Raw genomic sequence first — 57,671 nt, forward strand, 5'->3', positions numbered from 1 at the left:
AACGATGGCGTAGTCTTTGGCGTTCACGGCAAGATTCTTAATAAAACAGCCATCGATTTTGACATAATCGACAGGTAATTCACGCAGATAGCCGTAAGAGGCGAAACCACTACCAAAATCATCCAAGGCAAACGAGAAACCGAGCTTACGTAACTGCTTCAACATTTCCATACCACGATTGCGATTTTGGATCGCGGTGGTTTCAGTAATTTCAAAGCAAATACATTGACTTGGAATATCAAAAATATGCTGCTGCTGGGCGATATATTCCACCATACCTTCGGCGCCTAAACTATTGCCCGAAAGGTTGATCGAAATACAGTGATCAGGCCAAAGCACCGGATGCAAAGATAACCATAAAAAGGCTTTGCGGATCACTTCTTTATCTATGTCAGGCATCAGCTTAAAGCGTTCAGCCGCGGCAATAAACTGCGCAGGCGCCAAAATACGGCCACAGGGTTCTTGAATTCGCAGCAGGATTTCCATGCGTTGTCGCTGCGGACCACTGCCTAACCCACGGATCGGTTGGTAATACAGAATTAGCTCGTTTTCTTCAATCGCCTGCGCGATACGTACCGCCCACTTAGGCGCGTTTCTTTGGTAAGTGAGCTCTTTATCTTTATCATCGTAAAAATGAATTTGATTGGCGCCCTTAGCTTTAGCGGCAATGCAGGCAATGTCCGCGTCTTTCAATAATTCTTGTGCATCAATATAGGGCGCACGACCAAAGGCGACACCTATGCTGAGGCCGACTTTATAGTTACAGTTTTTGTCATTCAGCACTTGCAGCGAGACTTGTGCGATCATTTGTTTGAGTAATTGCGCCACAGATAAAGCACTGCGATTACAAATCACTAAACCGAACTCATCGCCACCAAGGCGCGCCAACAGCTCCTGTAGCCCAAGACAAGCCTGCATAGCCTTAGCCACCATAGCGAGCATACGATCGCCTGCAGTATGGCCACAGCTGTCGTTAATCAACTTGAATTGCTCCAAATCGAGATAACAAACGGCGATGGTTTTAGCTGAGGCGGCAAATTGAGGAAGCTGTTCATCAAACGCCTGACGATTTAGCAGCCCAGTAATGCTGTCGAAATTGGCTCTTTTTTGGAGTTGGCGCTTAAGTAACTCTTCTTGAGTGATATCCCGCAATACCACGACAGTACCAACAATTTCTTTATCGTGATTGCGCAGATTGCTGATACTGCGCTCCATAATCCGAGGCGAAGCAGTTAATAGCTTGATTTTCTCGACCTGTGGTGATGATTCGCCAAGACGAATACAAGTGAAGACCGCCTGATTCAACTGTTCGCCAGCCTTTAACAGGCTCGCGAGGCTCTGATCTAGGGCATAACAACTGGCGACATCCAGAAGCGACTCGGCCCGCGGATTCATATAAATCACTTTGGCATCGACGTCGGTTAAAATCACCGCTTCTGCAATAGATTCTAAGGTGATTTTCGCGCGTTCTTTCTGTTGATAAATTCTGGCCAGCAAGCTATTAACGCGGCTGGCAAGCACTTCTAATTCCTCATTACCCTCACTGGTGACAGGTTGATAGACACTGGACATAGGATCGACCAGCGCCAATTGCCGCATCAAGTTTTTAAAGGGTTTGAGTAAACCAGAGCGCAGCCAAATATAGCCAAGGCCAACAATAAATACGCCAAAAAGAATAAACCCGAGCGATACCCAATCGAGCTTAAATTTCACCTCTTGGAAGGGCCCCTCGGAGAACTGCACTTGCAGGTAAACAGGTTTGTCTTTTAACAAGCTGGGGATTTCAATGGTGTCACTATGAACGCCCTCAACACTTGCCGTAACAGCGTTAGAGTGACTCATAGTCACTTTAGTCACCAATAAGGCCTGCGCATACTCTAGTAAGTCATTATTGGTCAACTGGCGCACTAGCAGCACAGACTCATTAGGCGCAGAAGCCACGGCGGTGATGACATAAGTCTGCTCGCCAATCAAATAAGCGCCTACCACACTGGGTTTATTAGCATTGATGATGGCGCTGGCGATTTCCTGCAGCTTATCAGAGGCAAAAGGATGTGCATTGGGGAAAAAAGTGTGCAGCTCTCCTTGGCGTAAAATATACCAACTTAGGTTGGCCGACATTGAGCTATCGTGCCACGAGGATTCTAGTTTCTTAAGTTGCTCTTCGTCTAACTGAGACAAAGGTAAGGCGTAGATATTCGTGAGAAAGGTTAAGCGGTCGACATCAATTTGAAACTGCTGCTGGATATTAGCAAGCTCACGGTTAGCGCTGTCTTGGCGCAATAGCTCGACGCGATGGTCATACCAACAACCCAGACAATAGGAGACAATTACCACCGCAGGGAGACAAAAGCCCGCAATAAATACCAATATTTTCTTGCCAATGTGCATCTCATACCACGGCTTATTCTGACTAAATCGATCGACGGCTTCGCATAATCCTTCACTGCGCCATGCAACATATCTCATTTGCGAATAGTATTAAACATCACTTAGCTTTAGTCGTTGCTAAAGTAGACATTATTATGCAATTAAATCAATTTAAGCGCTTTGATTTAACACATTAAATTGATTAATAAACACTGACGACATTTATTTTATCCAGACCCTATGCGATAAACCAGGTGTAACAGGAGAGTATTTAAGTTGTTATTTTAACGTAACATTTATTAGACTCGCAGACGAGATAAACCCCCGCATACGCTAATCCATAAAGATAGCTGCGCGAGAAATTTTCAATTTTATCAACTCTAAATGTCAGAAATAAAACTGGCCCGCAAGCGGGCCAGTTTTCGCAAATCTGAAAATTACTTATGGTATTGCTTTGATTGTGCGTGAACCGCCTTAATAAAGGCGCCAGCATGCTCTGGATCGACATGCTGATGAATACCATGGCCTAAGTTAAATACATGACCAGTACCTTCACCATAACCTGCTAGGATATGGCCCACTTCTTCTTCGATGCGTGGAATAGGGGCATACAACATTGAAGGGTCCATGTTGCCTTGCAGGGCCACTTTATGGCCTACACGGCGACGGGCATCGGCAATGTCTACCGTCCAATCTAAACCGAGCGCATCACAACCCGTTTCTGCCATCGCTTCTAACCATAAACCGCCGCCTTTAGTAAACAGCGTCACAGGCACTTTACGGCCATCGGCAAAGCGTGTCAGACCATCAATAATCTTCTGCATGTAACGCAAAGAGAACTCGCGATAAGCTGAGTGCGATAACGCACCGCCCCATGAGTCAAAAATCATCAAAGATTGTGCGCCGTTGGCGACTTGGGCATTCAGGTATAAGATCACTGAATCAGCTAGCTTGTCTAACAGCATGTGTAATGCCATTGGCTCAGCGTAGGCCATCTTTTTAATTTTTTCGAAGGTTTTGCTCGAGCCGCCTTCAACCATATAAGTGGCTAAGGTCCATGGCGAGCCAGAGAAGCCAATTAACGGCACAGCGCCATTAAGCTCACGGCGAATAGTGCTCACGGCTTTCATTACATAGCCAAGCTCATCTTCTGGATCTGGGATTGATAGCTTTTTAATTGCATCGATAGTGTCTGTAGGGCGCTCGAAACGTGGGCCTTCACCCGCCTCAAAATACAAACCTAAACCCATAGCATCAGGCACAGTTAAAATATCGGAAAACAGAATCGCCGCATCAAGATCATATCGGCGTAGAGGTTGCAGCGTGACTTCACAGGCAAGCTCGTGGTTTTTACACAAAGACATAAAGTCACCCGCTTGTGCGCGCGTAGCTTTATATTCAGGAAGATAACGGCCAGCTTGACGCATCATCCACACAGGGGTCACATCGACTGGCTCTTTTAGTAGGGCGCGTAAATAACGATCATTCTTTAATTCTGCCATTGGGCTTGGTTCCTAGTCTTATTGAGATCCGCTGGGTCGGTAGTTTAGCATTTACGCGAATAATGTAACCTTTATGTGCTAATTTATGTGAGCTATTCCCCATCGCTGGCGTCGATTTGACCACATAAACCGGAAAATGTTATCCCGATAACATACTGCTCATTTATTCGTAACGAAGTCACACTCAGACAGAAAAAAGTTGCGCTGGTTCCCAGCCTTTGGTATAAAAAGTCTGCGCTAGCAAGAACAATCAAGAAGCTCGTCGCATCGAGCCTGCTATAAACTTTACTCGCCCAACGATAGGTTTCTATCGTTGGGCTTTTTATTTGCATTTTTTGATGCAAAACAGCTGGTTTGTCCATTTCGTCATTCACGCAAATTCGCATGAAAAGAGTTGATCGATTAGCGACTTGTCCCTACATTAGAGTTATGTGCTGGCACTTAAATGGAATGCATCATGCTGAGAGAACTCGAAAAAGCAGAACAGAAATGGGGCGGTTCAAATAAGCTTATTGATCAATGGCTAAAAAACCGTCGAAAACTGTTAGTGCATTACTGCCAAATTGCCGGACTTCCGCCTTACGGTAAATCAGAAAAATCGCTGCCCTCGTTCGAACACGTTAAATCTTTCTGTGACTTATTAGTCGACTATGTCTCTGAAGGCCATTTCGAAGTTTACGACAGAGTCGTTAATGCCTGTAGTGAGTATGGTGAATCGAGCAAAACGCTCGCGCAACAAGTATTGCCAAAGATCACTCCAACCACGAATGCGGCATTAGACTTCAACGATAAATATGCGGAAACCCAAGACGATCTCGTTTTATATCAACTCGATAAAGATTTATCTGAGCTTGCCCATAATATGGAAACTCGCTTCGAGCTCGAAGATGAACTACTCGAAGTGCTCCACCGCAAGCATTCAGAACATACCCAGCAAGCCTAAGCTATTTTCGCTTTAAAGCGCACTCTACTCTGAGTCTGGTGCGCGAGCGACCTAAGTTCAATACTCATTCTTCGCATTCTGCAGTCTATCAAATCACAGGCTCTGGCACTTAGCTTGTACTGATATTTACCACTAGCTATGAATCGAAACTTTATTTAAATGATAAAAAAGATAACAAAAAAGCCAGCTTGCGCTGGCTTTTGTACATCAAGCTACCTTAACGGCAATCGATTACACAGTAGTTTGGAAGATCACTTCCGATGCCTTTTGTGTATAAGACTCGATTTGATCGAAGTTCAAGTAACGGTAAGTGTCAGCCGCTGTTGCGTCTAACTCTTTTGCGTATTCTTGATATTCTTCAGGCGACGGCAGACGACCTAACAGTGCAGCAACCGCAGCCAGTTCAGCAGAGGCTAAGTAAACGTTAGCACCTGTACCTAAACGGTTAGGGAAGTTACGGGTAGAAGTCGATACCACAGTTGCACCTTCAGCTACACGTGCTTGGTTACCCATACACAGTGAACAGCCTGGGATCTCGATGCGCGCGCCTACACGACCGAAAATCGCGTAGTAGCCTTCTTCAGTCAGCTGATCTCTGTCCATCTTAGTCGGTGGTGCAATCCACAGACGAGTTGGCAGGGTTTTAGCAAACTTATCTAACATCTTACCGGTTGCGCGGAAGTGACCAATGTTGGTCATACAAGAACCGACGAACACTTCGTCAATCTTAGTTTGCGCAACAGATGACAGCAGTACTGCATCATCAGGATCGTTTGGCGCACACAGGATTGGCTCTTTGATGTCGTTTAAATCGATTTCGATAACTGCAGCGTACTCAGCATCTTTATCGGCGCTCATCAGTTCAGGATTCGCTAACCACTCTTCCATACCTTTGATACGACGTTCAATCGTACGACGATCGCCGTAACCTTCAGCGATCATCCACTTGAGCATGATGATGTTTGAGTTCAGGTATTCGATGATAGGTTCTTTGTCTAACTTGATAGTACAACCGGCAGCAGAGCGCTCAGCTGAAGCATCAGACAGTTCGAAAGCTTGTTCAACTTTTAAGGTTTCAAGACCTTCGATTTCCAGTACGCGACCAGAGAAGATGTTGACTTTACCTTTCTTCTCAACGGTCAGCATGCCCAGTTCAATGGCTTTTAATGGGATAGCATGTACCAGATCACGCAGTGTGATACCGGGTTGCATTTTGCCCTTGAAGCGCACTAATACTGATTCAGGCATGTCGAGCGGCATAACGCCAGTCGCCGCAGCAAACGCCACTAAGCCAGAACCTGCTGGGAATGAAATACCAATTGGGAAACGCGTGTGTGAGTCACCACCCGTACCAACGGTATCTGGCAGCAGCATACGGTTTAACCATGAGTGGATAACACCGTCGCCTGGACGCAGTGATACACCGCCGCGGTTCATGATGAAATCTGGCAGAGTATGATGTGTGTTCACATCAACAGGCTTTGGATAAGCCGCAGTGTGACAGAATGACTGCATAGTCAAATCAGCACTGAAACCTAAGCAAGCTAAATCTTTCAGCTCGTCACGGGTCATAGGACCTGTGGTATCTTGTGAACCGACAGAAGTCATCTTGGGTTCGCAGTATTGGCCAGGACGCACGCCAGCTACGCCGCATGCTTTACCAACCATCTTCTGCGCCAGCGTGTAACCTTTACCCGTATCAGCCACGTCTTGTGAACGCACGAATACGTCAGATACGCCTAAACCTAATACTTCACGGGCTTTGTCAGTTAAACCACGACCGATGATCAGTGGTATACGACCACCAGCACGGACTTCGTCTAACAGCACTTCAGTTTTTAAGCTGAATTCTGAAATCACTTCGTCGCTGTCGTGACGCTTAACCACACCGGCGTATGGGTAGATGTCAATCACATCGCCCATTTCCATTTTGTTTACGTCAAGCTCGATTGGCAGTGCGCCCGCATCTTCCATAGTGTTGAAGAAAATCGGTGCAATTTTACCGCCAAGGCAAAAACCGCCAGCGCGCTTGTTGGGTACGAATGGAATGTCATCGCCCATAAACCACAGTACTGAGTTAGTCGCTGATTTACGTGATGAACCGGTTCCCACAACGTCGCCCACATACACTAATGGGAAACCTTGCGCTTTTAACGCTTCAATTTTTTTCACTGGGCCAACGGCGCCAGCAACATCAGGCTCGATACCATCACGGGCGTTTTTCAGCATAGCTAACGCGTGTAATGGAATATCTGGACGTGACCAAGCATCGGGTGCTGGTGACAAGTCATCGGTGTTGGTTTCACCAGAGACTTTAAATACTGTCAGAGTGACTTTGTCGGCCAGTTTTGGACGGTTTAAGTACCAATCTGCATTCGCCCACGCTTCAACCACTTGCTTAGCAAACTCATTGCCTGCTTCCATCTTCTCAACCACATCGTGGAAAGAATCAAACATTAGCAGAGTGTGAGATAAGGCTTTAACGGCTAAAGGTGCTAACGCTGGGTTATCCAGCTGCGCGATCAGAGGTTCGATGTTGTAGCCGCCTTGCATAGTGCCTAATAACTCAGTAGCACGCTCAGCAGACAAAATAGGTGATTTTTCAGTGCCTTTGGCAACCGCATCTAAGAAAGCAGCCTTAACATAAGCGGCTTCATCAACACCTGGGGGAATTCGATTTTCAAGCAGGTCGAGAACGAAAGCCTCTTCACCTGCGGGTGGGTTTTGAACTAACTTAACCAGTTCAGCCACTTGATGTGCATCTAATGGCTTAGGGACTACGCCCTCTGCAGCACGTTCTGCGACGTGTTTACGATATGCTTCTAGCACGGCAACATTCCTCTTTGTTTGGCGCTCTAACAACGAAACTGCACGTCTTCTTAATTGAAGCTGACAGTCCGACATGATCGACCCGTATTTCCGGCCTGCAGTATACTACAGCTTTGCAAAAGTATGAATCAGGTCACACTCGGCAAAAAGCGAAATAAGGACTAAATCCGGCGGCGAATGCCAACTTACGGGAATATTAAAACAAGTGAAATTAGACAATAGTTTGAAAACAGACAAAAAACCATACACTACAAATAGTTAACAATGTTTCATTAATTTTAAATCGAACAGGCAATTTTCAGCGCCCTAGATCAAATATGTGTAAATTTTTCTCATCTTGCGGCATTTTGGCTTTTAAGATGCGGTGCGAGAACTTACACTCAGGCTTAATTTACTGCATATCTCAGTTATTTCCCCAGTCCATCGGAGTACCAATGACATCCCTTAGCATTCAAGCCGTTATTTTTGATATGGATGGCGTTTTAATCGATTCAGAACCCCTATGGCAGCAGGTCGAGTATGAAGTGTTATCCGCACTTGGCGTGCCCGTGACCATAGAAACGATTCAACAAACCACAGGTTTACGCATCGACCAATGCGTGGATTATTGGTACCACAAGGCTCCTTGGCCTCACTACGACAATGCCAAGGTCAGCCAAGCGATTGTTGATAAGGTCGCGAGTGAAATTCTGATTAGCGGCGAAGCTATGCTGGGCGTTCACGAAGCAATTGATCACTGCCAAGCACTGGGTCTTAAAATCGGCTTAGCCACCTCCTCGTTTTACACTATTATCGAGGCGGTGCTCTCTAAGTTAGGACTCAGCGATAAATTTATGGCGGTGCAATCTGCCGAGGGCCTCACCTACGGCAAGCCACACCCTGAAGTGTATTTGAATTGCGCTAAGGCGTTAGATGTCGATCCCCGCTATTGCCTTGCGATCGAAGATTCTTTTAATGGCTTAATTGCAGCCCGAGCGGCCAATATGCAAACGCTTGCGATCCCCGCGCCAGAGCAAAGAAGCGAAGCTAAGTGGGTTATCGCCCACCATCAGGCTGAGAACTTATTGGCCTTGCCGACACTCTTAGCTCAGTAACGCCATAACACGCCTAGTCTCTGCTGGGCGGATAAGCTTAGTTTTAGCTATATGGATAATGAGTTTTACCATATGGATGAATAGCAGAATGCTGTATGTACGAGAAGGGAGCCAATGAAGTACCTGTCTTTATTATCACCCGTATTATTACCCATGGGCTTAATACTCATGTCCGTTAGCTTGTCCGCTAATGCGGGTGGTGCTATGCACTGCAAGCAACAAGTGGTCAACACTGGCGATACCTTAACCACTGTGCTGGAGAAGTGCGGCTCACCCAGCGATATTCGCGAATTTAGTTTGCCAGCGACTTATCTCAACTCAGACGGCGACCGAGTGATCGATCCCAGCAAGTTGCCGACTGAGTATCAAGAATGGACCTATGACTTTGGACCGACACGCTTAATGCGCCGGCTTTATGCCACGGACAATAAAGTCACTAAAATCGAATCCTTAGGTTACGGACATTAATCAGCAGCATCCTTGATTATTGTCATCAATAAAAAAGCCAGACATTGTCTGGCTTTCTTGTTTCAATCAACTGAATGTATTACCAAATTTTTACACGTTCATCTGGCGTCAAATACATTTTATCGCCTTCTTTCATCTCGAAAGCTTTATAGAAGGCTTCCACGTTACGCGGCGTACCCATAGCGCGGTAGTGACTCGGTGAATGCGGATCTGTCAGCAAACGACGGCTCAGCTCTTCATCACGGTAGTTACGACGCCATACTTGCGACCAACCCACAAAGAAGCGTTGCTCACCCGTTAATCCATCAAGCACTGGCGCTGGTTTGCCATTAAGGCTCATTAGATACGAGCGTGCCGCTACGGTTAAGCCGCCTAAGTCGCCGATGTTTTCCCCTAAGGTCAAATCACCGTTAACAAACTTGCCGGGCAGTGCTTCATAACCTGAGTATTGCGCTGACAGTTGTTTACCGCGTTTTTGGAACTCTTCGCGGTCTTTATCTGACCACCAATCCCGCAGGTTACCGTCGCCATCGTACTTAGCGCCTTGGTCATCGAAACCATGGCTGATTTCATGGCCGATCACAGCTCCGATACCACCGTAGTTCACCGCATCATCGGCATCCATATTGAAGAATGGCGGCTGCAGAATCGCAGCAGGGAATACGATTTCGTTTTTCACTGGGCTGTAATAAGCGTTCACCGTTTGTGGCGTCATGCCCCATTCGGTACGATCGATTGGCTTGCCAAGCTTGTTGATCATGTCTTGATATTCAAACTGTGCGTAACGCATGTAGTTACCGACTAACTCGTCAGCCTTGATATCTAAACCTGAGTAATCTTTCCACTTATCTGGATAACCGATTTTATAGGTAAACTTAGCCAGTTTTTCTTGGGCGGCGACTTTGGTTTCTGGCGTCATCCACTCAAGTTCATTGATGCTGACCTCGAAACCTTTGATCAAGTTTTTGATCATAGTTTCCATACGCGCTTTAGCTTCTGGCTTGAAGTATTGCTTAACGTACTCTTCGCCCACTAACTCACCAATCACTTGGTCGGCGCCATCAACCGCCTTTTTCCAGCGTGGTTGTTGCTCTTCGATACCCATTAAGGTTTTGCTCTTAAAGGCGAAGTTCAAATCAACAAAGTTTTTGCTCAGTAACTCGGCGTAGCTATCTACTAAGTGGAACGCGAGATAATCCTGCCAAGCCGATACTGGGAATGTCTCGAAACCTGCACCGAGTTTTTCGAAGTAAGAAGGTTGGCGCACTATGATGTCAGTGACTTTGTCGCCTAAACCTGCGCTGGTCGCGAAGGCATTGAAATCAAATTGACCCGTTAACTTTTGCAGCGCAGCGCGATCTAACTTGTTATAAGCCTTATTGGCGTCGCGGGATTCCACTCGGCTCCACTGACTTTTGGCGATCATCATTTCGATGTCGGCAACGTTTTTAGCCGCGCGTTTAGCATCCTTGTAACCCGCTTCGGTCAGTATGTCTGTCACATATTTCGCCATAGCTTGGCGATTAGCGGCAAACTTAGGATCATCTTTCAGGTAATAATCGCGGTCCGGCAGCGTAAGGCCCGACTGGCTTAGATACACGGCGTACTGAGTTGAATTTTTAGCGTCGTTATTGACGTAAAAACCAAAGGGAATACCAGAGCCGGTCGTCAGCAATTTACCCATAACGGCAGGTAAATCAGCATGTGTTTTTGCGGCAGCAATATCGGCCAGCAATGGCTTAAGCGGAGTAACGCCTAAGGTTTCAAGCAAATCGGTATTCATAAAGCTGGCATTGAAATCACCAATCTTCTGCTCATTAGAACCTGCCGCTGGATTCTTTTTAGCAGCCGCTTCGTCGATGATCTTTTTCAATGCATCTTGACTTTGATCGTACAGCACAGAAAATGCGCCGTAGTTAGACTTGTCGGCAGGTATAGGCGTATTCGCCAACCATTTACCGTTAACGCTGTAATAGAAATCGTCTTGATGGCGAACTGAGGCATCAAAGTTTTGCAATTCAATGCCAGAAATCGCGGTGACTTCAGTTTTAGGCTCAGTACTACAAGCGGCTAAACCTAAACTCAGGGCGATACCCAGTGCCAGTGTGCTTATCTTCTTCATTGTTTTCCCCAGCTTCCTTAAGAGTTATTATTTTTCCCGCAAAACCTTAGCATCTTGCCACGCCCCACAGTAGCAAGATTTTGTAAAAGGATATGACACTTTAGCGACGCGCGAACTGATTTAGATAAGATGGCATCAAAGTCGTTTAGGATTTTTATCGCACAAAAAATAAGGGCGCAACCTCAGTCATGCCCTCAAGACCTCACATGCATCACTCGCTAGAAGTTTTTACCCACAAATAAATAGAAGGACTTATCGCCAAGATCTGTGATCCCAAAGCCGATTGCCGCAGGTCCCATGGAAGTATCAGTACCAATGTAGAGACTCGATGCATAAATCAAATCAGTAAGAGTGACTTCAGAACGCTCATCCCAGACATTGCCCGCTTCCAAACTCCAACCTAGATACAAAGGATAATCTGTCATTCCGAGCGCATCACGCCCGAGATCATATTGATAAACAAAGGCGCCAAAGACTTTATGCGCGCCTGTCAGTGAGTCTTTATGGTAGCCAGATAGATTTAAAAATCCACCCAGCTCAGATAGATGCAGCGTATTCATCCCATCATTATCATTGGTTGAAATCGATGCCTTACCCACAAAAGCATGATTGCCGACACTCAAGGCGCCCTTCCAGTCGGCCTCTATCTGCACACTGTATTGGTTTTGGTTATCATCGATAATGTCATCGAAATCTTCATTGCGCACATAGACGTTTAAGGTCACGCGATTACCCGATGTCGGGAAACTAATACTGTCTAAGCTGTCGTAGCCGAATCTAAAGTAAGCTCCATAGGAGCTAAAATCCAAGTCCCGTAACAGCCAGGCATCATTAATTATCGCGCCCTTCTCCGCCACTAAACCCAGTTCAATCGTGCCCTGTGATGTGTAGTTGTAGCCGATCCCGAGTTCGATGGTGTGGGTTTTCTTGTCAAATGTGAGCAGACGATTGTTGTTATCGTATAAGTCCCAATTACGGGTATCGTATTGATAACGGGCGCGGCTAAAGAATTGTTGGTCTCTGTCTAATGGCTGATAGAACTCAGTCGCAAACAACTTTTCCATACCGAGTTTGATTTCATTGCGCCACTCGCCGCCATTGAAGGTCAAATCCGTCATGGTATAGGCCATGTCAAAACTGATGGCAGATTCAGAGTTAAAATCATCCTCCCAGTTAAAGCCCAGTTGGAAATAATTTGGCCCCCAAGACTTAGCTTTAGTGGTCACAGTCAGTACGCGGCCATCTTCACCCTCGACAAACTCAGCATCGACACGCTCAAACTTATTGAGGGAGTAAATACGCTTTAACGCCTCATTAAGCTCGTCCTTAGACACAGCTTGCCCAGGTTTAATGTTCAAGGTTTCCGTTAAGAGATTCAGACTCACCTTAGATTGGTTATCGAAGACAATTTCATTAACAGAATGACGCACATCCGCCATTAACAACTTACCTTTGGCTTTTTTGGCCTCGACGTAGGCGGCATATTCCTCAGGGCTCACGCTCATGCTGCTCAGCTTATCAAGCTGTCCATTAGCGGCTTCTTTGCCGAGGGTTAATGCCAAGGGCATGATAGTGAAATCAGTGGTGCTCAAGGCGTCGATCGCGGGACGGATCAACACATCTTTATCAGTCAGCAGTAGTTTTTGTTTTTCGGTGCTGGCATTGGTCAAAAAGTTGGAGAGCTGATCGAGCACGGCAATAGTGCTGTCTAATTTATCTTTTTTGACTAGAGGTGAACCAATATCGACGGCAATAATAATATCGGCGCCCATGGCCTTAACAACATCGACGGGCATATTGTTGGCAATACCGCCATCGACCAATAACTTACCGTCAATTTGAGCGGGCTGCAGCGCACCGGGAACCGTCGCAGAGGCTTGCATGGCTTTGACCATACTGCCGTGACTGATCACCACAGGTAAGCTGGTTTCTAAATCGGTCGCCACTGCACGGTAGGGAATGGCTAAATCATCGAAATTACCAAACTGCTGTACTAGATCCGTAGACTGACGCAGAAGTTGCGACATAGTTTGACCACGCAGCAACCCACTTGGCGCCCTTACTTGGCCTTCGTTATAACCAATGTTCAGTGGAATGTTGTAGCGATCGCGTAACTGTTTATCCCTATAACTCAAAATATTGCGCGGGATAGTATCCGAGTAGCCACTGTCCCAATCAACACCCATCATGATTGCTTCGACTTCGCTGGCGCTGTAACCCAAGGAGTACATGCCTGCGACATAGGCACCGATACTGGTGCCCGCGATGTAATCGACCGGGATGTTATGTTCTTCTAATATTTTGAGCACCCCCACATGGGCAGCACCTTTAGCACCGCCGCCACTGAGTACGACACCAATTTTAAGGCGCTCTGCCGCCATCGACGGAGTCATGCACAAACACAAAATAATAGAAGCGAGTAGTTGACGCATCATGGTGAGGTTACTTTTTTATGGGATAAAAATCCGAGTTATATTACCAAACTTATCGATTTAACCGTCAGTCATATTTTATCTGGACCGACTAGTGATAAGACTGTGTACTATTTACACAAACAGATGCAGTTTAATTGAATAAATGACGAAAAAAAATATCAATCGTGGCTGAATATTTTGTCATTTAAATCTCAGGACGTAAGTTTATATCTTGCTGATTACCGCCAATAATCAGCACAAATATCAAGGACGCATGATCAAACATAAACGAGCCGATAATAGGTTATATGGTCTAGCTTAATGCTCAATAGCAACGATTCTGTTATCTGTTTCTAAATAGCGTTCAAAATCATCCACGCACATGGGCTTAGCAAAATAATACCCTTGAATAATATAACAGCCGCGGCTAAATACTTGCTCTAGCTGCTCAACCGTCTCAATCCCTTCGGCAACCACATTTAATTTAAGGTTACGGGCTAATTCAATAATACTGCTTACAATCGCCTGATCGGCCTTATTGGTGGCGATATCAATCAAGAAGGAGCGATCGATTTTTAAGGTATTCACCTCAAAATGGCGTAAATAAGCCAGAGAAGAATAACCCGTCCCAAAGTCATCAATGGCAACTTCAATCCCCAAGGATTTCAATCGCGAGAGATGATCTTTAGCGACGTGCAGCTCTTTCATCAACACGCCTTCAGTGATTTCTAAGCCTAAAGACGCCGTCGGCATTTGGGTTTCATGCAGAATTCTTTGTATGTCTTCAATAAAATCGGGCTGCCTGAAATGCACCGCCGAAATATTAACCGACAACTTAAAGGTAGCGCCATAACGTTTTGCCCAATATGCTCCCTGCACACAGGCTTGCCTTAACACCCAGCGGTCAATATCGACAATTAAACCGCAGGCCTCGGCGACTTTGATGAAAATATCGGGACGAATAAAGCCGTCCAGCGGATGTTTCCAGCGAATTAATGCTTCCATTCCGATGAGCTTATCGTTACGCAAAATATCAATTTGCGGCTGGTAATAAAGCTCGAACTCTTGCCGCTCTATGGCTTTGCGTAAATCAGCCTCAAGCCGTAAATGATAGAGGGCTTGAGCATTACGCTCAGAGGAATAATATTGGAAATTCCCCCGTCCTTCTTCTTTGGCGTGATACATAGCGAGATCGGCATTCTTGATAAAGGCTTCAGGCTGAACCGCATCGTCGGGCCAAATACTGATGCCAATACTGGTCGAAATATAAAACTCACGGCCATATAACTTAAAAGGCGCCACAATTTGTTCCAGCAGCCGCTCGGCAATGTGGTTTATCTCATCAATGCTGTTGGCATTTCTGAGTAAAATAACAAATTCATCGCCGCCAAAGCGGCAGAGCATATGCTCGCTAGCAATACAGGATTGTAGTCGGCTTGAAGCTTCGACCAGTAAGGCATCGCCCATGCTATGACCATAGGAGTCATTAACATGCTTAAATCTATCGAGATCCAAGAACAATAGCGCCAATTTCTCACCCGTTTGCTGCGCGGCCTGAATCGACTGTAATAGGCGACTAGAAAATAAGGAGCGGTTTGGCAATCCAGTAAGTACATCGTAATTGGCTAGGCGGCGTAAATCGGCTTCGGTTTGTTTACGTTCGGTAATATCCGAGAATACCACCACATAATGGGTCACTTTCCCGTTGGCACTTTGCATCACAGATACATTTAGCCACACAGGGCAAGGTTGCTGACTGGCGTTGATTAACTCACGCTCGCCCGTCCAAGACTGGCTATCACTGAGGAGTTGCTTGATTTCCGATGCCAAACCGTCATTCATCTGTACAAATTGGGTAAAGGATTGGCCTACTAAGTCAGCAGAATCGATGCCGATAATTTGCTGTGCCGCGTAATTCGCTACGCGAATACTGCCTTCGACATCTAAAATCAGTACACCTTCAGATGTGTTACCAAACGCTTTTGCCAGTAAATTCACTTCATCTTCTAACTGGCGTTGCACGGTAATATCACTATAAATACCCGCGACCCGCTCAATCTCATTGGAGTGCTTATTACGGGTAACGGGCCGCCCTCTTACCCTTAACCAGCCCCAATTACCATCCTTGCGCTGATAACGATATTCGGCTTCGAATCTATCTATCTCCCCCGATATCATACTATCCCACTGAGCGAGCGCTTTTTCCCTATCCTGTGGATGCACAGGCAACTCTGCTAAGCTCACAACAATCTCATTGGCATGGGTACCGAGAACGGCACCGCGATTATCAAGATGAAATGCCTGAGTATTTTTATGCCATTCCCAGAGATCCGAGTCACTACCGCGCAAAGATTGCCTCAGCCTGTCATCACTCTCTGTTAATGCCTGATTCATCTGCTTAAAGGTATTGATCTGACGTTGCCGATACCAAGCAAGACTTAAGGCAATAATAGAAAATAACAGCAGTAAAATGCCTTTAAAACCTTGGGATAACCACCAATGCTGCTCAACATAAAAGGGATAGTTAAAAGGTTTATCGGACCATATTCCATTGACCTGACTTAAAATATCTAAAACATAACCACCCGCAGCTAAACCTGCGAGGTTAATCTGCGACTCCCCCTGTAACAGCACATAATTACTCTCTTCATCTTGATAACGTAATCGGTATTTAAATTGGATGGGCGAATCATCGAGATAATCTAAGTTAGTGATTTGAAAACTGACCATATTGGCTTCGGGTTTTATGGTCATCAGGTTGCGCGGCAACAGGGACACTTCGGTCGTGTTGTTATAGTACACAGAGACAGATTCAAGCATCACATGGTCATCGGTAATGCGATTGGCCAGCCTATCGACATCGAGTCGCATCACGCCCTCGGGCGTGCCTAAGTAAAAGCCTGTTTTAGTTGAGTAAAAATAGGCGCCTTCGTTCATCTCATCGGAAATTAAACCATCGAGCTGATTGAACATAGCAATCTCGCCCGTTTGGATATCCTGTCGCACCAAAGAATCCGAGCAGCCCACAAGATTAGACTTGGGCGTTTTTTGAATAAAAAACACTGAACTACAATTTAATTGCCACTCGGAGGTCAATGAAATTAACGATCCCGTTTGCTGATGGTATTCAAATAAACCTTTTTCATAGGAGCCAAACCAGATCACCCCAGGTGACATTTCTTCAATGTGACTGACCGTGGGTTGTGCAGCAAAAGCATTAAACAACTGCCGCTGATCATGAAACTCATTTTGGCTGTCGATGTAACCAAAGACTTTTTTACCGCCCACCCACAAACGACCGTCGGAGGTGCGATAAATAGTGCGGATCACGGGGCGCTTAGGGCCGTCAAACTTGTTCGATGACTTATCAATATCAAAGGGCTGAGGTTCGTACAGTCCCATTTCCCAAAAATACAGCCCTGTTGTCGTCGCAATCCAAACACGTCCTTTCAGTTTGGGGTCACGATAGGTTTTATAAATAAGCTTATTTTTAAAATCATCATTGCCGTGAGTCCATTTAGAAAAGCTACTGCCTTGCAAAGTGTCTTTATCGACAACAAAGAGGCCGCTGGTCGTCGATAACAGTAAATAATGCCCCTCAAACGCACTGATATCGTAAATACTTTCATGGGGATTAAATCCCTCAATTGGCACGTTAAACGCTTTGCTACTGCCTTTTGCAATAAAATCTAAACTGGAAGAACCTAACCAAACCCCTTCATCACTGGCATACACTGACCAAGTCATGGCATCGCTCAGTTGATAAGGTTCATCGCCAGTATAAGTATCGAGGATGAAATCAGGCTGTGACGCCAATAAAGCCAATCCATCGCCTGAGCCTCCGACCCACATCAAACCTGCATCATCAAACAACATGGCTTTCAGCGTTTCCATGTTGGCCTCAGCCTTCAACTCTTTTTGATAGTTTTCAATCTGCCGCGTTTCGGGCGACCATTTCAATAAGCCGATACGACTAGAAAACCACAGTTCCCCTTTAGCATCCTCAATGATCACTGTGCTCCAATCGGGCAATTCTGGCACGGGGATAATTTGCCTAGACATTTGATCTAATTGATAAACGCCGCGTCCGGTCGCAATCCAGATCCTATTTTGAGAATCCTCTAACATATCGAGAATACTGCCCATAGATTCGGTCCAAGAGTATTGGAACACTCGCTCGCCATTTTGCTCCAGCAACTCTAATTGCAAGGTTCCCGCGACCAGCATTTGACCGTTAGGCATGACCAGCAATTTGCGCCAAGGAAGATCGCGATTAACTGGCAACTGAGTAATGAGGCGCAGTTCGGACTTTGAAGGGGAGAATTCATAAATCTGGCCATTATCAATTAATAATCGCCATGTTTTACTATTCTTTCGGGCTGCCGAGACCAGCGCACCACCGGGAAACTGCGGGAATAAATAGGGAGAACCAAAGGCGGTAAATTGATTTTGGACAATATCGTAGAGGTAAATTGCGGCGTTGGTGCTAACCAATAACTTGTCACGTTCTATGTTTACTACTGAGGTTAAAAAGTCATCTGACAGTCGCGATTCGGTGCCGATTTTATCGATACGCCGCACCTTAGAATTACTAACTCGATACAAGCCCTGCTCAGTCGCGGCCCATACAAAACCGTAATCATCTAAGGCCAAGCCTCGAATACTGGTGACCGCTAAACCGTCCCTATCAGTAAAAACTCGCTGCACAAAACCGCCCGCCCAAGCAGAGTGGACGCAAGTCAGAGAAAGGATGAAACATGTCAGAATTGTTCTAATTATTTTTGTTTGCATGTGACGGCTTACTTCATACCATAGTTGTACTGTAGCAGCTCAATCCTATCAATTCATCCGCTTGTTTACATAAAAGTTACAAAAAAATTCAGGCAATAAAAAAGCGCCCAAATGAGCGCTTTTTTAATCGACAGCTAAATTACTTTTTCTTTGCCTTTGGGTTTGGCAAATCAGTAATAGAACCCTCGTACATTTCAGCGGCTAAGCCTACTGATTCGTGCAGTGTTGGGTGAGCGTGAATGGTTAATGCTAAATCTTCAGCATCACAACCCATTTCAATCGCTAAACCGATCTCGCCTAACAGCTCGCCGCCGTTAACGCCAACAATCGCACCACCGATTACACGATGAGTATCTTTGTCGAAAATCAGTTTAGTCATGCCTTCGCTCGCATCAGATGCGATAGCGCGGCCGCTTGCTGCCCATGGGAAAGTAGCAGTTTCGTAAGCAATACCTTGCTCTTTCGCTTCTTTCTCAGTTAAACCAACCCAAGCGACTTCTGGGTCAGTGTAAGCAATTGATGGGATCACTTTTGGATCGAAGTAGTGCTTCATGCCAGCGATAACTTCAGCCGCTACGTGGCCTTCGTGCACGCCTTTGTGAGCCAACATAGGTTGACCAACGATGTCACCAATTGCATAGATGTGCGGTACGTTAGTACGCAGTTGCTTATCAACCTTGATAAAGCCACGCTCATCAACGTTAACACCTGCTTTTTCAGCATCTAACGACTTGCCATTAGGTGCACGGCCAATTGCTACCAATACGGCATCGTAACGGACTGCTTCAGTTGGTGCGCTCTTACCTTCCATAGAAACATAAATACCGTCTTCACGGGCTTCTACCGCTGTGACTTTAGTTTCAAGGATTAGGTTGAATTTCTTCTTGATTTGCTTAGTGAATACACGAACAACGTCTTTATCAGCCGCAGGGATCACTTGGTCGAACATTTCAACCACGTCGATTTCACTGCCTAAAGAAGCGTACACAGTACCCATTTCTAGGCCGATAATACCGCCGCCCATCACTAACAACTTGCCTGGAACTTCTTTCAGTTCTAATGCGTCAGTCGAATCCCAAATACGTGGATCTTCATGCGGAATGAATGGCAGTTTAATTGGGCGAGAACCCGCAGCAATGATCGCTTGCTCGAATTGAACCACTTTGACAGTGCCATCTTCAGCAGTCACTTCTAGCGTGTTAGGGCCAGTGAATTTACCAAAACCGTTAACCACGTTAACTTTACGCATTTTGGACATACCGCCCAATCCGCCAGTTAATTGGCCAATGACTTTTTCTTTAAAGCCACGTAACTTATCTAAATCGATAGTTGGCTCGCCGAAAACCACACCGTGAGCAGCAACGGCTTTGGCTTCTTCGATAACTTTAGCAACATGTAATAGGGCTTTAGATGGGATACAACCCACGTTAAGACACACGCCGCCTAAAGTGCTAAAACGTTCAACGATAATGGTTTCAAGACCTAAGTCCGCTGCACGGAAAGCCGCAGAATAACCTGCAGGACCTGCACCTAATACCACTACCTGAGTTTTGATTTCGTTACTCATGTTTTCCTCTAATTCTCATTCAATCCGTTGGAGGAGCTATCCTGCCAACCGAAAATGCGCCAGCGCGTAAGGTGGGCGCATTTTAACCTGTGTTTGATACTGATCACAATAAACAAAAGGCCACTCAAGATGAGCAGCCTTATATGCTTACAGAACCAAAGTACGAATATCGGACAGAATTCCTGACAGCGTCACACTAAAGCGTGCAGCCATAGCACCATCAATCACACGGTGATCGTATGACAGCGACAGTGGCAACATCAATTTAGGTTCGAACTCTTTACCATTCCACTTAGGCTTAATTTCAGATTTAGACACACCTAAAATCGCTACGTCTGGGTAGTTAACGATAGGCGTAAACGCTGTACCGCCAATGCCACCTAAACTTGAAATAGTAAAACAGCTACCTTGCATGTCAGCAGATTTCAGCTTGCCATCACGGGCACGGATAGAGATATCAGCCAGTTCACGAGATAACTCGATAATGCCTTTCTTATCCACGTCACGCACGACTGGCACAACCAAACCGTTTGGCGTATCAACCGCCACACCGATGTGGAAATACTTCTTCTGGATCAGTGATTCGCCATCGCTACTTAAGCTTGAGTTGAACACTGGGAACTGTTGCAACGTTTTAGCCACAGCTTTTAGCATAAACACTAAAGGCGTGATCTTGTAATCGGCTTTCTTCTTCGCCGCTACATCGTTTTGCTGCTTACGGAACTCTTCCATTTCAGTGATATCAGCTTCATCGAACTGAGTCACGTGAGGGATAGTTACCCAGTTGCGGTGTAAGTTAGGGCCAGAAATCTTCTGGATACGGCTTAATGGAATCTCTTCCACTTCACCAAACTTACTGAAATCAACTTTAGGTGCTGCAATCACTTGCAGACCGCCGCCGTTACCTGAACCGACTGAGGTTGCCGCAGTCGCTTTCGGACGAGACAGTTCGTATTTCACATACGCCTGAACGTCTTCTTTCATGATGCGACCTTTACGGCCAGAACCTGTCACTTGGGTCAAATCGACACCAAATTCACGGGCTAAACGACGTACCGCAGGAGACGCATGTACCGCACCGGTAGACACAGGTGTACCTGCGCTAGGGTGGTGTGGTACTGGAGGACGGCTTGCAGGTGTTGGGGCTGCAACGGGCGCCGCGCTCACTGGAGCAGGAGCTGCCGCTTGAGCAACCGCTGCAGGAGGTGCACCTGCAGTCACAGTTTCAATCGTCGCAATAACGCTACCTTGAGAAACCTTGTCACCCACCTTAACAGTCAAAGACAGCAGTTTACCGGCGAATGGCGCAGGTACTTCCATGGTGGCTTTGTCAGTTTCAAGGGTAATCAAACCTTGGTCTGCAGTGATTTCATCACCGACAGACACGAGCACTTCGATCACATCGACATTGCTGGCATCGCCAATATCCGGCACTTGAATTTCTTTTACCGCAACCACACTTGCCGCTGGTGCAGCAGGTGCAGCAGGTGCTGCGGCCACTGGCGCTACCGTAGCGGCAGGAGCCGCTTGGGCAGCAACAGTTGGCGCGGCTGCAGGTGCAGCGCCGCCAACTTCAAGCATGATGACTAAAGAGCCTTGCGACACTTTATCGCCAACTGCGACTTTAACGTCTTTAACCACACCCGCGAAAGGTGATGGTACGTCCATGGTCGCTTTGTCTGTTTCTAGGGTAATTAAACCGCTATCAACTTCAATCTTGTCACCGACAGCAACCAGGACTTCGATAACCGATACATCTGTGTCGCCACCGATATCAGGTACAGTCACTTCAACCACTTTGGTTGCGCCCGTCGCAGGAGCAGCAGACACAGGGGCTGGAGCCGCTTGAACTGGTGCAGATGCCGGTGCCGCCTGAGCGGGTGCTGCAACTGCCGCGCCCGCCGCTTGCATCATAGCAATCAAAGTACCTTCAGATACTTTATCGCCCACAGCCACTTTCAATTCGGCTAAAACACCGGCGAAAGGCGCTGGAATATCCATAGTCGCCTTGTCGCTTTCGACGGTAAGAATCGATTCTTCTGCCGCTAGGGTATCACCCACAGCCACACAAATTTCGATCACTTGCACTTCATCGCCGCCGATATCAGGAACAAAAACTTCTTTTAATTCAGCCATTTTTATTGCCTCTTACGCGTACTGTGGATTGATCTTGTCAGCGTCGATACCATATTCTTTAATGGCTTTTGCTAACACATCGACAGGCAGCTCTTTGCGATCAACCAGTGATTTCAGTGCCGCAATAACGATGAACTTAGCGTCCACTTCAAAGTGGTGACGCAGATTCTCGCGGCTGTCTGAACGACCGAAACCGTCAGTACCTAACACTTTGTAATCGGTAGGAATGTAAGCACGTAACTGTTCGCCGTAAATCTTCATATAGTCAGTCGCTACGATTGCAGGTGCATCACTTGAAATCACTTGGCTGATATAGGCTTGTTTTGGCGTTTCGGTTGGGTGCAGCATGTTCCAACGTTCAGCGGCTTGACCATCGCGAGTCAATTCGTTGAAGCTAGTTACGCTAAATACGTCGGCAGTAATACCGAAGTCTTTCGCCAGTGCTTGCGCCGCTTTACGGGTTTGTTCAAGGATAGTGCCACAGCTCATTAACTGAACTTTGCCTTTACCTGAGCCCGCAACCGTTTCTAACTTATAGATGCCTTTCACTATGCCCACTTCCGCGCCTTCTGGCATGGCTGGTTGCTCATAGTTTTCGTTCATTGTGGTCAAGTAGTAGAAGATATCTTCTTGATTCTCGCCGTACATACGACGAATACCATCTTGTACCACAACGGCAATTTCGTAACCGTAGGTTGGATCGTAAGAAATACAGTTAGGGATAGTGTTCGCCAATACATGGCTGTGACCGTCTTGATGCTGTAAACCTTCGCCGTTAAGCGTTGTACGACCTGAAGTACCACCGACTAAGAAACCACGAGCACGCATGTCACCCGCTGCCCAAGCCATGTCGCCAATACGTTGGAAACCGAACATTGAGTAGTAGATGTAGAACGGGATCATAGGTGTATCGTTGACAGAGTAGCTTGTCGCTGCCGATACCCATGAAGACATAGCACCGAGTTCGTTAATCCCTTCTTGCAATACTTGACCGGTTTTATCTTCACGATAATAAGCCACTTGGTCAGAGTCTTGCGGTACGTATTTTTGGCCTTCGTGAGCATAAATACCCACTTGACGGAACAGACCTTCCATACCGAAAGTACGGGCTTCGTCAGGAATAATTGGCACAATGTTTTTGCCAATTTTCTTGTCTTTCAGCAATGCTGTCAGCACGCGAACGAATGCCATAGTCGATGAAATTTCACGGCCGTTTGAGCCCTGTAAAATCGAATCGAAAATCTTCAGTGACGGCACTTCCATCTCTTCCGTGAACTTTTGACGACGTTGTGGCACGCTACCATGCAGCGCTTCACGACGGCTCATCATGTACTTCACTTCTTCAGAATCTGGACCTGGGTGATAGAAAGGCAGATCTTCTAACTGGTCATCAGGGATCGGGATATTGAAACGATCGCGGAAGTAACGGATAGACTCAACGCCCATCTTCTTCACGTTGTGAGCGATGTTTTTACCTTCACCCGCATCACCTAAGCCGTAACCTTTAACGGTTTTCGCTAGGATAACTGTTGGACGGCCTTTGGTTTTTTGTGCATGTTCCAGTGCAGCGTAAACTTTAACTGGATCATGACCGCCACGGTTTAAGCGCCAAATGTCATCATCTGACATGTTCGCAACCATTTCGGCCGTTTCAGGATACTTACCAAAGAAGTGTTCGCGCGTATAAGCGCCACCTTTGGCTTTACAGTTTTGGTATTCACCGTCAACGGTTTCTTCCATTAACTGCAGTAGTTTACCGCTGGTGTCACGGGCCAATAATGGATCCCAGTAACGACCCCAAATCACTTTCACCACTTCCCAGCCTGCGCCGCGGAATTCGCCTTCAAGTTCTTGGATGATCTTACCGTTACCACGTACAGGGCCATCAAGACGCTGTAAGTTACAGTTAACGATGAAGACTAAGTTATCTAATTCTTCACGGGCTGCTAAACCGATCGCACCTAAGGCTTCTGGCTCGTCACACTCACCGTCACCTAAGAAACAGTAAACAGTTTGTGCTGAACAATCTTTCAGACCACGGTCAGTCAGATATTTCAGGAAACGAGCTTGATAGATGGCTTGAATTGGACCTAAGCCCATAGAAACCGTTGGGAACTGCCAGTAATCCGGCATCAATTTTGGATGTGGGTATGAAGACAGACCCTTGCCATCCACTTCTTGACGGAAGTTAGCCAGTTGCTCTTCGCTTAAACGACCTTCTAGGAATGAACGCGCATAAATACCTGGGGCGATATGGCCTTGGAAATACACGAGATCGCCACCGTCTTTCTCATTCGGTGCACGGAAGAAGTGGTTAAAACATACGTCATAGATAGTCGCGCTTGAAGCGAAACTTGAGATATGGCCGCCCAACTCTAAATCTTTCTTAGAACCACGCAGAACCATAGCCAAAGCGTTCCAACGGATGATGGCGCGAATGCGACGTTCCATCTCTTGGTTGCCAGGCATGTGAGGCTCTTGACCCGCTGGGATAGTGTTCAAGTAAGCCGTTGTGGCATTGTAAGGCAAGTGAGTGCCATTACGACGCGCTTTATCGATCAGCTTCTCTAGTAAAAAATGCGCGCGCTCTGGGCCTTCCTGTTCCAACACGGCTTGCAGGGCATCAACCCATTCCTGAGTCTCTAATGGATCTACGTCTTGTAGCATATCTTCAGACATGACACTGTCCTTCTCTATATACATGATAATGAATGGTGTTTGCGGCATATTCCGATTTAGCAGGCAGCTAAACTACAGAACTTAAGCGCCACTCTTTAAACGGCGCAAGCTTCGCTGCAACCGGCTATCTTCTTCCCGCACAGATAACATCACCTCTTCGATGTAACTTAAGTGTTCATTCGAGGCTTCTCTGGCGGCTTCGGGATCACGACGAACGATGGCAGCGAGCAAGGCCCGTCTGTGATCGTTAGCCATAGTAGAAGCTTCTTCGCGGCGGCTTAAAAGCTCCAAGTTTTGCGCCACATTTTGATGCAGCACAGGGGTTAAACTGAGAACGAGGTGTAACATAGCCACGTTATGTGACGCTTCGGCAACGGCACGATAAAAGCGCACAATGGCGGCGGCTTGTTTTTCGATATCGGTGGCGGCTTCCACCTCGAGGATCATACGTTTGATATTTTGCATATCTGCGTCAGTACCACGCAGCGCCGCAAAATAAGCCATCATACCTTCGGTAGCATGACGGAACTCCAGCAAGTCGTATTGACTCTCTGGATCAGAATTCATAAGTTCAACGATAGGATCGGCAAGACTCTGCCAGAGTTGCTCTTTGACATAAGTACCACCGCCTTGGCGGCGCATTAACAGTCCTTTTGCCTCAAGCTTTTGGATAGCTTCACGCAATGAAGGTCGAGACACTTCAAACTGGATCGCCAGTTCGCGTTCAGGCGGTAACTTCTGACCGGGCTGCAAACTACCCTCTAAGATCATCTGCTCTAATTGAGCCATGATCACATCAGAAATTTTTGGCTGATTAATTTTACTATAGGCCATCAGGCGCTCAGCTCCGTTGTAAATTGGTCTTACCAATTTTTTTGAGTGAGCGCACTTTATCAAATCAGCGTTTTGATGTCCAGATTGAAGATCACTCCTTAAAAGCGATCTCGATCGAAAGCACTCACGAAGAGAGAGCATAGCGGAAAAAAATGTCTATGGGGTCAGACCATTTGACAGAGCTGAGCTATCTCAGCTCAGACTGCCAAATTCAGCTATCGCTGTGACGCGATATTGCTTAACTCACCAATCCAAAAATGGTCAGCAGTGACAGTACCGCGACGATAAGTGTAAAGTTGCGTTTACTGAGCACTAATAATGCTAAGGTTGACTGTACACATATAGGTGCACTCGCGACCTCAGGTAAAGGTTGCGCTGCTAATGCCGTCTCAACAACGACAGTGCGAGCACTGGTATTTATGGTCAAACCATGATGGCGCCATGCGGCTAACCCTTCGCTAAATTGGCCACTTAACGCATAACCAAAGGCAAAGATGCGGCTAGGTAACCAATCCAACACGCTAATCACTTCATTGACTAATGGCAGTTCAAGGGATTTACGGGCATTTTCTTCGGCATAAAAACGCACTGTGCAATACAACACAGCACCGACTGGCCCCAGAAAAATGAAGAACAAAGCAACGGCGCCGTAATAACGATAGTTAATCCAAGCGACACTTTGACCCACTTTAGCGCCAAGGTCTTTCTCGGATACCGCATCCAAACACTCGCTACAATCGAGCTCAGCGGCATAATGGTAACAAGCTTGGACGTCAGAACGACAAGCCGCTTGCATATATTTCTTGAAAATATCACGCTGTTTCTGATGGTTAAAACAAACCACCGCTACGACAATCCATAGCGCTAAACTTAATAAGCCCCAAAACATGCCCGCCACTAACCAAGACAATACATACACCAACAAGGCTGGCAGCAATAACGCTAGCGCCATCATAACGCTCGTCAGTGATGCTTTATCACCAAAAAACGTCGTTTGGTAGGATTGCAATAAACGATCAAATTGCCATGATGAAGGAAGAAATTTAAGTCGCTCCACTAAAATGGCGACCAAGAGTGAAAATAATGCCATGGGCTGTACCTCTATAATTTGTCCATAAATAGTCTAGGTTTGTGTGAAATACGTCTAAAATCCAAAAACCTAAGAGCGCAACGCCTGAGTATATTCCTTTAGCTTCTCTAAATATCTTTCCCAATCAAAACTTTGCCCAGGATCTGTTTTGCGCATTGGCGCAATATCACAATGACCCACAATTCGTTCGGTACTCAGCGATGGATACTCAGCCAACAGTGCTTGCGTCAACGCTGTCAGTGACTGATATTGCTCAGGTGTGTAAGGTTCAGTATCTGTGCCTTCCAGCTCAATACCAATGGAGAAATCATTACAATTCTCTCTCTCACCATAACGAGAAAGCCCTGCATGCCAAGCCCTATCGTTACAACTCACGTACTGCACACGCTCGCCATTACGGCGGATCAAAAAGTGCGCCGAGACTTCCAAGCCCTGCAGCTGTGCAAAACTGGCATCGGCATTGGTATCTAAACACCCTTGAAATAATTGATCAATATAAGGTAATCCAAAGCAACCTGCTGGCAGGCTAATATTGTGGATCACCAACAAACTCACTTCACCCAAGGGACGTTGATTAAAATGTGGTGACTCACAACGCCTTGCACCCTCACACCAACCCAATTCAAACCGCATTATGAGCTTATCCTCTATGCCACATATACTGAGTTACTCTAACAGTATTCAGCCAAGCAAAGAAGAAACCCAGCGCACGGAACTGACTGACTTCATCATCTTTTAATGTTGAGATCATTGAGCAAGCCATTCACTCCCAACTTAAATAAGCCAGAGGTTGAGTCCTGCCGCACAATCTTCCAAGCTGTTCCGTGAGACCTAAGGCCGTGGTAATCTTAACCTAAGATGCAAGTAGGTCGTCAGTAATTAAAGAATGCAAGGACCCCGCTCATGTTAGAAAACGATATTCGCCAGTCAGTAAAATCCGCCCTCAGTGAAGACTTAGGTGGCACCGAAATCAACGATCAAACCAAGGCCATCGCTTATGGTGATATCACAGCAATGTTGATCCCTGCTGATAAGTACGCTGAAGCCACCCTTATTACCCGTGAAGAAGGCGTTTTTTGTGGAAAAGCATGGGCCGAACAAGTTTTTAATCAACTCGGTGGGGAAGTCGCACTGCATTGGCATGTGGATGATGGCGATCTGGTATTACCTAACCAACTACTGTGTGAACTCTCAGGCCCAGCACGCACGATTCTCACCGGCGAACGCACGGCAATGAACTTTATCCAAACCCTGTCTGGCGTTGCGACCTTAACTAAGCATTATGTCGATAAACTGGTGGGCACTCACACTCGCCTATTAGATACTCGCAAAACCATTCCAGGCCTGCGCACTGCCCAGAAATATGCCGTCACCTGCGGCGGCGGCAAAAACCATCGCATTGGCTTATATGATGCATTTTTGATTAAAGAAAACCACATTATGGCCTGTGGTGGCATTCGCCAAGCCGTAGATACCGCCCGCAGCTTGTACCCGAACAAACCCGTTGAAGTCGAAGTGGAATCACTCGAAGAGCTCGCCTTAGCACTCGACTCTGGCACAGATATCATCATGTTAGATAACTTCGACATCACCAAAATGGTCGAAGCGGTTGAAATGAACAATCAATATAAAGCGAAAGGCGCCGGCGCTAAGCTTGAAGTCTCTGGCAATGTCACCTTGGACACCTTAGCCGAATTCGCCAAAACCGGTGTCGACTATATCTCAGTTGGTGCACTCACTAAGCATGTTCGCGCCCTAGACTTGTCTCTTCGATTGAAAGCTTAAAGCACTCACTCACTCACTAGAGGGTGAAACGTTCACTGAAAGCACCTCAGAACGTTTCACTTTCAACCTATTATAAAGCGATACATTTCTTCTGAGTTCCACTAGGCTAGCCCCTAAGTTATGCCTGTCACTATACATCCGCACCATCACCATCAACCCCAGACTCATCACGCTAACATGCCAGCAATTTGACTCGGCCAGCTTAGGTGCCAGTCAAACTGATAATGTCAAAAGTTTGTTATAACTTAACATACCAATAAGCCAGTTTTTTATACAAAAATGACACTTTATTAGTACTTTATACTTAAAAGTTGTTTCTTTTAGCTTAACTTTGTACTAACTTTTACACAGGCGAGATGGCCGTTTGGTCAACCTCACCTAAGGTCAGCACTGGAATGTCTGTCAAAAAACTCTAATTTGCGTTTTGAGGAGCACATGTTGAGGGACATTAGCCTAAGGTGCGGTTACCGAAATGATTTATTCAAACAGACATTAGCTCAGTAAAGTGGCTTTGGATAAATCAGCATGAGTCATTACACATGGGTCATTCAAGATCATCGGTGTACTGTTAATGTTACATAGATCATAAAAGTGATTTTATTAACATGAATGAGTAATAAAGTTTGTCGAGATAAAAAAATTTATAGGGTAAAACAGCGTTTAGGTTTAACACTCTATTCAACCACAGTAAGTCACTAAATAGTTAGCTGGAGAGAAAAATGAAGGCCATGAATTTAAACAAAGCATTAAATAAAAAAGCTCAGGGTTTTACCCTGATCGAACTGATGATCGTTGTTGCCATTATCGGTATTTTGGCAGCAATAGCATTGCCTGCGTATAAGGAATATGTAAACAAAAGCCGAGTCAATGCCTGTTTAGGTGAAGCAGCATCTTATACAAAATCAATTGTTGGTGCCGTTGTTTCTGAAATGCCTGTAAAACCAATTTATACAGCATCGGCATGTGATAATGGTGGTGATGCACCAACTGTTCAAGCAGATGCTGATGCCCTAGACCTTGCTGCTTTAACCACAGCAGCTAAATATACTTTTACAGCAAAGGATGAAGATGCTTCAGACATTGACTGCGACCTAACAACAACGACTTGCACTCTAGTAGTTGCTCCATAAGCTCCATGGCGAATAATTGTTCCACCAAAAGGAGTTAGCTATTTCTAACTCCTTTTATTTTCCAAATTAACTACTCAAATAATGTTGGTAATACATTTACTATGCCCTCATCCAATCTTCATTTAGGTTTATCCACTTTATTTATTCGTAAAGGTCTGCTAAATGAAGAGCAGATGGCTAACGCCATCACAAAATCCCGTCAGAATAAACATGGACTAGTGAGCACCTTAGTCCAAGAGAAACTAATCTCTGCTCGCGCTATTGCCGAACTATGTTATGAAGAATACGGCACACCGTTATTGGATTTGAATGAATTTGATATCGCCTCCATTCCAGAAGATTTCCTCAATAAAAAGCTGATTGAAAAACACCGCTGTTTACCCTTATTTAAACGTGGTAATCGCCTCTATATAGGTACATCAGACCCGACCAATATTGCCGCCCTCGAAGATTTCCAATTTAGCGCTGGCCTGCACGCCGAAGCCATTCTTGTGGAAGAAGATAAACTCGCTAAGGCGCTGGAAAAAATCCTTGAAGAAGACATCAGCGGGCTCGATATCAGTAGCATGGATGAGGCGGCGCTAGCGGGGATTGAAATTACCGATACAGATAGGCGCAACGAAGAACCCACTGGTGATAGCAGCGACGATGCACCTATCGTTATTTATATCAATAAAATTTTAACCGATGCCATCCGCAAAGGCGCATCGGATTTACATTTTGAACCCTATGAGAAACGCTACCGTATTCGTTTTCGCATTGACGGTATTCTGCACGAAGTATCAGAACCACCAGTAAGTCTTGCTAGTCGTTTATCAGCGCGGTTAAAAGTAATGTCAAAACTTGATATTGCCGAACGGCGTGTACCGCAGGATGGTCGAATTAAGATGAAGCTTTCCCGTACTAAGTCCATCGACTTTCGGGTAAGCACTCTGCCGACCCTGTGGGGCGAAAAAATTGTAATGCGGATCTTGGACTCATCCTCTGCACAATTAGGCATTGAAAAGCTTGGCTACGAGCCTGACCAAGAAAAACTCTATCTTGAGATGCTGGCAAAACCCCAAGGCATGATTTTAGTGACAGGCCCTACAGGTTCAGGTAAAACCGTCTCCCTTTATACTGGGTTAAACATTCTCAATACCGAAGAGCGTAATATTTCTACCGCAGAAGATCCGGTTGAGATTAACCTTGAAGGCGTGAACCAAGTTCACATTAACTTAAAGGCAGGCCTCACATTCGCATCCGCTTTACGTTCATTCCTACGTCAAGACCCCGATGTGGTGATGGTGGGTGAAATCCGCGATCTTGAAACCGCCGAGATTGCCATTAAAGCGGCGCAAACGGGTCACTTAGTCTTATCGACCTTGCACACAAACTCGGCGGCAGAAACCTTAACCCGTTTAATCAACATGGGTGTGCCAGGTTATAACATCGCCAGCTCAGTGAATCTGATTATTGCCCAGCGCTTAGCCCGTCGCCTCTGCTCTGAATGTAAACAAGCTGAAGTGATACCCGAGCATGAATTACTGCGCCTAGGCTTTGCCCAAGCGCAAATTACTCAGGGATTTACCACCTTTAAGCCTGTTGGCTGTGAGCATTGCTCTGCGGGCTACAAGGGCAGAGTCGGTATTTACGAAGTAATGAAGATGTCCGATGAAATAGCCCGTACTATCATGGAGGGTGGTAATTCTTTGCAAATTGCCTCCCAAGCTAAAGCCCAAGGAATGCGAGATTTACGGCAATCAGGATTATTAAAAGTGATCCATGGTGTAACGAGTATTGCTGAAGTCAACCGAGTCACGAGTTTCGACTAAACTCCATATCCACACAAAAGAATGGGTAATAAAACTACCACTTTCAATATTTATGCTTAATACTTAACGTCTGTATTAATAATCTTATCCCCTTAATTTAATAAGAATTATCTAGGAAACATTATGGCTACGGCAACCACAGTAAAAAAGCCTCGCGCCAATAAGAACGACAAAAAGAGCCAACCTAAAATTTATACCTTCGAATGGAAGGGGCTCAATCGTGATGGCAAAAAAACTGGCGGAGAGTTAAAGGGGACTACCGTAGCCGAAATAAAAAGTCAGCTTAAACAGCAAGGTGTCAACCCAAAGGTTGTCCGCAAAAAAGCCTCACCATTATTCTCACGCAATCCTGATATTAAGGCCATGGACATCGCCATGGTGACTCGGCAAATCGCCACTATGTTAGCCGCAGGCGTTCCTTTAGTGACCACCATAGAAATGCTTGGTCGGGGTCACGAAAAGCAAAAAATGCGCGAACTACTCGGCACTGTGCTATCAGAAATTCAATCGGGCATTCCACTTTCAGACTCGCTACGTCCTCATAGACGTTACTTCGATGACTTATATGTCGACCTTGTCGCGGCAGGAGAGCATTCAGGCTCGCTCGATGCGGTATTCGATCGTATTGCCACTTATAGGGAAAAAGCCGAGCAGCTGAAATCTAAAATTAAAAAAGCCATGTTTTATCCCGCTGCTGTAGTGGTGGTTGCGATTTTAGTGACCACATTACTACTCCTCTTTGTGGTACCACAATTCGAAGAGATTTTTAATAGCTTTGGTGCTGAACTCCCTGCATTTACACAGTTCATTATTGGCATATCACGTTTTTTACAAAGTTCTTGGTATATCTTCTTTTTTGCCATTGTCATCAGTATTTGGTTGTTTGTACGCGCCCACCGTAACTCACAGGTCGTTCGGGATAGAGTCGATGAGTTGGTGCTCAAAATTCCCGTTATCGGTAATATTTTGCATAAAGCTGCCATGGCACGTTTTTCCCGCACCTTAGCCACGACATTTGCCGCTGGCGTCCCCTTAATCGATGGTATGGAATCTGCCGCTGGCGCATCGGGTAATGCAGTTTATCGTAAAGCCTTGCTCAAAGTACGCCAAGAAGTGATGGCGGGTATGCAGATGAACGTGGCTATGCGCACCACTGGACTATTTCCCGATATGTTGATCCAAATGGTGATGATAGGTGAAGAGTCTGGATCACTGGATAATATGCTCAATAAAGTCGCCAATATTTATGAAATGCAAGTGGATGATGCCGTCGATGGTTTATCAAGCCTCATCGAACCTATTATGATGGTGGTTATCGGGACACTTGTAGGTGGTTTGATTGTAGGCATGTACCTACCTATCTTCCAAATGGGAAATGTCGTAGGCTAACGCTTCACTTCAATAATAGAAAAGTTAATAACAAGAACAGCTAATGAATGAATTTATCTCCCTTTTGGGCCAGTCTCTAAACCAGAGTCCTTGGCTCTTTATTGCTCTAAGCTTTATTTTTGCCGCTACCATTGGTAGTTTTTTAAACGTGGTGATCCACAGATTTCCTGTGATGATGAAACGAGAATGGCAGCAAGAATGCAATCAGTATTTGCAGGAATACCACGAAGACATAGTCAAAAAAATCGGTATAGAACAACTCAATAAACCTATTGATGCCTTCCCTGAAAAATATAATCTTGTTGTTCCGGGCTCAGCCTGCCCTAAGTGCAAAACGGCGATTAAACCTTGGCATAATTTACCCGTATTAGGCTGGTTAATGCTCAAGGGGAAATGCGCCGCCTGTCACGCCCCTATTTCTGCCCGCTACCCCATTATTGAATTCGTCACAGGGCTACTTATCGCGACTTTAGCTTGGCATTTTGGTCCAAGCTGGCAGTTTATTTTTGCGAGCATACTCACCTTTATGCTTGTAGCACTGACGGGTATCGATCTTGATGAGATGTTACTCCCCGATCAAATGACGTTGCCGTTACTTTGGCTAGGCTTGATAATCAATTTAAATCATACCTTTGCGAGCCCAACCGATGCGATTATCGGTGCGGCGGCAGGCTATTTGAGTCTATGGTCCATTTTCTGGTTGTTTAAAATCCTCACCGGCAAGGAAGGCATGGGCTATGGCGACTTTAAATTACTCGCCGTGTTCGGTGCTTGGCTTGGCTGGCAAATGCTGCCGCTGGTGATTTTACTTTCGTCCCTCGTTGGCGCAGTCGTTGGCATCACTATGATTGTTAGTAAACGCCTGAAACAAGGGAATCCAATCCCATTTGGCCCCTATATTGCCGCAGCTGGCTGGATAGCCTTGCTATTTGGGCAACAGATTGTCGATTGGTACCTATCGACACTGTAAGATCTAGCAAATTAAGCACAAAGCTATCCGGAGTATGTTATGTCAAAGTTTGTCGTTGGCCTTACAGGCGGCATCGGCAGCGGTAAAACGACTGTTGCCAATTTGTTCGCCGCCGAAGGGGTTGCCTTAGTCGACGCCGATATCGTTGCCCGCGAAGTTGTCGCTCCGGGTTCAAAAGGACTGGAAGCGATCGTAACTCATTTTGGTGCTGAGATATTAACACCAGAGGGTGAACTCGATCGCGCCAAGTTACGGCAGCGGATATTTAGCCATCCTGAAGAGCGCGAATGGCTAAACCAACTATTACACCCCATGATCCGCCAAGAAATGCTAGCGCAGGTAGAAAAAGCGACCTCGGCCTATGTAATGATGGTCGTGCCCTTGCTATTTGAGAACGGGTTAGATAGGTTAGTCAATCGGACTTTAGTGGTGGATATTTCACCTGAGTTGCAAATAAATCGCACCGTAAAACGTGACAATGTTGATGCATCTCAAGTTAATAACATCATTAGTAGCCAATGTAGTCGCAGCGAAAAACTCGCCAGAGCCGACGACATTATTGATAATCAAGGAGAGATATCAACCTTAAAACGAGAGGTGCTAGCATTGCACCAGCTATATTTACAACTTTCTGGTACTGATAACGCCCATGACTGAATTAGTTTACGAACAGCCCCTAAACGAGAAAATTCGCAGCTACTTGCGGCTCGAATACCTCGATAAACAGCTGCAAAGTAACCTAAATCATGACCACCAACATAGATGTTTTTATCCGCTGTTTTCCCTCTGTGAATTGTCCGAACGCTGTGATTATCGTAATGAAGTATTAAAAGACATTGAACGGCACTTGCTGCAACTCAGCAAATGGCAAGAATTAGATCACGTCGACCACCAGCAAATCGATCTTTATATCAACGCCCTCACCCAAGCCCGCGAACCGTTGCAAAAGCCAGAACGCTTCGGCAGCCAACTAAAACAAGACAGATTTATTTCTGCGCTACGACAACGCTTTGGCATGCCGGGCGCCTGCTGTAACTTCGATCTGCCGCAACTGCATTATTGGCTAGCTAAACCTTGGGAAGAAAAACAACAAGACTACCGCTCTTGGATATCGCATTTCGAACCTTTACTCACCCCCATCACCCTATTGCTCCAACTTACTCGCAGCACAGCACATTACGACAATGCCGTTGCCCATGCTGGCTTTTATCAGGGTGATAGTGCTCAAGCACTTGCTTTAGTACGAGTCAAAGTCGATGCCTCCCACGGTTGTTATCCTACGATTAGCGGCCATAAAAACCGTTTTGCAATCCATTTTGTGCAGTTTGAACAACAACGCCACTCCGACCGTTCGATTGATTTCTTACTGGCTACCTGTGCATGAAGCCTTTACACTAATGGCCTGAAAGACATTAGTATTGGCGGCCGCTGTATCGCCGTTAACCAAGAGAACAATTATGCCATTGACCGTTAACTGCCCTATATGCAAAGCCCCTGTCGAGTGGGTGCCACAATCTGCATTTAAACCTTTTTGCAGCGAGCGCTGTAAGCTCATCGACCTCGGCGATTGGGCGTCAGAAAAGCATGTCATCCCTGTGAAGGCCGAATTTGATCCCGAAGCATTTGATGAATTTGATCTCGATGAAGGCGACTTTTTTAAAGAATAATGCGAAGCGCTAACAGCTCAGCTTACGCCATCACAGCGATTAATTTGCCCAACTCTCTACTCAATAGATAAAAATTATGACTAAACGCATCCATGTTGCCGTCGGCATTATTACTAACTCGGCCGGTGAAATTCTGTTGGCAAAACGCCCAGACCATTTACATCAAGGTGGGAAATGGGAATTTCCTGGCGGCAAAGTTGAGGCGGGCGAAACGGTCACTCAAGCGCTGATCCGTGAACTCAAAGAGGAAGTTGCACTCGATGTCACCGATAGTCAGCCATTTATGGCGCTGAGTTTCGATTATCCCGATAAACAAGTACTACTCGATATCCATTCAGTCGCAGAGTTTAACGGCACAGCTCAAGGCCTCGAAGGTCAGCTTATCGCTTGGGTCACTAAAGCCGATTTAATTAATTACGACTTCCCCGAAGCTAACAAGCCTATTCTAGAAAAAATTCTCGCTCAGTAATCGAGCCATTTACCTCATTATATCAACGCGCTCTATCCCCGAATCGCAATTCGGGGATGAACTATTTCAATGTCTTAACTCCGCAAACCATGCAATCCTGTGATCGTTAAGCTTACATACCCAAACCACCTGAAGATGCAGGATTCAGCGGGAATTTAACGCACTTTAGGCAAGGCCATTTATTGCTCCTGCATAAATGGCATTCACGCCATCCATGGCGATTGCGGCTATTTGCAGACCTAGCGGGCTAAGTTAAAAATAACCAACACAGCATAAAGTGCGTTACCCCGTGGTTAACATCAGCCGCCGCGACGGAGCGCCTAGGGCACTCCACTTCCGTGTTGCATCAATTCAAAAGGTGGCCGACATTTTGTCATTGATGCGCCTTGAATTGAAGCACCCTAGGCGCTCTGAAACTCGTATCTTCAGGTAGCTTGGGTATAGATATTAGCAATGCGTGATCTAGCTTGCAGCAAATCAATGATCCGCTTTAATCGCATCGAGAATAATGTTTGAATCAAGCTTCATTCTTTCTCTTCGATTTTAAGGGCGCATCATGCACAATAACGTTAAGGCATTCATAGCCACTACTGCCTTATTTTTTAGTTGTCAGGTACTAGCCAATGGTGGCTGTGGATTTGAAGAACAACAACAGGGCTTAATTGCGACCTGCAGCGAGGAGAAACAAGAAGTGATTTTAACTGGCATAGTCGAAGCACAACATTTAGTCACAGATCTCAATGAGTTTGCCGAAGGGTATAAAAGCTACCAGGTCGACACTGCGGCAATCAATCCGCTTAAAAGCGTCACCGAACCAACTGAAATTATTGTGATCATTGGTACTTGGTGTCCAGATTGTCACCGTGAAACACCGCGCTTTATCCGTATTATGGAAGAAGTCGCCAATCCCAATATCAAAGTGACCTATATTGGTGTCGACCGGACGAAGAAAGATCCCGAAGGCTTAGCTGCCAAATACGACTTTACCCGTATTCCAACCTTTATTGTGCTACAGCAAGGTAAAGAAGTTGGCCGTATCGTAGAGCGCCCAACCGTTTCCTTAGAGAAAGATCTCGCCGATGTATTGAAATAAGCGATGCAGTACACACAATAAAGGCCGCATAGCGGCCTTTGGTTTTTATCCATTCAGAGAAAGCTTAGCTCGCTTCGTCAATAATTCGCTGCGCGAGCATCACTAAAACACCTTCACGTAATGCGCCGCCAGATAAGGCTAAATGCTCTATCCCCAGCAACTCAAACAAAGCCAATAAAATAGCGACACCCGCTGCAAAAGTCGGTGCCCGCTCGCTACAAAGCCCAGCGATCCCCATTAAGCTAATATCTTCTTGGGCGAGAATTTCAGCCTTCAACTGAGTGAGCACATCGAGCGTTATCGTCTCAGATAAGCCACGGTGAAGCAGTACTTCAACCACAGATTGTACCGCACCAGAGGCGCCAACAACACAATGCCAACCGAGATCGCGTAGCGTTTGTCTATGCTCAGCTAATGCGATTAGCACTTGCTGCTTGGCATCATCAAAATCTAACTGCTGCAGCGGTAAGCTACTAAAAAATTGGCGATTATAAGTTACGCTACCAAAAGGCAAACTGGTTTTGAACAACACTTGATGCCCATCGCCGATAATAAACTCAGTGCTCGCCCCGCCGATATCTATCACTAAACGGCGGCCTTGACCACAGGTGGTTGCCACCATGCCTTGATAGATAAGCTCAGCTTCACGCATGCCTGAGATGATTTCAATTGGATGACCAAGGAGTGGCAATGCACGCCGATTAAACTCATCGGCATTGCTGATACTGCGAAGGGTTGCGGTAGCAATCACAGCGACATGATTTGCTTCAATCTTATGTTGCACCAACATTTGGGCAAACATACTCAAACAGTCGAGGCCGCGCTGCATCACGTCATGGCTTAAGTTGCCATCGTCGCCTATACCTTCGGCGAGCCTCACCTTGCGTTTATATTTCGCAATAATATGCGGCTGACCACCACGAGTTTTGGCGATCAGCATATTAAAACTGTTTGAGCCTAATGTTATAGCGGCATAAGCGGGTGTTGGCATTTACGAATGTCTACGTGTCCTATCATGACGAGGAGGGCGAGCACCACTGCGTTGCGCACCTGGACGACTTGTCCCAGAACGATCACGCAGGTTTCGAGTGCCGCTCGGGTGTTTACGGTGGATCTTCGCTGGCGTAGGAATATCGGCCAATAAAGCTTCACTGTCGTAATTACTCACTGGAATCGAATGATTAATATAGCTTTCGATTGCTGGCAAGTTCAACGCGTACTCTTCACAGGCAAAGCTTATCGACATGCCCTTATTACCCGCACGACCCGTACGACCGATTCGGTGCACATAGTCTTCACAATCATCAGGTAAATCATAGTTATACACGTGTGAAACGTCAGAAATATGTAAACCGCGAGCCGCGACATCAGTAGCAACCAATATATCTAATTGGCCACTGGTAAACTGCTCAAGAATACGAATACGTTTTTTCTGTGGCACATCACCCGTTAACAAACCCACGCGATGTCCGTCACCTTCAAGCCAAGACCAAAGCGTTTCACAGCTGTGCTTAGTGTTAGAGAAAACGATGGCCTTTTCTGGCCAATCTTCTTCAATCAAGGTCAGCAACAAACGCATCTTCTCTTCTTGCGAAGGATAGAAGATTTCTTCTTTGATGTTTTTAGAGGTTTTTTCTTCAGGAGCGATTTCGACTTTAACTGGCTCGTTCATATGATCATAAGCCAGCTCTTGCACTTTCATCGACAAGGTTGCCGAAAATAGCATATTAAGACGTTGATTTGCCTCAGGCATACGTCTAAACAAGAAGCGGATATCTTTGATAAAACCTAGATCGAACATACGATCGGCTTCATCTAATACTACAGCCTGAATAGAATTCAGACCGATAATGCCTTGGCGAACGTAGTCGATAATTCGACCCGTAGTACCAATCAAGATATCAACACCTTGATCTAATACTTTACGCTGTACATCGTAACTTTCGCCGCCATAAACAATACCCACCTTTAAGTGAGTGTGTTTAGCGAGTAAAATCGCATCTTTAGCAATCTGAATCGCCAGCTCGCGAGTCGGAGCCATAATGATGGCGCGGGGCTGATTAATCAGTCGACCTTCAGGTACGGGAGTCGATAATAAGTGATTAAAAGTGGCGACCAAAAAGGCCATTGTCTTGCCAGTGCCCGTTTGTGCTTGACCAGCGATATCTTTTGATTGAAGTAATACAGGCAGTGATAACGCCTGGATCGGCGTACAAAATTCGAAGCCATTCTCGGCAAGGGCCTGTTTAACCTCAGGATGTAGAGGTAGGTCGGCAAACCTTTGGGTAGATAGATGTGTTTCGCTCATAGCGCAAGCTTACCTGTTGAGGTTGCAATAAGATACTCGATCGTTTGAAATAGCCACATTGTAAAAAGGTAACTTGAAAAGCTATTTTTCAGCCCCAATATACATGGTAAGCCATTAACAAACCAGCAATGGCACCCAAACTGGAGAACATCATGAGCGATAAAATTATATACCTGAGTGACGACAGCTTCGAAAACGACGTATTAAAGTCTGATTTGCCAGTATTGGTAGACTTCTGGGCCGAGTGGTGTGGTCCTTGTAAAATGATCGCTCCAATTTTAGACGATGTGTCTGAAGAATATGCAGGCCGCGTGACTATCGCTAAATTAAACGTTGACCAAAACAATGTTTCTCCAGCGAAATATGGTGTTCGTGGCATCCCAACTTTACTGTTATTCAAGAACGGCGAATTAGCCGCAACTAAAGTTGGCGCACTCTCAAAAACGCAATTAAAAGAGTTTATCGACGCGCAAATCTAATTTGATGTGGTAATGAGTGACCTCCGGCACAAGCTATAAATTAATTGTGCCGGAATTTCCCTAAATTTCTGGACGCCCCGCTTTGTTAGTGCTACTTTAATAACCAGATTCTTTCTAATAACCTCTTCTCGCTCGTCAATCACTATCCTGAATTACATCCTTACTGATTGATCGCGGTAAGCTTTGTCGCGTAACACAAGACCCCCAAAATGAACTTAACTGAATTAAAAGACACGCCGATTTCTGACCTAGTCTCGCTAGCTGAAAATATGAAGCTCGAAAATATGGCCCGCGCTCGCAAGCAGGACATTATTTTCTCAATCCTTAAAGCCCACGCAAAAAGTGGAGAAGACATTTTCGGTGGTGGGGTATTAGAAATACTCCAAGACGGTTTCGGCTTCTTACGCAGCTCAGACGGTTCTTATTTAGCTGGTCCAGATGACATCTATGTCTCACCAAGCCAAATTCGCCGCTTCAACATGCGAACGGGTGATACCATTTTTGGTAAAATTCGCCCACCGAAAGAAGGCGAGCGTTATTTTGCCCTATTGAAAGTCAACGAAGTTAACTTCGATAAACCAGAAAACTCCCGTAATAAAATCCTCTTTGAAAACTTAACCCCACTCCACGCAGAAGAACGTATGCGTATGGAGCGTGGCAACGGCTCAACTGAAGATATTACCGCACGTATTCTGGATTTATGTTCACCGATTGGTAAAGGTCAACGTGGTTTGATCGTTGCACCACCAAAAGCCGGTAAAACGCTATTACTTCAAGGTATTGCTCAGAGTATCAGCTACAACAACCCAGAAGTGGTGTTGATGGTATTGCTGATCGACGAACGCCCAGAAGAAGTAACTGAGATGCAACGCCTCGTTAAAGGTGAAGTAATTGCATCAACCTTCGATGAGCCAGCCAGCCGTCACGTTCAAGTTGCCGAAATGGTGATTGAAAAAGCCAAACGTTTGGTTGAACACAAGAAAGACGTGGTTATTCTACTCGATTCTATTACTCGTCTAGCCCGTGCCTATAACACTGTTATCCCGTCATCGGGCAAAGTGTTAACCGGTGGTGTGGATGCAAACGCCCTGCACCGTCCAAAACGCTTCTTCGGTGCAGCACGTAACATCGAACACGGCGGCAGCTTAACCATTATCGCCACTGCTTTGGTTGATACGGGTTCTAAGATGGACGAAGTGATCTACGAAGAATTTAAAGGTACAGGTAACCAAGAGCTGCATCTGTCACGTAAAGCGGCAGAAAAGCGTGTGTTCCCAGCCATTGACTTCAACCGCAGTGGTACGCGTCGTGAAGAAAAACTCACGACTCAAGAAGAACTGCAAAAAATGTGGATCCTGCGTAAGATTTTAAATCCTATGGATGAAGTCAGCGCAATGGAATTCTTAATCGACAAATTGGCTATGACCAAGACTAACGAAGAATTCTTTACCGCCATGAAACGCGCTAAGTCTTAATCTTCGCGAGTCGCCAAAAAAAGCCGCATCATGCGGCTTTTTTGTTTCTTAAATCCTAAGATTTTTTTACTGCCAGTATTTGACCTAAGCTTTTACTCAAAGCCTGTGTGCGCTGCCGCAGCATTTCCCGCAGCAACAAGACAACAGGCGTCACATGCTCGCGTCCTGGGCACACTAAGTACAAATCGACTGGCTCACCTTGATACTCAGGCAACAATCGTACTAACCGCCCTGAAATTAAGTCATCGGCCAGATCTAGACTCGACTTAAATACCAATCCTTTACCCGCCACAGCCCAACGACGAGCTATTTCCGCATCGTTAGCACTGCGGTTGCCCGTGACACGCACTTTATATTCTTGCCCATCGCGCCTAAATTGCCATTGGTCGTGGGTTCGCTCATCTAACTTATAAAACAAGCAATTATGCTCTATCAGCTGTTCTAATGAATCTGGCACACCAAACTCGGCCAGATATTCAGGTGAGGCGCACAAGACACGATCAACACTGCAGAGCGGAAATGCCACTTGGTTTGAGTCCTGCGGTTTGCCGTAACGCACCGCGACATCAATTTTATCGTGATAAAAGCTGCTGATATTATCGCCAAGATGCAAGCGCACTTGCAATTGTGGGAAATCGAGCAAGAACTCATCGAGCCAAGGCACAAACAGATTACGGCCAAAATCCGAAGAAACCGACAGGCTTAAGGTGCCGGATATCTTACCTTTGTCACTGGCGATGGCTTGCTCACCGAGCGCTAAATCGCTTAAAGCACGACGACAATGAATAAGATAACGCTCACCTTGTACTGTCAAACGTAAGCTGCGAGTTGTACGGATAAATAAGCTAGTATCGAGCTGTTTTTCAAGCCGTTTTATTGCGGCACTGGCAGAAGCAGCGGAGATATCCATCTCGGCCGCAGCGGCAGAAATATTGCCACAATCGGCGACCCGCACGAACAAAGCTAAATCATTAATCAACATGATTATCAAAAATCCTTTGAAAAAATTACAAACTTTACCCTGTTTATCTCTTAGCTAATATTCCACACAATGGCCACACGATACAAGTACGCTTAAACAAATCGGCTCCAGCCAGTACACCCAGAGGAATTAACATGAAAGCCATTGGTTACCAAACGGCAGGTGCCATCACAGCACCCAATGCCTTAGAAGACATCACGTTAGCCGAACCGACGGCGATAGGGTTTGACCTCTTGGTGGAAGTCAAAGCCATTTCCGTCAATCCGGTCGACACTAAAATCCGCGCATCCAGCTCGGCACCAGCGGGCGAATATAAGATCATCGGCTGGGATGCCGTCGGCGTCGTCAAAGCAGTTGGCGAAAACGTCAGTCTTTTCAACGTCGGTGATGAAGTGTGGTACGCGGGCGACATTAGCCGCAGCGGCAGTTATGCCGAATATCAATTGGTTGATGAGCGAATTGTCGGCCATAAACCTAAGAGTTTAACTTATGCCCAAGCGGCGGCATTACCCTTAACCGGAATTACAGCATGGGAGATTCTATTCGACCGCTTAGGTTTGCCCCAAGATGGTTCGGCAACTGACGCCCGTATTTTAATTATCGGCGCGGCAGGTGGCGTTGGCTCTATCATCACTCAGCTGGCGGTAAAACTCACAGGGGCAGAGGTGATAGGCACTGCCTCTCGCCCAGAATCCACCGCTTGGGTGCAAAAACTCGGCGCCGATGCTGTTATCGACCACACCAAGCCACTTTCACAGGAGCTTGCCAATATTGGCATTACTGATGTGACCCATGTGATTAGCTTAACCCAAACCGATCAACATTTTGATGAAATAGTACAAGTGCTTAAGCCACAAGGAAAACTAGCATTAATCGATGATCCTAAGGGGCCATTAGATGTGATGAAACTTAAGCGTAAAAGCTTATCCTTACACTGGGAACTGATGTTTACCCGCAGCCTATATCAGACCGAGGATATGATTGCGCAACATCACTTACTCAACCGCTTAAGCGCCCTTATCGATACAGGCGAGTTACAGAGTACGTTCGGTGAACACTACGGCACCATTAATGCCCAAAACTTAATCAAAGCTCACGCTCAGATAGAGTCTGGCAAAGCGATCGGTAAAATTGTTTTAGAAGGTTTTAACCAATGAAAATAACAGTATTTGCCCAAATCATAGCGAATCAAGGCCAAAGCGACGCGCTATTTAAGATACTCAAGCAACTCGTGACAGACACACATACCGAGGCTGGCTGCATCGAATACAAACTGCATCACTCATTAGATGATGAAAATATCTTCTGGATGTACGAAATTTGGCAATCCCAAGCGGCATTGGATGAGCATATGGCGAGTGCGCATTTCCAAGTATTTGTCGCCCAAACGGCAGACTTAATCAGTCGAGCTGACATCCATAAAAGCTACGCCTGTTAATCAATAAAAAGCGCCAAACGAGTTGGCGCTTTTCATTTTTCATAATGAATTAAATCAAAGTCATGGCCATCTTGCGGCGTAAATAGGCGATTTGCTGCATGTGTGGCAAATCCTTAGGACAGTTGTCTTGGCAGCCGAGTAAAGTCATACAACCAAACACCCCATCCTGATTGCCAATTACATGATAAAAATCTTCGGCACTGCGCGCATCACGGCTATCCATCTCGAAACGGGCAATTTTCATCATACCTACGGCACCGACAAAGGTTTCACGCATTTGTTTGGTCGCACAAGCTGAAACACACACGCCGCACTCAACGCAGCGCTCTAGCTCATACAGTCGCGCAGCTTCGTCTGGATCCATTGGATCTTCGAGGCGATGCACGCTGATATCATTAGTCTTAGGGTGTAACCACAGCTTTAAGCGTTCGGCGAGTTCACGCATAAATTTACCGGTATTGACTGATAGGTCGCCAATCAACTCAAAGCCTGGCAGCGGCATTAGAGTGATTTCGCCCTTAGGGTATTTGGCGGTTAAGGTACGACACGCTAACGTCGGGAAACCGTTAATCACCATAGCGCAACTGCCACAAATGCCCGCACGACAAACAAAGTCGAACTGCATCGAGGTATCTTGTTCTTCCCTGAGTTTATTGAGGGCGATAAAGACCGTCATACCCGGCGTTTCAGTGAGCTGATATCGCACCATTTTCGGCTTATCGTTTGGCTCCTGCGGATCATAACGAAAGATATTAAAGGTTAACTGACGACCTTGGCTCATTATGATTTTTCTCCTAACGCATTGGCGGACGGGCTTTTTAAAGTATCACTTAAACGTTCATTATTAGGTTGTAAGCTTTCGGGTAATTCAAAGGGCATAAGCGCCCGCTGGCGTTGATAACGGTCCGCATCATCACCTAACTCAGCTAAAATATTGGCAATCTCCTGTTCACGTTTTTCGGTATTGGGATGCACTATGGCGTTGTTAATACCATAGCCACGATAACCCGGAGGGAGTTCCATCTTCATTACATCGAGCGCTTCGTAATTAAGCACAGGTTCGAGCGCATCGGGATCGGGCCAACTGGCTAAGGTGCGATTTAGCCAGTCTCGATCATTGCGCTGTGGATAATCTTCTCGAGCATGGGCACCACGACTTTCGGTTCGTGCCGCTGCGCCGCAGGCCACAGTCAGCGCCACTTTTAGCATACGCTTGACCCGCAGGGCTTCAACTAACTCAGGATTGGCGTGACGTTTCTTACACTTAAGCCCAAGTTTGCGCGAACGTTCAAGCAGCACTTTAAGTTCAGCGACGGCCTTATCAAGCTCAGGGCCATTACGGAAAATCCCCACATAGTCCATCATGATGCGCTGCATTTCGCGTTTGAGTGCAAAAGCGCTCTCGTGACCATCACCTTCGATCAGCAGATCAATTTCACTCTGCACCTGCTGCATAAAGCGTTCTGCAAGCTGAGTGTCTATCTCTAGGCTATTGTTCTCACAAAAATCGGCGACATATTTACCAATAATCATGCCACCAACCACGGTTTCGGCCAGCGAATTACCGCCTAAACGGTTAAAACCATGCATGTCCCAACACGCCGCTTCGCCGACGCTAAACAAGCCTTTAAGCTGCGGGCTTTCACCCGTGGCATTGGTTCGAATGCCGCCCATGGAATAATGCTGCGTTGGCCGTACTGGGATCCAATCCTTAGCGGGGTCGATACCGAGGAAGTTCTCACAAATTTCCTGCACTTCCCTTAGGTTAGTTTCAATGTGCTTGCGACCCAGAAGGGTAATATCCAGCCACAAATGCGGCCCATAGGGGCTATCGACGCCCTTACCTTTCCGTATGTGTTCTGTCATGCGGCGCGATACCACATCCCGCGATGCCAACTCTTTTTTATCGGGCTCATAGTCTGGCATAAAGCGATAACCGTCTTTATCGCGCAATAAGCCACCATCACCACGGCAGCCTTCCGTGGTTAAAATGCCCACGGGCACGATAGCAGTCGGATGGAATTGTACCGCTTCCATATTGCCAAGCCTTGCCACGCCCGTTTCCAACGCGAGTGCTTGACCAATGCCTTCGCAGATGATCGCATTGGTCGACACTTCATAAATGCGGCCATATCCGCCAGTGGCAATGGTGGTGGACTTAGCCACATAGGCCCTGAGTTCTCCGGTTATCAAACAGCGGGCGATCACCCCATGGCAACGTTTACCATCGTGAATAAGTGCCAACGCTTCGATACGTTCATGGACGGGAATATCCATAGAAATCGCTTTGTTATCCATAGCGTATAACAGCGAATGACCCGTACCATCGGCCGTGTAGCAAGTGCGCCATTTTTTTGTGCCGCCAAAGTCACGGGCGTTAATCAGTCCATGGGCTTCCTGCGCCTCATGCAGTGTCACTTTTTGCGCGTTCACAATCACGTCTCTTGGGCCTGCACTCACCCTTGACCAAGGCACGCCCCACGTCGCCAATTCACGTACAGCCTTGGGCGCACAGTGAGCAAACATCCGCGCCACATCTTGATCGCAGCCCCAGTCGGAACCTTTTACCGTATCTTGAAAATGCACATCTTCATCATCGCCCATGCCTTTTACGGCATTGCCTAAGCTCGCCTGCATACCGCCTTGGGCGGCAGCTGAGTGGGAGCGTTTCGCAGGAATGAGTGACAGGGCTAAGGTATCGAGCCCCCGCTCTTTGGAGGCGATGGCGACCCTTAAGCCTGCAAGTCCGGCGCCTACCACTAATGAATCGGTATAAATCAGTTTCACGCCTGCTCCTTAATCGGGTCTATTATTCTTGTGCAGTTTGCTGTGTTCGACATTCTATTCATTAATAAGCTTATTCATTGATTTACTTATTCATTAATTTCTGGCGGAGTTAACTCGCATGGGGTAAAAACGCCAGCAGCGAAGCTATGCCGACGGTGACAAATAGCACGCTCACTATAGTTTTGATCTTACGTAATCGGTTGCGACTATTGAGATCCCGCGCCGCGCCCCATTTTAAGGCCACACGGTAAATACCAATCGCCGCATGTAACTCCACCGTAAGCAGCAACGGCAGGTAAACCATCCACACACCTTGGTTCCAAATACGGTCAGCGCTCCCTTGGGCACCAATGGTTTCGGGGGCTGAGCCAATAAGCCACAGATGCACAGGCAGCAAGAGTAAAATCACCACACCGGTAATGGCTTGCCAGCGCCACAGACGCGTATCACTGTGGTTGATCACTTGCATTTGTTGCCGCAGTGCCCTTTGCTGACGCAGGCTCATAGGTAACTTTTGCAGCGCAACTAACACATGCACTAACGCTAGAGCGGCAATGCCCATTGCAATAGCCGTCACCACCCAGGGATAACCGTGGCCATCGTCAGAAAGAAAACTCAACTCCATAGTGCGCGCCACCCAATTCATGGCATCGCTACCCAGTAAAATCGATGACACTAAGACTAAGTGGGTCCACAGAAAGACCGCGAGGATGACGCCAGACACGCTCTGACTTAAATCCAGCCAAGCACTCCATTTTTTAATAGTTAGTTTGATCGCCATCCTCTCGCCTCACGCCGTTGACCTTATCGAGCCAATCTCATTAAGTCTTACTGCAAATTAATATCGCTCACATATCCACATGAAAACGTGAGCCAGATCAATTGAGTGCTGAATAATTAACCTAATGCTTAAATAATAGCAGTGAAACAAAATCCTGCTGCCAGCTCAAAGCCTACTCAGGCACAAAGGGCTGCACAGGAATACCCAGCTCACTACCGATAAACAGATAGGACACTAGGCTCGCAGTCCCCAGACATAGCAGATAGATAATCAACACCTTAGCTACTTTTCGTAGACCTGAGCGTTTGGTGGTTATGCCCCACTTTACCGCGACGCGATACAGACCAATCATGGCGTGCACAACCACAGCAGGCAGCAACAGCGCATATAACAACCAAGCATTGTCGTGATACACCCGCTCGGCCGATAAATGCGGACCAATTTCGGGATTCAAAATCATAGTGAAGAGATGAACAGGAACGAGAAAAAATAAGATAAAGCCGCTGATCAGTTGCCAAAACCACGCATGGGTGTCCTTGTGGTTGATGCTGCCCATGTGCGAGCGCAGGGCGCGCCATTGCCCCAGTTGCGCGGGAAAACGCCGCAGTGCCACCGCCGCATGCACTATCACCACCAGCAACATAAACACTGAAAACACTTTAGTGACTATGGGGAAACCGTGTCCAGTGCTGCTGAACATGCCACCTTCAAGCAACTGCACCACACGATAAAAGGCCTCTTTTCCCAGCAAAATGCTCGACTCAAAATGCATATGCAGCAATAAAAAGCTGCCGAGCATAATCCCAGTCGCGCTCTGTAGCCTGTCAGCCTTTGCCGACCAAGGATGACCTAGCGGCGTACTCACCCTATTGTGAACTCGAGTTATGCTTGTCATCTTAGATTCACCTATGTCGTTCGTCGTTGGCACCTCTTGGCAAACTACACCATAGCAGCAACGTAGATCCGGCCTCAGTGTCACAGATTTAAAGCGTGAGCCAACTCACCTGGCTGAGTGCAACTCTTAGAAGAAGATCACAAAAAACATACCGAACAAAACAAAGGTAAACCAATTAACCAATATATTTCATAGTGTTATATTAAATATTAAAACTGACAATTCGTTTTTTAATACTAATCAATACGCGTTCGCTAACACCTTGTCTACGCAGACAAAAAACGCTATGCCACGATAGTCAGTCGCAGAACCTTAAGCCATGGTTTACAATAGCGCGATATTTTGAACCCTTAGCTTTTGCACACTCAGCCACAGGATGCCCCCATGCCTTGGATCCAACTCCGTATAAACACCAATAGCGATGACGCTGAAACCATCAGCGACTTGCTCATGGAAGAAGGCTCAGTCTCTATCACCTTCGAAGACGGTAAAGACACCCCTATTTTTGAACCTAAACTGGGCGAAACCCCACTGTGGCGCGATACCGTTGTCGTTGCCTTATTCGATGCAGAAACCGATCTGACACCGACCATCGCCATGTTGAAAACCTTGCCTTTCCTCGGCGAAAACTTCAGCCATAAGGTCGAACAAATTGAAGATAAAGACTGGGTGCGTGAGTGGATGGATAACTTCCACCCCATTCAATTCGGCACACGTCTTTGGATCTGCCCAAGCTGGCGCGAGATCCCCGATCCAACTGCAGTCAATGTGATCCTCGATCCAGGTCTTGCCTTCGGTACTGGCACTCACCCTACGACAGCACTGTGTTTAGAGTGGTTAGACAGCTTAGATTTAAGCAATGAAGAAGTGATCGACTTTGGCTGTGGCTCTGGCATCTTAGCCGTAGCCGCACTGAAACTGGGCGCGAAAAACGTCACAGGTATCGATATCGACTATCAAGCCATCGACGCCTCACGTGCCAACGCCGAGCGCAATGATGTCGCCGACAAGCTAGCCTTGTACTTGCCAGAAGACCAACCCGCCGATCTCAAAGCCGATGTTCTGGTCGCCAATATTCTTGCCGGCCCACTGCGTGAATTAGCGCCTTTGATCGCAGAACGCGTAAAAACCGGTGGCAAACTTGCCCTTTCCGGTCTCCTCAAAGAACAAGCCCAAGAAATCTCTGACTTTTATAGCCAATGGTTCGATATGGACGCAGCGGCTCACAAAGAAGATTGGAGCCGCTTGACAGGCAAGCGTAAATAGCGCTAAAGGGTGGCGCAACATGCGCCACCGCTGGCTTCTAACTATTCAGCCTCTGACTTCTCGCCGATTAAAAGTCAAGAAAAAAAATTACATCTAGGTCATTTATTGACCTTTTCACGGCCAACAAAAAGGGCTACTATAGCGCCCCTTTGAAGAGCTAAGGTGAAACATAAAATGCAGATTGGACCCTATCAACTGAACAATCAGCTGATCGTGGCACCAATGGCAGGTGTCACTGATCAAGCTTTCCGTAATCTTTGTCTTCGTTATGGCGCAGCCCTAGCGGTTTCCGAGATGCTTTCATCCAATCCTGAGGTTTGGGATACAGATAAAAGCCGCCAGCGCATGACGCATTCTGGCGAGGAAGGCATCCGCTCAGTGCAAATTGCAGGAGCCGATCCTGATTTAATGGCGCAAGCCGCGTTGTTCAATGTTGAACAAGGCGCTCACATCATTGATATCAATATGGGTTGCCCCGCGAAAAAAGTGAATAAAAAGCTGGCTGGCTCAGCGCTGATGCAAAACCCGCCGCTGGTAAAAGAGATTTTACAAGCCGTGGTCGCCGCAGTGAATGTGCCCGTCACGTTAAAGATTCGCACCGGCTGGGAGCCAGAACACAAGAATGGTGTTCAAATCGCCCAGATTGCCCAAGATTGTGGCATCGCCTCGCTCGCCGTTCACGGTCGCACGAGACAATGTATGTACAGAGGCGACGCTGAGTACGACACGATTAAAGCAATCAAACAGAATGTCTCGATTCCTGTCGTCGCTAATGGGGATATCGACAGTCCGGAGAAAGCCCGCTTTGTGCTGGAATACACCGGTGCCGATGCCTTGATGATAGGACGGGGTGCTCAAGGACGGCCTTGGATTTTCAGAGAAATCCAGCACTACTTGGAAACGGGTAATAAGCTAGCGCCCATTGAGGTTGCCGAACAGCGTCAAGTGATGCTGGAACACCTCACCAAACTGTATGATTTGTATGGTGAATACAAGGGTATCCGCTTCGCCAGAAAACATATGGGATGGTACCTAGACCAAGAAGCTCAGCGCCAATTTAGGGCTGACTTTAATCGGCTGGAAACCGCTGCAGAACAGTATTCCCTCGTGGAATGTTATTTTGATGAATTAGTACAGAATTAATAAAGAGCAGAATAGAATGTTTGATCAGACAACTAACACAGAAGTTCACCAGCTTACCGTTGGCAAAATCGAAACCGCAAACGGCACTATCAAGCCCCAGTTATTACGTGACGCAGTAAAGCGTGCCGTAACTAACTTCTTCGCACAGTTGGACGGTCAGGAAGCACAAGAAGTTTATGAAATGGTGCTAAGCGAAGTTGAAGCGCCTCTGCTTGACATCATCATGCAACACACTCGTGGCAACCAAACCCGCGCAGCAAACATGCTAGGTATCAACCGTGGTACTCTGCGTAAAAAATTGAAAAAATACGGCATGAACTAATCCGCAAGGATTAAGCTGTTGTATTGAGAAAAGAAAAGGCCTGAAGAGATTCAGGCTTTTTTGCTTTCTGATACACGGTTTTCTAATGTACCCCTTTCTAATGTGCGCCCTTCTTATACACATAGTTACACAGTCACCATCATGCTTGGTTTGCCACGCCTCTCACGCCAACTAAGACATCATTCACCAATACAATGCGCTTGGCTGCTCTAGCGACCAAAATCAATAGACAATCCACACAGACCCATAGCATAACCTTGACACGAGCTATCGGGTTTTAAGTTATAATGCATTTAAAAATCAGCCTGTTAATTCTAAAACTTTTTAGCCGTAGGTTTTACATTGTCATTGACTCACTCTGAACAAGATATCAAGCACAGTTGGTTTGGCCATTTCTTTATTGGCAAAGCTGATGCGGTAAAACTCAGCGCCAGTGGTATTAGCATTAATCGCACTAAAGGCGGCTTTTTTGCTCACTCTCGCAGCGTTAATAAAGTAGCAGCAGACGAACATTTTACTTGGCAGCAGCTCGACTCCCCGCCGGTTTTTACCTTGAGTCCGCTCGGATACTTGCTCAGTTTCACTGTATCTGGCAAAGCCTATCAACTGCCGTTTCTAAGCTATTTTGCGCAGCATCAATTTGGCAACGAAATCGCACTGCTTTGGACGAATGCTAATGGGGCGCGCATTGCTGAGTTAGTGGCGAAAGTCGATAAAATACTGGCACACACTTATTTACGTGAATCACGTTTAGCAATGATACAAACCAGAATCGCGCGCGAATATCAGCGTTGGTTCCCTTGGTGTGAAAACCTGCCCTTGGCGGCAAATCTACACACTGTGTTAGCGAGGCTTAAGCAAATCCACCGCTGGACCCGCGCCGATGTAAAACAGCTGCGTGAAGATTATATTCAGTCGCAGCTCGTTAAATTTGCAGACTATTTTGAGCATGTAGAATCTAATCCCTTAACCGAAAAACAGCGCCGAGCTTGTATTATTGATGATAACAATAATTTGTTATTGGCAGGTGCAGGCACGGGCAAAACCAGTGTGATGGTCGGGCGAGCCGGATATTTGCTTAAGAGTGGTCAAGCAAAAGCCGATGAAATACTGCTATTAGCCTATGGCCGTAAAGCCGCTGACGAGATGGATGAGCGGATTAAAAACAAGCTTGGCACGGAGGATATCAAGGCGAGCACTTTCCACAGTTTAGGCTTAAAAATTATCGCCGATGTTGAGCGCGCTAAACCCAGTTTGTCCCCTTGGGCAGAGGATGACAAAGCCAAAGAGCTGTGGGTGCACAATACCCTTGAGACTTTGATTGAAGATGAGGCTTACCGTAAACAACTTTTCGAGTACTTCAGCCGTTTCTATTATGTTGAAAAAAGCCCGTTCGAGTTCGAGGTGGAAGGCGAGTATTTTCAATACTTGAATGATAACGATATTCGCACCCTTAAAGGTGAGCGAGTCAAAAGCTTTGGTGAGCTCTACATTGCCAACTGGCTATTTAGCAATGGCATTGAATATGTTTATGAAGCTAAGTATGAGCATGATGTGCGCAGTATTGATTTTCGTCAGTATCAACCCGATTTCTATCTGCCTGAATACCAAGTTTATCTTGAATACTATGGTATTGATGAACACCAGCATACCGCCCCTTATATCGATAACCATAAGTACTTGGAATCGATGGCATGGAAACGTCAGCTACATAAACAACATGGTACTAAGTGTGTTGAACTATTTTATTACCAACATAAAAACGGGTCGTTAATCGGTAAGCTTGAGCAAGCTTTACAGGTCTTTAAAGTGCAATACGCCCCTTTACCCGATGAAGCCATACTCGCCACCCTGCATGAACTAGGCCGCGTGACTGAATTGGCAAAAATGTTTAGTCAGCTGATTGGGCTGTATAAAGCAGCTTGCCTTGATGAACATGGCCTTGAGGAAGTATTTGCCCGCGCCACCGATGCTCAGCAGACCCGTAAGGCATTCGAACTGCTTGAGCCCATAATCACGCGCTATGAGCAACATTTAGCAATAAATGGCGACATTGATTTTGATGACATGATTAGCAAAGCATTGACGTATCTACAACGCGGGCAATTTATTAGCCCGTGGCGTTTTATTATGGTGGATGAGTTCCAAGATATTTCAGAACCACGAGCCCGCTTAGTGCGTGCCTTGAGGGATTCCTGTGCGCCCCATTCTAAAGTGCAGGCGTCTTTATTTTGTGTCGGGGATGACTGGCAGGCGATTTATCGCTTTAGCGGCGCAGATGTGAGTTTAACTACGCAGTTTACTCACTATTTTGGCCCAACCGCCCAAAGCGACTTAGATCTGACTTTTAGGTTTAACAGCAGTATTGGGCAAGTCGCTACCCAGTTTGTCACCCAAAATCCCACACAATTGAGCAAGGATATTCGCTCCCTCAAGCAGGTCGCCTCCCCTGCGGTTTCAATATTACGCCGCGGAGAAAATGAACCACCCAGTAAAGATGAGCCAAGCCCGAATCCACTGGAACAAGCATTAACGGCGATAAGTGCAAGGATAAGCGCCGGAAGTGACAAACTTAACAGCGTACCGAGCGTCTATTTGCTGGCACGTTTTTGGTTTCAGTTACCCGATAAAACCCAAGTTAACCAACTCAAGGCTAAATATCCTAAGTTGAAGGTTGAGTGCCAATCATTTCACGCTTCGAAAGGGAAAGAAGCCGATTATGTGGTGATCATGGGGATGAAGACGGGAATGCGTGGCTTTCCGTCGATGAAAATTACGCCGCCGATACTGGATGCTTTTTTACCTAAAACTGAAACGTTTGAATTTGCAGAAGAACGCCGACTATTTTATGTCGCATTAACGCGGGCAAAACACCGTGTCTATGTGATTGCCGATATGACAGATGTGAGTCCTTTCGTCACTGAACTGCTTACAAAAGACTACCCAATTGAACAAGATGAGTTCAGCACCTCTTTAGTACAAAGGTTATTTAAAGAAGTAAAATGCGTGCGTTGCAGCACGGGAACGCTTAAACCTAGAACGGGAAATTTTAAATCGTTTTATTCTTGCTCACACTTTCCCTTGTGCGAGCACAAGGAGCAAGGCTGCCAACTCTGCGCTAGCCCAATGACGCGTAACCGTTTTGCAGGCTTTAAGGTGTGCCTAAATGAGGCTTGTGGACATATATCACCGCTTTGTAACCTCTGCGGCGGCGATATGCTGTTGAAAGATGGTCGATTCGGCCCCTTTTGGGCCTGTCGCAATTACCGCGGGCAAAACCTACCCAGTTGTACGAATACACTAAACAAGGCCAAGTTGTCGCTCCCAAGCGAGCGACCCAAAAAGCATGTTAGCTAGATACAAAGATGCTTAACAAAAGCCTATAACAATGAATCGCAACTCATTTTTATAGGCAGGAAATTTAGAGTAAAAAGAAGAAATAAACCACGAGGAAAAAGGAGCTGAGAGCACCAATCACAACAGGATAAATAAGATAAGCATCTTGCGCTCTGGCTGCACGAATAAAGCATAAATGAGCAAGAAAATAATTATAGATAAAAATCATAACTGAAATCATAACGCCATGACTAAAGCGTAATGTATTCATATTAAACGCAACAATAATAAGCAATAGCCAATTCAGCAGGATGAGATAAAGAAAGACCTTCTGCAGTTTATCTGAGCCGTTACGATTAAAAGATGCAGCCATTGCATATCCTATATTTTCGCCCGCAATCTAATTGCGTCGATCAAATTCTGAACTTCATCCTTGTCACGATAAATCCAGCGCGCTCCTAAGAACTTCAATCGACCTTTAATCGTGTGTTCTCGAGTTACTTCACATAAGACACGTGTTTGCTCAAGTTCAATATAGAATCTCATCCCTATCGACAGTGGTTCATTACACAGAATTCCAACGCCACTAATGCTAATGTCTTTTATGTTGGCGGTACCCATTGGCGTAATAACAAACCAGCGAGTTGTTGATAAATTTACTGTCAGACCGTCGCACGCAAATGCGAGTGGCGCTCTTTTATTTCGTCTCAGGCTAAATCTTTGATGAGTTCGACGATTATCAAATTCAATAATCTGATACTCAGGGGTCGCTTCAACGTCATCCTCAGAATGTACAAACTCTTCATACAGATTCATAGTCATCCCTAAAAAATGAGGACAGGTATTAACACTATTGAGTGATTGCTTGACGCTTTATTTCGTTGATAGTCACGCCCTTTGGGACAGTATCGCTAGGAGCACCAATCATGCCTCTTAATAACTGCTCAGCAGAGGACGTTAATATTAAGGCCTCTATACGACGATTTGCAGCTGCAGCAGTGTCAGTCGCGATATAAGGGATCTGATCTGCCATCCCAGTAACTTGGATAACTTGGTCACGTTTAACCCCGCCACGCTCTAAAACTCTACGCGCCAAAAGTGCCCTCTCGCTAGATAATTCCCAATTGGTAAATAAATTGCCAGCGTAAGGTGTTGAATCTGTATGACCCGAAATGACCATGCTGTTGGTGACATTTTTTAAAATCGGCCCTAAAGATAAGAGCAACTCTTCAAAATAGGGCTGCATCTGCGCACTACCTCGCGTAAACATAAATTGATTCACATTATCGTGAATTAAGATGCGTATGCCTTGAGGCACAATAGTCACGGCAATGTTTTCAGCCATGCTCGAGTTTTGCACGACTCGATTCAATTCCCTAGCCAATACCGTTAACTGTGCTTGTGTATCAAATTGCCCAGGGATCAATGTGCCTTCCTCTAAACCTTCCGACTCCCCGCCTCTGGGCATTGAACTAGACGGTATGATTGGAGGTGCAATAGACATATTGCCTTCTAAATCAATAATCGAAGATGACTGGCTTAACTCAAATGGATTAATTGGGCCGGTTGGATTCATATCTCCACGTAAGTACTGCACTATCATGGTTCGCTCTTTTTGATCTGCGATTTGCATGATCCACAGCACCATAAAGAGCGCCATCATAGCAAGCGTGAAATCGGCAAAAGCGACTTTCCACGCACCACCATGACCATGATTACGCTTTCCTCGTTTTCGCCGCTTGATAATAATCGGCTCATTTTTATGGAGCATTAGCTTTTCTGCCCTTCCATCCAACGTTCTAATTCTATAAATGAAGGACGATTTTCACTTTGAATTTGTTTCCGTCCCGCATCAATAGCCATCATTGGTGGCTTCCCTTTTGAAAAGGTCACTAAAATAGCGGCGATGCACCGAAGCTGTGCCGATTTGCGATCAACCAGATGCTCTAATGCTTTTGACATGGGGTCGAAGAAACAATAACACGCGAAAATACCGATAAATGTACCGACTAATGCTGCGGCAACTTTGACACCAATCATAGTAATTGGGCCATCAATATTCGACATAGTGATAATAATACCAAGAACCGCAGCTAAAATACCAAAGCCAGGCATAGCCTCTCCCACCTTACTAAAGGCTTCCGATGGCCGTAATCGGTCCTCTTCTATTCGATGAATCTCTTCTTCTAGAATGTGTTCTAAGTCGTGGGGAGATATCTTCCCAATAGACTGAACGCGTAAATTATCAATTAAAAACTGTAAAACATTTGGGTGATTGAGTACGGCTGGATACATTAGAAAAATAGAACTTTGCTGAGGATTTTCTAAATGCTCATCGAGTACCTTTAAGCCTTGGGATTGGATCTGAGCCATTAAAGTGCCCATCAAAGGAAATAACTGAGGATATAATTCAGGATCTTCTTTGCCCTTATTAAATAATTCCTTTAACTGCTCAAACATCTCTTTTAATACTGATTGCGGGTTAGCAATAATAAGCGCCCCTACACCCGCGCCCATAATGATTAAAATTTCAGCAGGCTGCCACAATGCAGACAAAGCCCCACCCGCCCAAACATACCCACCAAACACAGAAGCTAAAATGATTAACAGCCCAACTAGTTTACTCATTACGATCTTCTCACTTTTAAACTTTAGCGCTGCAATATTGTTTTTAACTGTGAAATAGCTGATTTATGCAGCTGGCAAATACGCGTTTCAGTCAATCCCAATGCCATAGCAATCTCTTTTAAATTCAGCTCATGATGATAGTAAAGCGACAGAATTAGCTGTTCTCTTTCATTTAATTTTGAAATAACTTTGATCAAGGTTTGCTTCAGCATCAATCGTTCAACATCATTGCTTCTGTCTACTGGTTGCTCCCCTCCTAATAGCAACTCGTCTAAGCTCTTCATCGACTCAGCTTGTGTTGAATATAAGCGTTCCCGATAATCTTCTGCGCTAAGCCCAAGCGCACTGGCCACTTCGAGATCGCTTGGTTCACGCCCCATCTCTCGACTCAAGCGTCTCACCACGTCATTAAGCTCATGGGCCTGTTGTCGAACAGGTCTAGGGCGCCAATCTTGACGCCTCAGCTCGTCGAGTATGGCGCCGCGAATACGTTGCCCCGCGAAGGAAATAAATCCGTTATCCAACTCGCCAGGATACCGACGTGATGACTCAAGCAAGGCCATCATGCCAATTTGCTCCATATCCTCGAGGGATAACATCACGCCGCAGTGACTGCGCATCTGCGACACGATACGTTTAATTAATGGCAGATATTGCCGAATAATCTGCTGTTCA

General features: G+C 46.1%; 45 protein-coding genes (2 of these 45 running past the window's edge). 21 read left to right on the top strand and 24 right to left on the bottom strand.

What is annotated here, in order from left to right; translation table 11 throughout:
• On the bottom strand, positions 1 to 2,391 hold the 5' portion of the coding sequence (locus KV201_RS01540; protein ID WP_226058369.1) for a bifunctional diguanylate cyclase/phosphodiesterase. It extends 189 nt beyond the left edge of the window; only the first 2,391 of its 2,580 coding nucleotides appear in the window; its start codon is at positions 2,389 to 2,391; its stop codon lies beyond the left edge, outside the window.
• A 416-nt stretch (positions 2,392 to 2,807) separates the two neighbouring features.
• A complete protein-coding gene (gene hemE, locus KV201_RS01545; protein ID WP_006079904.1) occupies positions 2,808 to 3,872 on the bottom strand; it encodes a uroporphyrinogen decarboxylase in 1,065 nt (354 codons plus the stop codon).
• A gap of 457 nt (positions 3,873 to 4,329) precedes the next feature.
• On the opposite strand from hemE, the gene KV201_RS01550 reads away from it, so the two are divergent.
• Complete coding sequence (locus KV201_RS01550) at positions 4,330 to 4,815, top strand: Rsd/AlgQ family anti-sigma factor (RefSeq protein WP_012588700.1); 486 nt, start codon at positions 4,330 to 4,332, stop codon at positions 4,813 to 4,815.
• Between the two features lie 231 nt (positions 4,816 to 5,046).
• Here KV201_RS01550 and acnB read toward each other — a convergent pair whose 3' ends face one another.
• Positions 5,047 to 7,644, bottom strand: coding sequence for a bifunctional aconitate hydratase 2/2-methylisocitrate dehydratase (gene acnB / locus KV201_RS01555; protein WP_006084352.1), 2,598 nt, complete (start codon positions 7,642 to 7,644; stop codon positions 5,047 to 5,049).
• A gap of 434 nt (positions 7,645 to 8,078) precedes the next feature.
• On the opposite strand from acnB, the gene hxpB reads away from it, so the two are divergent.
• The gene (hxpB, locus tag KV201_RS01560) at positions 8,079 to 8,738 is read left to right on the top strand and encodes a hexitol phosphatase HxpB (protein ID WP_226058324.1); all 660 of its coding nucleotides are present in this window, start codon (positions 8,079 to 8,081) and stop codon (positions 8,736 to 8,738) included.
• A 114-nt stretch (positions 8,739 to 8,852) separates the two neighbouring features.
• Entirely contained in the window at positions 8,853 to 9,206 is a 354-nt protein-coding gene (locus tag KV201_RS01565) for a DUF2845 domain-containing protein (RefSeq protein WP_006084354.1), read from the top strand.
• Positions 9,207 to 9,285: 79 nt separating this feature from the next.
• Here KV201_RS01565 and KV201_RS01570 read toward each other — a convergent pair whose 3' ends face one another.
• The 9 genes from KV201_RS01570 to ampD form a co-directional block, all read right to left on the bottom strand.
• Positions 9,286 to 11,328: a M13 family metallopeptidase gene (locus tag KV201_RS01570; protein WP_226058325.1), complete on the bottom strand. Its 2,043-nt coding sequence runs from the start codon at positions 11,326 to 11,328 to the stop codon at positions 9,286 to 9,288.
• Positions 11,329 to 11,546: 218 nt separating this feature from the next.
• Positions 11,547 to 13,763: a patatin-like phospholipase family protein gene (locus KV201_RS01575; protein ID WP_226058326.1), complete on the bottom strand. Its 2,217-nt coding sequence runs from the start codon at positions 13,761 to 13,763 to the stop codon at positions 11,547 to 11,549.
• Between the two features lie 297 nt (positions 13,764 to 14,060).
• Positions 14,061 to 18,533, bottom strand: a complete 4,473-nt coding sequence (locus tag KV201_RS01580) for an EAL domain-containing protein (RefSeq protein ID WP_226058327.1) — start codon at positions 18,531 to 18,533, stop codon at positions 14,061 to 14,063.
• A 139-nt stretch (positions 18,534 to 18,672) separates the two neighbouring features.
• The gene (gene lpdA / locus KV201_RS01585; protein WP_006084361.1) at positions 18,673 to 20,100 is read right to left on the bottom strand and encodes a dihydrolipoyl dehydrogenase; all 1,428 of its coding nucleotides are present in this window, start codon (positions 20,098 to 20,100) and stop codon (positions 18,673 to 18,675) included.
• A gap of 147 nt (positions 20,101 to 20,247) precedes the next feature.
• Positions 20,248 to 22,236 (bottom strand): dihydrolipoyllysine-residue acetyltransferase, encoded by a 1,989-nt coding sequence (aceF, locus tag KV201_RS01590; protein ID WP_226058328.1) that lies wholly within the window; start codon positions 22,234 to 22,236, stop codon positions 20,248 to 20,250.
• A 12-nt stretch (positions 22,237 to 22,248) separates the two neighbouring features.
• Positions 22,249 to 24,915 (bottom strand): pyruvate dehydrogenase (acetyl-transferring), homodimeric type, encoded by a 2,667-nt coding sequence (gene aceE / locus KV201_RS01595; RefSeq protein ID WP_006083344.1) that lies wholly within the window; start codon positions 24,913 to 24,915, stop codon positions 22,249 to 22,251.
• 81 nt (positions 24,916 to 24,996) lie between these two features.
• A complete protein-coding gene (gene pdhR, locus KV201_RS01600) occupies positions 24,997 to 25,749 on the bottom strand; it encodes a pyruvate dehydrogenase complex transcriptional repressor PdhR (RefSeq protein ID WP_006083345.1) in 753 nt (250 codons plus the stop codon).
• 238 nt (positions 25,750 to 25,987) lie between these two features.
• Positions 25,988 to 26,839 carry a beta-lactamase regulator AmpE gene (gene ampE, locus KV201_RS01605; protein ID WP_226058329.1) on the bottom strand — a complete coding sequence of 284 codons (852 nt, stop codon included), beginning with the start codon at positions 26,837 to 26,839 and terminating at the stop codon, positions 25,988 to 25,990.
• 69 nt (positions 26,840 to 26,908) lie between these two features.
• Positions 26,909 to 27,472, bottom strand: coding sequence for a 1,6-anhydro-N-acetylmuramyl-L-alanine amidase AmpD (gene ampD / locus KV201_RS01610; RefSeq protein ID WP_226058330.1), 564 nt, complete (start codon positions 27,470 to 27,472; stop codon positions 26,909 to 26,911).
• A gap of 270 nt (positions 27,473 to 27,742) precedes the next feature.
• Here ampD and nadC point away from each other — a divergent pair, with 270 nt between their 5' ends.
• From nadC to KV201_RS01660, 10 genes are all read left to right on the top strand, one after another.
• On the top strand, positions 27,743 to 28,624 hold the full coding sequence (nadC, locus tag KV201_RS01615; RefSeq protein ID WP_226058331.1) for a carboxylating nicotinate-nucleotide diphosphorylase: 882 nt from the start codon (positions 27,743 to 27,745) through the stop codon (positions 28,622 to 28,624).
• Positions 28,625 to 29,343: 719 nt separating this feature from the next.
• On the top strand, positions 29,344 to 29,754 hold the full coding sequence (locus KV201_RS01620; protein ID WP_226058332.1) for a prepilin-type N-terminal cleavage/methylation domain-containing protein: 411 nt from the start codon (positions 29,344 to 29,346) through the stop codon (positions 29,752 to 29,754).
• 101 nt (positions 29,755 to 29,855) lie between these two features.
• Positions 29,856 to 31,568 carry a type IV-A pilus assembly ATPase PilB gene (gene pilB / locus KV201_RS01625; RefSeq protein ID WP_226058333.1) on the top strand — a complete coding sequence of 571 codons (1,713 nt, stop codon included), beginning with the start codon at positions 29,856 to 29,858 and terminating at the stop codon, positions 31,566 to 31,568.
• A 123-nt stretch (positions 31,569 to 31,691) separates the two neighbouring features.
• The gene (locus KV201_RS01630; protein ID WP_226058334.1) at positions 31,692 to 32,957 is read left to right on the top strand and encodes a type II secretion system F family protein; all 1,266 of its coding nucleotides are present in this window, start codon (positions 31,692 to 31,694) and stop codon (positions 32,955 to 32,957) included.
• A 43-nt stretch (positions 32,958 to 33,000) separates the two neighbouring features.
• Entirely contained in the window at positions 33,001 to 33,927 is a 927-nt protein-coding gene (locus KV201_RS01635; RefSeq protein ID WP_226058335.1) for an A24 family peptidase, read from the top strand.
• Positions 33,928 to 33,966: 39 nt separating this feature from the next.
• A complete protein-coding gene (coaE, locus tag KV201_RS01640; RefSeq protein WP_226058336.1) occupies positions 33,967 to 34,584 on the top strand; it encodes a dephospho-CoA kinase in 618 nt (205 codons plus the stop codon).
• Positions 34,577 to 35,311 (top strand): cell division protein ZapD, encoded by a 735-nt coding sequence (zapD, locus tag KV201_RS01645; RefSeq protein WP_006083354.1) that lies wholly within the window; start codon positions 34,577 to 34,579, stop codon positions 35,309 to 35,311. Before coaE ends, zapD begins: the two co-directional genes overlap by 8 nt.
• 73 nt (positions 35,312 to 35,384) lie before the next feature.
• Positions 35,385 to 35,594 (top strand): DNA gyrase inhibitor YacG, encoded by a 210-nt coding sequence (gene yacG, locus KV201_RS01650; protein WP_006083355.1) that lies wholly within the window; start codon positions 35,385 to 35,387, stop codon positions 35,592 to 35,594.
• Positions 35,595 to 35,670: 76 nt separating this feature from the next.
• Positions 35,671 to 36,063, top strand: a complete 393-nt coding sequence (mutT, locus tag KV201_RS01655; RefSeq protein ID WP_071940677.1) for an 8-oxo-dGTP diphosphatase MutT — start codon at positions 35,671 to 35,673, stop codon at positions 36,061 to 36,063.
• Positions 36,064 to 36,619: 556 nt separating this feature from the next.
• Positions 36,620 to 37,156, top strand: coding sequence for a thioredoxin family protein (locus KV201_RS01660; protein ID WP_226058337.1), 537 nt, complete (start codon positions 36,620 to 36,622; stop codon positions 37,154 to 37,156).
• Positions 37,157 to 37,220: 64 nt separating this feature from the next.
• On the opposite strand, the gene KV201_RS01665 is transcribed toward KV201_RS01660, so the two are convergent.
• Positions 37,221 to 38,147: an exopolyphosphatase gene (locus KV201_RS01665; RefSeq protein ID WP_226058338.1), complete on the bottom strand. Its 927-nt coding sequence runs from the start codon at positions 38,145 to 38,147 to the stop codon at positions 37,221 to 37,223.
• Positions 38,148 to 39,464, bottom strand: a complete 1,317-nt coding sequence (rhlB, locus tag KV201_RS01670) for an ATP-dependent RNA helicase RhlB (RefSeq protein WP_006083359.1) — start codon at positions 39,462 to 39,464, stop codon at positions 38,148 to 38,150.
• Positions 39,465 to 39,616: 152 nt separating this feature from the next.
• Between rhlB and trxA the strand changes: the two genes are divergently transcribed.
• Positions 39,617 to 39,943 carry a thioredoxin TrxA gene (gene trxA / locus KV201_RS01675; RefSeq protein WP_006083360.1) on the top strand — a complete coding sequence of 109 codons (327 nt, stop codon included), beginning with the start codon at positions 39,617 to 39,619 and terminating at the stop codon, positions 39,941 to 39,943.
• A gap of 209 nt (positions 39,944 to 40,152) precedes the next feature.
• Complete coding sequence (rho, locus tag KV201_RS01680; RefSeq protein WP_006083361.1) at positions 40,153 to 41,418, top strand: transcription termination factor Rho; 1,266 nt, start codon at positions 40,153 to 40,155, stop codon at positions 41,416 to 41,418.
• Positions 41,419 to 41,473: 55 nt separating this feature from the next.
• Here rho and KV201_RS01685 read toward each other — a convergent pair whose 3' ends face one another.
• Positions 41,474 to 42,400 (bottom strand): LysR family transcriptional regulator, encoded by a 927-nt coding sequence (locus tag KV201_RS01685; RefSeq protein WP_011848013.1) that lies wholly within the window; start codon positions 42,398 to 42,400, stop codon positions 41,474 to 41,476.
• 134 nt (positions 42,401 to 42,534) lie between these two features.
• On the opposite strand from KV201_RS01685, the gene KV201_RS01690 reads away from it, so the two are divergent.
• Together KV201_RS01690 and KV201_RS01695 are read left to right on the top strand one after the other, a co-directional pair.
• On the top strand, positions 42,535 to 43,557 hold the full coding sequence (locus KV201_RS01690) for a zinc-binding alcohol dehydrogenase family protein (RefSeq protein ID WP_226058339.1): 1,023 nt from the start codon (positions 42,535 to 42,537) through the stop codon (positions 43,555 to 43,557).
• Positions 43,554 to 43,838 carry a putative quinol monooxygenase gene (locus KV201_RS01695; protein ID WP_226058340.1) on the top strand — a complete coding sequence of 95 codons (285 nt, stop codon included), beginning with the start codon at positions 43,554 to 43,556 and terminating at the stop codon, positions 43,836 to 43,838. Before KV201_RS01690 ends, KV201_RS01695 begins: the two co-directional genes overlap by 4 nt.
• A gap of 49 nt (positions 43,839 to 43,887) precedes the next feature.
• Here KV201_RS01695 and KV201_RS01700 read toward each other — a convergent pair whose 3' ends face one another.
• The 4 genes from KV201_RS01700 to KV201_RS01715 form a co-directional block, all read right to left on the bottom strand.
• Complete coding sequence (locus tag KV201_RS01700; protein WP_226058341.1) at positions 43,888 to 44,619, bottom strand: fumarate reductase iron-sulfur subunit; 732 nt, start codon at positions 44,617 to 44,619, stop codon at positions 43,888 to 43,890.
• A complete protein-coding gene (locus tag KV201_RS01705; protein WP_226058342.1) occupies positions 44,619 to 46,625 on the bottom strand; it encodes a fumarate reductase flavoprotein subunit in 2,007 nt (668 codons plus the stop codon). The genes KV201_RS01700 and KV201_RS01705 overlap by 1 nt, the downstream gene beginning before the upstream one ends.
• A gap of 109 nt (positions 46,626 to 46,734) precedes the next feature.
• Positions 46,735 to 47,406 (bottom strand): fumarate reductase cytochrome b subunit, encoded by a 672-nt coding sequence (locus KV201_RS01710; protein WP_012588724.1) that lies wholly within the window; start codon positions 47,404 to 47,406, stop codon positions 46,735 to 46,737.
• Positions 47,407 to 47,578: 172 nt separating this feature from the next.
• The gene (locus KV201_RS01715; RefSeq protein ID WP_006083368.1) at positions 47,579 to 48,301 is read right to left on the bottom strand and encodes a fumarate reductase cytochrome b subunit; all 723 of its coding nucleotides are present in this window, start codon (positions 48,299 to 48,301) and stop codon (positions 47,579 to 47,581) included.
• A gap of 384 nt (positions 48,302 to 48,685) precedes the next feature.
• On the opposite strand from KV201_RS01715, the gene prmA reads away from it, so the two are divergent.
• From prmA to KV201_RS01735, 4 genes are all read left to right on the top strand, one after another.
• Positions 48,686 to 49,567, top strand: a complete 882-nt coding sequence (prmA, locus tag KV201_RS01720) for a 50S ribosomal protein L11 methyltransferase (RefSeq protein ID WP_063884687.1) — start codon at positions 48,686 to 48,688, stop codon at positions 49,565 to 49,567.
• Positions 49,568 to 49,741: 174 nt separating this feature from the next.
• A complete protein-coding gene (dusB, locus tag KV201_RS01725) occupies positions 49,742 to 50,710 on the top strand; it encodes a tRNA dihydrouridine synthase DusB (RefSeq protein WP_006083370.1) in 969 nt (322 codons plus the stop codon).
• Positions 50,711 to 50,726: 16 nt separating this feature from the next.
• Complete coding sequence (gene fis, locus KV201_RS01730; RefSeq protein WP_006083371.1) at positions 50,727 to 51,032, top strand: DNA-binding transcriptional regulator Fis; 306 nt, start codon at positions 50,727 to 50,729, stop codon at positions 51,030 to 51,032.
• A gap of 342 nt (positions 51,033 to 51,374) precedes the next feature.
• Complete coding sequence (locus KV201_RS01735) at positions 51,375 to 54,389, top strand: UvrD-helicase domain-containing protein (RefSeq protein WP_226058343.1); 3,015 nt, start codon at positions 51,375 to 51,377, stop codon at positions 54,387 to 54,389.
• A 64-nt stretch (positions 54,390 to 54,453) separates the two neighbouring features.
• Here the strand turns inward: KV201_RS01735 and KV201_RS01740 are convergent, their stop codons facing one another.
• The 5 genes in view from KV201_RS01740 to KV201_RS01760 are tightly spaced (at most 34 nt apart) and all read right to left on the bottom strand, a layout consistent with a single transcriptional unit that may run on beyond the window.
• Positions 54,454 to 54,741, bottom strand: coding sequence for a hypothetical protein (locus tag KV201_RS01740; protein ID WP_011848019.1), 288 nt, complete (start codon positions 54,739 to 54,741; stop codon positions 54,454 to 54,456).
• An 8-nt stretch (positions 54,742 to 54,749) separates the two neighbouring features.
• A complete protein-coding gene (locus KV201_RS01745) occupies positions 54,750 to 55,184 on the bottom strand; it encodes a hypothetical protein (RefSeq protein ID WP_006083374.1) in 435 nt (144 codons plus the stop codon).
• 34 nt (positions 55,185 to 55,218) lie between these two features.
• Positions 55,219 to 56,139, bottom strand: coding sequence for a flagellar motor protein MotB (locus KV201_RS01750; RefSeq protein WP_226058344.1), 921 nt, complete (start codon positions 56,137 to 56,139; stop codon positions 55,219 to 55,221).
• On the bottom strand, positions 56,139 to 56,996 hold the full coding sequence (motA, locus tag KV201_RS01755) for a flagellar motor stator protein MotA (protein WP_006083376.1): 858 nt from the start codon (positions 56,994 to 56,996) through the stop codon (positions 56,139 to 56,141). Before motA ends, KV201_RS01750 begins: the two co-directional genes overlap by 1 nt.
• Positions 56,997 to 57,019: 23 nt before the next feature.
• A protein-coding gene (locus tag KV201_RS01760) for an RNA polymerase sigma factor FliA (RefSeq protein ID WP_006083377.1) crosses the window boundary here: on the bottom strand, positions 57,020 to 57,671 show its 3' portion. Its footprint extends 65 nt past the window's final position; 652 of the gene's 717 nt are visible here — the last part of the coding sequence; its start codon lies beyond the right edge, outside the window — the gene reads right to left on this strand; its stop codon occupies positions 57,020 to 57,022.

Origin of the sequence: Shewanella sp. SR1, assembly GCF_020447145.1 — a bacterium.
Taxonomy (GTDB): Bacteria; Pseudomonadota; Gammaproteobacteria; order Enterobacterales; family Shewanellaceae; genus Shewanella; species Shewanella baltica.

Excerpts from the sequence above, each read along its gene's own strand:
- KV201_RS01745 (WP_006083374.1), bottom strand. The coding sequence starts at position 55,184 with ATGAATCTGTATGAAGAGTTTGTACATTCTGAGGATGACGTTGAAGCG.
- KV201_RS01710 (WP_012588724.1), bottom strand. The coding sequence starts at position 47,406 with ATGGCGATCAAACTAACTATTAAAAAATGGAGTGCTTGGCTGGATTTA.
- zapD (WP_006083354.1), top strand. The coding sequence starts at position 34,577 with ATGACTGAATTAGTTTACGAACAGCCCCTAAACGAGAAAATTCGCAGC.
- ampE (WP_226058329.1), bottom strand. The coding sequence starts at position 26,839 with ATGGCATTATTTTCACTCTTGGTCGCCATTTTAGTGGAGCGACTTAAA.
- coaE (WP_226058336.1), top strand. The coding sequence starts at position 33,967 with ATGTCAAAGTTTGTCGTTGGCCTTACAGGCGGCATCGGCAGCGGTAAA.
- KV201_RS01565 (WP_006084354.1), top strand. The coding sequence starts at position 8,853 with ATGAAGTACCTGTCTTTATTATCACCCGTATTATTACCCATGGGCTTA.
- dusB (WP_006083370.1), top strand. The coding sequence starts at position 49,742 with ATGCAGATTGGACCCTATCAACTGAACAATCAGCTGATCGTGGCACCA.
- KV201_RS01690 (WP_226058339.1), top strand. The coding sequence starts at position 42,535 with ATGAAAGCCATTGGTTACCAAACGGCAGGTGCCATCACAGCACCCAAT.
- motA (WP_006083376.1), bottom strand. The coding sequence starts at position 56,996 with ATGAGTAAACTAGTTGGGCTGTTAATCATTTTAGCTTCTGTGTTTGGT.
- KV201_RS01630 (WP_226058334.1), top strand. The coding sequence starts at position 31,692 with ATGGCTACGGCAACCACAGTAAAAAAGCCTCGCGCCAATAAGAACGAC.
- aceE (WP_006083344.1), bottom strand. The coding sequence starts at position 24,915 with ATGTCTGAAGATATGCTACAAGACGTAGATCCATTAGAGACTCAGGAA.
- rho (WP_006083361.1), top strand. The coding sequence starts at position 40,153 with ATGAACTTAACTGAATTAAAAGACACGCCGATTTCTGACCTAGTCTCG.
- KV201_RS01550 (WP_012588700.1), top strand. The coding sequence starts at position 4,330 with ATGCTGAGAGAACTCGAAAAAGCAGAACAGAAATGGGGCGGTTCAAAT.
- KV201_RS01750 (WP_226058344.1), bottom strand. The coding sequence starts at position 56,139 with ATGCTCCATAAAAATGAGCCGATTATTATCAAGCGGCGAAAACGAGGA.
- KV201_RS01575 (WP_226058326.1), bottom strand. The coding sequence starts at position 13,763 with ATGATGCGTCAACTACTCGCTTCTATTATTTTGTGTTTGTGCATGACT.
- pdhR (WP_006083345.1), bottom strand. The coding sequence starts at position 25,749 with ATGGCCTATAGTAAAATTAATCAGCCAAAAATTTCTGATGTGATCATG.
- aceF (WP_226058328.1), bottom strand. The coding sequence starts at position 22,236 with ATGGCTGAATTAAAAGAAGTTTTTGTTCCTGATATCGGCGGCGATGAA.
- KV201_RS01700 (WP_226058341.1), bottom strand. The coding sequence starts at position 44,619 with ATGAGCCAAGGTCGTCAGTTAACCTTTAATATCTTTCGTTATGATCCG.
- lpdA (WP_006084361.1), bottom strand. The coding sequence starts at position 20,100 with ATGAGTAACGAAATCAAAACTCAGGTAGTGGTATTAGGTGCAGGTCCT.
- ampD (WP_226058330.1), bottom strand. The coding sequence starts at position 27,472 with ATGCGGTTTGAATTGGGTTGGTGTGAGGGTGCAAGGCGTTGTGAGTCA.
- pilB (WP_226058333.1), top strand. The coding sequence starts at position 29,856 with ATGCCCTCATCCAATCTTCATTTAGGTTTATCCACTTTATTTATTCGT.
- hemE (WP_006079904.1), bottom strand. The coding sequence starts at position 3,872 with ATGGCAGAATTAAAGAATGATCGTTATTTACGCGCCCTACTAAAAGAG.
- KV201_RS01685 (WP_011848013.1), bottom strand. The coding sequence starts at position 42,400 with ATGTTGATTAATGATTTAGCTTTGTTCGTGCGGGTCGCCGATTGTGGC.
- trxA (WP_006083360.1), top strand. The coding sequence starts at position 39,617 with ATGAGCGATAAAATTATATACCTGAGTGACGACAGCTTCGAAAACGAC.
- fis (WP_006083371.1), top strand. The coding sequence starts at position 50,727 with ATGTTTGATCAGACAACTAACACAGAAGTTCACCAGCTTACCGTTGGC.
- rhlB (WP_006083359.1), bottom strand. The coding sequence starts at position 39,464 with ATGAGCGAAACACATCTATCTACCCAAAGGTTTGCCGACCTACCTCTA.
- KV201_RS01665 (WP_226058338.1), bottom strand. The coding sequence starts at position 38,147 with ATGCCAACACCCGCTTATGCCGCTATAACATTAGGCTCAAACAGTTTT.
- mutT (WP_071940677.1), top strand. The coding sequence starts at position 35,671 with ATGACTAAACGCATCCATGTTGCCGTCGGCATTATTACTAACTCGGCC.
- prmA (WP_063884687.1), top strand. The coding sequence starts at position 48,686 with ATGCCTTGGATCCAACTCCGTATAAACACCAATAGCGATGACGCTGAA.
- KV201_RS01570 (WP_226058325.1), bottom strand. The coding sequence starts at position 11,328 with ATGAAGAAGATAAGCACACTGGCACTGGGTATCGCCCTGAGTTTAGGT.
- KV201_RS01715 (WP_006083368.1), bottom strand. The coding sequence starts at position 48,301 with ATGACAAGCATAACTCGAGTTCACAATAGGGTGAGTACGCCGCTAGGT.
- nadC (WP_226058331.1), top strand. The coding sequence starts at position 27,743 with ATGTTAGAAAACGATATTCGCCAGTCAGTAAAATCCGCCCTCAGTGAA.
- KV201_RS01660 (WP_226058337.1), top strand. The coding sequence starts at position 36,620 with ATGCACAATAACGTTAAGGCATTCATAGCCACTACTGCCTTATTTTTT.
- KV201_RS01695 (WP_226058340.1), top strand. The coding sequence starts at position 43,554 with ATGAAAATAACAGTATTTGCCCAAATCATAGCGAATCAAGGCCAAAGC.
- KV201_RS01740 (WP_011848019.1), bottom strand. The coding sequence starts at position 54,741 with ATGGCTGCATCTTTTAATCGTAACGGCTCAGATAAACTGCAGAAGGTC.
- hxpB (WP_226058324.1), top strand. The coding sequence starts at position 8,079 with ATGACATCCCTTAGCATTCAAGCCGTTATTTTTGATATGGATGGCGTT.
- KV201_RS01635 (WP_226058335.1), top strand. The coding sequence starts at position 33,001 with ATGAATGAATTTATCTCCCTTTTGGGCCAGTCTCTAAACCAGAGTCCT.
- KV201_RS01620 (WP_226058332.1), top strand. The coding sequence starts at position 29,344 with ATGAAGGCCATGAATTTAAACAAAGCATTAAATAAAAAAGCTCAGGGT.
- yacG (WP_006083355.1), top strand. The coding sequence starts at position 35,385 with ATGCCATTGACCGTTAACTGCCCTATATGCAAAGCCCCTGTCGAGTGG.
- KV201_RS01580 (WP_226058327.1), bottom strand. The coding sequence starts at position 18,533 with ATGCAAACAAAAATAATTAGAACAATTCTGACATGTTTCATCCTTTCT.